Raw genomic sequence first — 47,183 nt, forward strand, 5'->3', positions numbered from 1 at the left:
GGCACGGGCGGCGTGCCAGTGGGGCAGTGACCAGCCCAGGCCCAGCGCCTCCGCCTCGCGCTGTCCCTCCCGCAGGGTCCGCTCGGTGTCCGCGAGCCGGTCGGTGACGGTCAGTACGGTGGCCAGCCACAGTGCCGGGATCCGCGGGGGTCGCAGATAGAGCGCGGCGGGCTCGGTGCCGGCGCGCCGGGTGGCCTCCTCGGCGAGTTCGAGGGCGCGCGCCAGGTGGCCGCGGTAGAAGAACACCTGTGACCGGAACACCAGGGCGCTGACGGCGACGGCCGGATCGTCGCTGCCGAAGGAGGCCTCGAGCAGCCCGGTCCCGGTCTGCTCGGCGGCGGCGATGTCCCCCAGGTAGACATGGCCCGTCGCCTTTGTCTTCAGCAGCCGGACTCGCAGGTCGGACGGCAGCCCGGGCAGGTCGAGCGCCTTCTGCAGGTGCGTCATCGCGGCGGCGTCGTCGCCCGCGGCCTGGTCGATCTCGGCGGCCACCAGGCGCAGCCGCGCCTCCTGCAGCGGCTCGAGGCCTTCCGGCAGCGTGGCGTCGACCAGGTCGAGCGCCTCGTGGACCCGGCGGGTGCGGCCGAGGTACTCGGCTGCGTCGGTCAGCAGGGCGATGCGGCGCCGGTCGTGCGGGGGCAGCAGGCCGGCGACCCGCTGGGCCAGGTCCGCGGCCGCGTCGGGGGCCGACGACGCCATGTCCCGTACGGCGGTGGCCAGGGTGGTCACGGAATGGTCCTCGACCGGGCCGCCCGACATCACGACGTGCCAGGCCACCTCCGCGGGCCGTGCTCCGGTGCCGCGCAGGCTGTCGGCCGCCTCCCGGTGCAGGGCGGTCCGCACGGCCAGGGGCAGGTTGTCGTGGACCGCCTGCCGGGTGAGGTCGTGGCGGAAGGCCAGTCGCGGGCCGTCGCCCGAGAGCAGACCGGCGTTCAGGGCGGCGTCGACGCCGGACAGCAGGCTGCCGACCTGCCTGCCCATCATCCGGGCGGCCGTACCGAGGTCGAATTCGCGGCCGAGGACGGACCCGATCTGGAGCAGGTGCACGGCGTCCTCGGGGAGCCGGTCCACCCGCGCGGCGACACTGCGGCGGAAGCTGACGGGGATGCCGTCGCGCAGAAGGCCGGTCTCGCCCGCCTCCATCCTGGCGACGTCGGTGTCGGTGAAGCCGCGTACCAGTTCGAGAGCCAGGAAGGGGTTGCCCGCGACGCCGCGCAGGAGCCTGGCCAGTCCGGGTGACGGCGTCGCCCCGAGGACATCGGCCGCGATGTACTGGAGTTCCCGCTGTGGCAGGGGCCCCAGGGTGAGCCATCGGGCACCGAGGCGTTCGAGGTCCTCCCGGACCCTGGCCACGATCGGCCGCTCGGCGTCCGACCGTACCGCCAGCACCCACAGGATCCGCGAGGCTGCCAGCCGTCCGGGCAGGGTGCGCAGTACGAAGAGCGTGGCGGGATCGGCCCACTGGACGTCGTCCACGAGCACGGCAACCGGCGCGCGCTGAGCCCGCTCCTCCAGAGCGTCCGCGATGCTGTCCAGCAGCCACAGTCGCTGGTCGTCGGCGGCCGAGAGGGCCCGGTGGGAGCCGTCGGAAGGCTGCAGAGCGGACTGCAGTGCGGCTCCTGCCGCGTACTGGTCGAGTTCGTCGGCCCGTACCGAGACCACGTCGAACCCGGATCGCCGTGCCATCCCGTCCAGCTCCGCGAGGAACCGGCTCTTGCCGACGCCTGCCGTGCCTTCCACGACGACGCAGGCGCCCCGTCCGCCGCGCACCACGTCCAGTGCCTCACGGGCGGCCATGATCTCGCGATCCCGTCCCCGCAGGCGCAGCCCGGTCATGGCCCGGTTCCCACGCCCGCCGGCGTCGTCACCGGCGGGGTCTGTCCTGTGCATGAGGCCAGCATGGCGCAGGGTCACATCCGCCCTCAACGCCGCTTCCCCGGTGACCACGGCTTTCACCCGGGTGAACATCCCTTCAGGGCCGCCGGCTCACCCTGTCGCGACGCATGCTCCGTGCCATCCAGATCTCTTGCCCCTGGAAAGGAGCACGACGTGCGTACAGGCAAGGAATACCTGGCAGCGCTGAACGACGGCCGCAGGGTGTGGGTGGGTGACGAACTCGTCGACAACGTGGCCACGCACCCGAAGACCCGGGCGTACGCCCGGAGCCTCGCGGCCTTCTACGACCTTCACCACCGCCCGGACCTCCAGGACGTCATGACGTTCGTGGACGAGGACGGCGTACGGCGGTCCATGACCTGGTTCCAGCACCGCTCCGCGGACGACTTGCGGCGCAAGCGGGAGTACCTGGAGACGGTGCAGCGCGAAATGGGCGGCGGGGCCATCCCGCGCACACCGGACGTGAACAACTACGTCCTGCTGACGTACGTCGACGACCCGGAGCCCTGGAGCAGCCAGTCCGTCGGGACCGACGGCAGGGACCTCACCGCGGGGCTCCTCGACTTCTGGAACGAGGTGCGCGACGGCGACCTCAACGCGACGCCGGCCTTCGTCGACCCGCAGGCGGACCGCTCGCGTGACTCCGCACAGGCCGAATCCCCCGCCCTCAAGGTGGTCGCCACCTCGGACGAGGGCATCACCGTACGGGGTGTGAAGGCGATCAGCACCGGCGCGGCCTTCGGCGACTGGATCCACATCGGTGTCTTCTACCGCCCCGGCATCGTCGCGGAGCAGATCATCTACGGGGCGGTGAAGCCTGACACCCCCGGGATCACCATCATCTGCCGCGAGAGCAACGTCCGCGACGGCGAGGAGGTGGAGCACCCGCTCGCCTCGCAGGGTGACGAGTTGGACAGCATCATCGTGTTCGAGGACGTGCTCATCCCCTGGAACCGGGTCTTCCACATCGGCAACCCCCAGCACGCGTCGCTGTACCCGCAGCGCGTCTTCGACTGGCTGCACTACCACTCGCTGGTGCGGGCGACGGTGAAGGCCGAGCTGATGCTCGGTCTGGCCCTGCTGATCACCGAGCACATCGGCACCTATCAGCTGCCGCCGGTCCAGGCCCGGATCGCCAGGTTCGCCGGCTTCCACCAGTCGCTCAAGGCACACGTGGTCGGCTCGGAGGCCCAGGGGTTCTACACGCCCGGCGGCATCTTCAAGCCGAACGTCCTGATGTTCGACTTCGGGCGGGCGTACTACATCGAGCACATCACCGACATGGTGCACGAGCTCATCGACCTGGCCGGCCGTGCCGCGCTGATCTACCCCACCGAGGGGCAGTGGCGGCAGCCCGAACTCAGGCCGTGGCTGGAAGCGCTGCAGACCGGACCGGTCGGCAGGCCGCACGACCGGCTGAAGATCAGCCGCGTGATCCGCGACATGTTCCTGTCCGACTGGGGCGACCGCATCGGCGTCTTCGAGAACTTCAACGGCACGCCTCTGCTGGCCATCCGCTCGCTCACCATGAAGCGCGCCGAGATGTCCCCCAACGGCGCCATGGCGGACCTCGCGCGCAAGGTCTGCGGCATCGAGGGCGTGCGCGACGAGGAGGAGACCGCGTACGAGGCCCAGGCGAACTACGCCCGGCGGCAGGACGCCTCACGTCAGGACGCCTAGGAGCGGCGGTCAGGGCCCGGATCACAGCACACCGCACTCCCGGGCCCTGGCGACGGCCTCGCTCCTGCCGTGTGCGTCGAGCTTGCGGAAGATCGCGCGTACCTGTGTCTTGACAGTGTTGTGGGACACATACAGCTCGGAGGCGATCTCACGCAGTGTCAGCGAGCCGCACAGCGCACGCAGCACCCGGCGCTCCCCCGTCGACAGGTCCTGGGGACGGGGGGCGGCGGGTGTGACCGCCGCAGCCCCTTCTGCTCGGCCGAGCAGGTCGGTCAGGATTCCGGGCGACTCGCATCTGGCCGCCGCCCGCTCGGCCGCCTCCCGGGCCTCGCGCGCCGCGTTCGCGTCGCGCCGCGCGCTCGCCAGCCGCGACCGCGTGAAATGCCACAGTGCGCGCACGTGGGGTTCGCTGCCCGTCCCGGGCGAGCCCGCCGGCGCCGCTTCCGCGTCGGCCAGCGCCTGCTCGGCCTCGTCGAGGCGTGCCTCCTGAAGGAGGAGGCCGGCCCGGCCGACGTAGGCGGGCACCGAGACGAAATGCCGGTCCAGGCCGGCCGTCGCGATCTCCCGGAGCGCCTCGTCGCTCAGGACGAGTGCCAGTTCACGGCGCCCGGCCAGGAGTGCGCACAGGGTCCGCAGACCCAGCGCGCGGACGAGGGCCAGGCCGTGCCCGGCGGCGTGCGCGTCGCGGGTCGCCTCGCCCAGCAATGCCTCCGCCTCCTCGTACCGGCCGGTCCACAGCAGCGCGGCACCGCGGGCCGTACCGGCCAGGGCACGCCAGGAGGTCAGCGGCAGGGTCCCCGTGACGGCGGTTGCGCCGAGCCGGTCGGCGGTCAGGATCTCCCCTTTCAGACAGCAGGCCACAGCCTGGGCGACGGCTGTCGCGTCGCAGACCGTGCCGCCCTCGCCGACGGTCTGTGCTCCCGTCTGCCTGAGCAGGGCCACGTCCAGCCAGCGGCAGGCCGATTCGGGCGCGCCCTTCGCGAGGGCGGTCATCGCCGCCACGACGCACAGGCGCGCGTCGGCGGCCACCGTGCGATGCGGCAGCATGTCCAGCCACTGCGAGACGCGCGCACCATGGCCTGCCGAGATCGCCTTCTCCCATCCGTCGAGGACCGACGCGACGGCCGCGGACTCGTCTCCGCCCAGCATCCAGTGTCGTACCGCCTCGGTCGTCCGCCCCTGCCGCGAGTACCACTGAGCCGCCGACCGATGCAGGGGCGCAACGGTGTCCGGTCCCTCGGATTCGAGGACGTCGGACAGCAGTGCGGCCAGTGCCCTGTGATGGCGGTACGCCGACGCCTCGGCCGTCACGGGCACCAGTAGTTGCACGGTTCGTGCGAGCTCGCGCAACAGGGCGCCCGCCCGGTCTCCGGCGAGGGCCTGGCACGGGCCGGCACTCAACTCGTCGAGCACACCGGTACGGAGCAGGAACCGGCGCTGTTCGGTGGTGAGCCGGTCGAGGACCTCGGTGGCCAGGTACTCGGTGACCGCCTGCCTGCCGCGGGCCAAGGGCCCCTCGGCGTCGGCTGGGTTCCCGGAGCGGGCCAGGGCGCGGCCCATGATGCACAGCCCGGCAGCCCATCCCTCGGTGGTCTCGTGCAGTACACGCGACCTCTCCGCGGTGGGAGCGGATCCGAGCAGACCGGTGAGCACTGCCTGTGCTTCCTCGCGGGTGAAGGCCAGGTCGTACTGGTCGAGTTCGGCGATCAGACCCCGGGCGCGCAGGACCGGAAGGGGGCTTCCGGGAATGTGCCGGGTCGACAGGACGATACGGAAGCCGTGCGGAAGTCTGGTCAGGAAGTCCGCCAGGGTGCGCTGCGCGTCGGCGTCCGTGACGGACTCCAGTCCGTCGAGGATCAGCGTGAGCGGTCCCGCCACGCCCACCCTGGTCAGCACGGTGGGCAGGGTCTCGTCGAGCCAGGTGCCGACCGTCCACTCGTCCTCGTCGAGGCGGGCGGGCAGGTCCGGTCGTGCCTGGTGCAGCGCGCGCAGGATGCCCGCCCAGAGCCGGTCCGGGGCGTTGTCGTAGGCGTCCAGGCTGAGCCAGGCGCACTCGCCGCGAGCCGCCAGGTCCCGCGACCACTCGGTCAGCAGCACCGTCTTTCCGGCACCGGCGGGCGCGGAGACCACCACCACGGGCTCGGTGGCCGCGTCGAGCCGGCGCAGCAGTCGCGGACGGGTCAGAAGATGCGGCGGCTGGGCCGGAGGATGCAACTTGAAGGCTGACACGGAACTGGTCATGGCACTTTCCATGAAGTCGGTCGGAACGAGCGGGAGCCCCCGACGGCCGTGGCTCGCCTGCGAGAGCCGGACATCGGGGGCATCGGTGGGCCGGTCAGGGGGACCGCGGTCGCCGCCGGGGCCTACTGCGAGGCCCTGAGCGCGCCGAAGCCGCCGGCGAAGTGGACCAGCGGTCGGCTGTCCACCCGGTGTGCACAAAAGAGGACGTCACCGACGAAGATGGTGTGATCGCCGCCGGGGAGCGCCTCGGCGACATCGCAGACGACGGCCGCGATGGCGTCCTTCAGCACCGGCACGCCGTAATCGTCGATGGTCTCGACGCCGGCGAACTTGTCCGGTTTGGAGACGGCGAAGTTCCGCGCCAGGAGCTCGCTGTCCTCGCCGAGTACGTTGACCGCGAAGCGGCCGTGCTCCGCGATCGCGGTCCGCGTGTACAGGTGGTTGCCGATGCACACGATGAGCTGGAGCGGGGCCAGGGAGAGGGCGGCCACCGCGCTCGCGGTCATGCCGATGGGCGTGCTTCCGGAGCATGTGGTGATCACGCTGACACCCGTGACGAGCCGGCCCATCGTGGCTCGGAAATCGACTGCGGTGTCGAGGGTTTCAGTCATCGGGGACCTCCGTGAAAGTGGGGGGACGTCGGTGTGTGGCGCGGGCCGCGGGATGGCACCCGGTCGGTCCCGGTCGGTGTGTGGACGCACATGTCGCTCGGGCAAGGCGTGACGTGTGCGGCGCCGCCGGCAGTGAGGTCAGTCCGCGGGGAGGGGTTCGAGGACGAAGGTGCGGCGCAGCAGGGTGTACGGCACATCGGTCAGGCCACGGCAGGGACCCGCGTCGGCCTCGTACGTGTCGTAGGACTCCAGCAGTGACTGCTTGACCCCGAAGACGGGATCCGCGTCCAGGTACGGGTCGTCGGAGGGGAAGAGCATGGTGGTCACGCGCTGGAATCCCGCGGCCGCGATCAGCACATGCACATGGGCGGGGCGCATCAGCGACCTGCTGGTGGCGCTCATGAGTTCGCCGACCGGACCGTCACCGGGGATCGGGTAGCTGGCCGGGCGGATGGAGCGGAAGCCGAAGTGTCCTGCCTCGTCGGTTCGGAACAGCGCGCGCATGGCCGTGTCGACCTGCCCGGGCACCTCCATGTCGTAGTGGCCGTCCGCGTCGCTGTGCCAGACGTCCACCCCGGCGCCGGACACCGGTGCTCCCTCGCGGTCCACGACCCGTCCCTCGAAGAACAGCGGCGTGCCGGGCAGGCCGCCGGAGATGTCGGCGGCGTCGGAGTACTCCGGCCGGTCCTCCCTGAAGTAGGGGCCCAGGACGCTGTTCTGGGTGGCTTTGGCGGGGCGTCGGTTGCTCAGGGAGTCGACGAGCATGGTGACGCCCAGTACGTCGGAGAGCAGGATGAACTCCTGACGCGTCGGTGTGCACATGTGCCCGGTACGCGTCAGGAAGTCCACTCCCGCGACCCACTCGTCCTCCGTCAGTTCGACATCGCGTACGAAGGCGTGGAGGTGCCGGACCAGTGAGTGCAGGATCTCCGCGAGGCGGGGGTCCTTGGTGTCCCGCATGGTCGCGATCACGGCCCCGGTGATGGTGTCGCTGGTCAGATCACGCATGGCGTGCTCCTGTGGTGATTGAGGGGTCGCTGACGGAATCGGTCAGCGGTCTGTGGATGCGGATGTGGATGCGGATGCTCTGGTGACGTTCATGGCGTCTCGCCGGCCCAGGCGCGGGTCAGGAAGGCGCGGACCGCGCTCCGGTCCACGGGACGCGGATTCCAGTAGCCGTCCCGCACGACGAGTTCGGCGGCCTGCTCGATCCCCGATTCGGGCATGCCGAGGTCCCGCAGGGCCCTGGGTGCGCCGAGCCGCCCCGCGAGATCGAACAGGGCGTTCGCGGGGTCGTCCCCCGGCAGTGCCCGCGCGATGCGTGCCATGGCTTCGCCGGCGGCCGGGGCGTTGTAGGCGATGACGTGGGGCAGGACGACCGTGTGGGTCTCGGCGTGCGGCAGCCCGAAGGTGCCGCCCAGCACATGGCACACCTTGTGGTGCAGGGCCATGCCCACCGTGCCGAGACATGTGCCGGCCAGCCACGCACCGTACAGCGCATCGGCACGTGCCTCCGCGTCGTCCGGACGTCGCGCGATCAGGGGAAGGGAGCGGGCGAGGGCGTCGAGCGCCTCACCGGCCATCAGGAACGCGACCGGGTCCTGGTCCTGTGTGTAGAGGGCCTCCACGGCGTGCGCCATGGCGTTGATGCCGCTGGCCACCGATACCGGCGCCGGAAGCGTGTGCGTCAGCTCGACGTCGTACACGACCGTCCTGGGCAGTACTTCCGCCAGCCGCCGGGTCGTCTTCACGCGGCCCTCGGTCTCTCCGAGGATCGGTGTCATCTCCGAGCCGGCGTAGGTGGTGGGCAGTGCCAGCTGCGGAAGACCGGTCCGGGCGGTGATCGCCTTGCCCAGGCCGACGGTCGATCCGCCGCCGACGGCGAGCACCGAGTCGGCTGCCACGGACCGGGCGTGCGCGACCGCCTTCTCGGTGACCTCTACAGGAGTGTGCGGGGCGGCCTCGGCGAAGATTCCCGCGGCTGCCGTTCCCAGCAGATCACCTATCCGCACTGCTGGGTCCGCTTGGCCGGGCGTGCACAGCACGAGCACCCGACGGCATCCGAGAGCATCGACCTCTTCGGGAATACGGCTGCGCGTTCCGCTGCCGAAGACCACCTTGGTGATCTGCGCCCGGTGCACGAATTCCTTCATGATGATTCCCTCCGTCCTGCCGCGCCTTTTCATGACTAGAAGGAAGCGTCACCACGGAAATGATGTGCGTCAACGGAATACGTGAAAGATGACGAGCAGCGACGTGGGAATACCCTGTTCGCGCGACCCTCAGGGCCCCAACACCCCAGGGTGCGCGTGCGATATCACCTATCTGCGGGATGGTGAACCGGGTCGATGCGTTGGACCGTGGGTGCAGGTGCGGGCCCGCGATTCCCATCATGCTCGAAGTCTGTGGCCGAGCCCGACCCAATTCCCGTGCATTGCCTTACGGAGAAACGCCCGGTGGGTCCGCATTGGCGAGAGGCAGCGCGAAAAGCGATGGATAAAGTGGTCGCCACAGCCGAGGAAGCGGTGGCCGATATGCCGGACGGCGCATCGCTGGCGGTGGGCGGGTTCGGGTTAGCGGTGTGCCGGACATATTGATCCGGGCATTGTTGGGTCGAGGCGTAACGGGGCTGCCGGTCGTCTCGAACAACTGCGGGGCGATGGAGTCGGGCCTGGCGGTGCTGCTGGCGGCGGGCCGGATCGCGCGGGTGACGGGCTCGTACATCGGGTCGCCTGGGCTTGTGCCGGTCTTGTGGTGGGCGGGGCAGCTGTATACCTCACCGGTCGCGAGGACTCTGCCCACGTCATGGCGGGTGGCGTGGTGGCGGTTCTTTGAGCCCGGGGGTCGGCCGGGACCGGGGCGGGACGTTTTGGCGCACCGGCAGGCGTGCCGGTCTTCGTGCGCAGGTTCCTGAACCCTCGTCGGACGCGAGCGGGGGTGAGTCTGTTCGGCTCGGCCGGCTTCTCCCAGGGGCGCCGGAGGTCACCGGCGAGCGGTCGGGCGAGGCGGAGCTGGGCGTAAGCGGCGATCACCGGCCAGGTCCACCGGTCGGCCGCCTCCGAGCTGCGGAGCCGGAGCCTGGTCCACCCAAGAGTCTGCTTGAACAGGCGGAACGTGTGCTCGATGTCGAAGCGGCGTAGGAAGGACTGCCAGCAGCGGTCGATGTCCGCCTCGGTCGCGGCGGTGCCCGACCACCACAGCCAGACCGGCTTGTTCACCCCGCCGCTCAGCAGCTTCTCCACGGCCAGGCGGATGACGGTGCCTTCGATGAGGGGCAGCGGTCCGTCGTGGTCCAGCCACGCGGCCCGGTGGGTCAGCCGCGGGTGCAGCCGGTCCCACGCCTGCGCGGTCGCCTTCCCATAGAGGCGGGTGTCGGTGACCGTCATGGCCTGCTCGGCGCCCCAGGTGGAGGGGTCGCCGAAGACGAACTCGACGCCGTGCTTGGGCAGCCACCCGCCCTTGGGGTCAGCCAGGAAGAACCCTGCGCGTGAGGGCGCCGGCGTCGCATCACCCGGTCCGAACGGAGCCGTCCCAGGATCTCGACGGGCATCCCGGCCAGCAGGTGGGCGATGCGCGGAGCGTCGTATCCGGCGTCCAGCACGACCAGGACGTCCGGGTCGCCCGGCTTCCACTGGTCGGCCGCGACCAGCCGTTCGACGATTTCGCTGATCTGGGCCGCGGTCACCGCCGCGACGCCGGCGCCGGGCTCCAGGCGGACAGCGTCGAGCACCGCCGTCCACGAGGTGCGGCCGCTCTCCAACGCGGCCACGATCGAGCACAGCCAGCCGGGCACCATCTGATGCTTGCCCTCGCCCCGCCCGAACGTGTGGCAAAAAGCCCGGTCAGCGCAGGTGTTGGCGTCCGGCCGCAGCCATGGCGAGACGTCCACGGCCAGCACCAGCCGACCGTCGCCGCCCTCGGCAGCGAAATCGACGCCAGCGCACGACGCAGCCGGGTCACATCGATCCGCCCCTGGTTGAGTCCGCCGTACAGAGCCCCGTGACCCCGGCGGTGTTCAGGCGCGAGCGCGAGATCGATCAGCGTGCGCACCGGCCCATCCGCGCACAGCAGCGCATCGCATAACTCGAACAACGCGTCGCCCCGCGCAGTCAGGCACGCGTACAGCTCCGACCGGAAGTGTGATGCTACCGCGAGCGCATCCCGCAGGACGCCCTGATGCACCAAACTCACGACCACGGCCTTCGCGCTGATCCACTCTGTGACGGAGCACAGGCTCAGACGAAGGCCGCCTACACGTCCGCCGAACTGCGAAAACGCCGATCAAATTCGAGCCGCGTTCGACGCCAGAACTTAGAGGTCGTTAAGTCCGATCTTCCTCGGTTCGTGATCGCTCGATCGTGGTATGGATCGCCATACGGGCCGACTGTTCGTCATGTGCATGCCGGGATGCGAGCATGGACCGAAGACCGTATCCGAGCGACCTCTTGGACGAGCAGTGGGCGTTGATCGAGCCTATGATCACGGCCTGGAAACAGGACCGGGTGGGCCGTTCGGCGACCGGGGACCCAGGCGTCTGCGATCTGCGGGAGGTCGTGAACGCGATCTTCTATCAGAACCGGACAGGCTGTCAGTGGCGCTACCTGCCCCATGACCTGCCGGCCTGGTCGGCGGTGTTCTACTACTTCACGCTCTGGCGCCAGGACGGTCTTGACCAGCGGATCCAGGAACTCCTGTGCTGCCAGGTGCGGGAGAAGGCCCGCCGATTAGAGGACCCGTCCCTCGTGATCATCGACACCCAGTCCGTGCGTGCGGCTGCGGGAGTTCCGAAGACCACGACGGGACTGGATGCGAACAAGAGGACGCCGGGGCGCAAGCGGGGACTGGCTGTCGACGTGCTGGGACTGATCATCGGCGTTGTCGTCCTGGCCGCCTCCGCCCATGACAATGCCGCCGGTACCGTCCTGCTCGGCCTGGCGGCCGAACGGTGCGGGAACCGTCTGGAGAAGGCCCTGGTGGACCAGGGCTTCAAGGACGAAGTCATCATCCACGGTGCCCTGCTCGACATCACCGTCGAGGTTGTCCGCCGCAACCCGGCCGACCAGGGCAAGGGCTTCGTCCCGCAGCCGAAGCGGTGGGTCGTCGAGCAGGTCAACGGCACCCTGATGCTGCACCGGCGCCTGGCCCGCGAGTACGACCACCGGCCCGAGAACTCCGCCTCACGCGTCTACTGGGCCTCCACCGCGAACATGTCCCGTCGCCTCACCACACCCGCCCCGGCCTGGCGCGACACCCTCCGGGCAGCCGCGTGAACATCACTGAGTTCCTGACCGATCTCCAGACCCGCCACGACGAAGCCGTTGTCCATGCTGATGAACTCCGTGGTCACATAGAGGACTTGACCGGCGCACTTGCCGAGACGGAAGCACGCCTCACGGAATTGGCCACCGCCCGGAAGGTCATCGCCGAACGCGCGCCGACCGACGACGGAGGCGAGCTCGATCCGCCCGAGCCGGCCACTGCCTACCAGGCCATCATGAACGCCTTCAACCAGCACCCCGACCAGGCATTCCGGGTCCGTGAACTACACGAACTCCTCGGCATGCCCACCGACGATCCGGCCATGAACGTCACCCGCAGCCGCCTCGGACGCCTCACCCGTCAAAGCTTCCTCACTCAACCCGGACGAGGCCGCTACAAACGGACTTGACGTCCTCTGAGGGTGCGTCAGCCCACGACAGTGGCTGTCCGCACTTGCCGGAGGCCCTTCCACATGCGGGGCGGTGCTCCTGCGGATTCACGGAATATCACCTCCGCCCGTGTCGGCCGCGAGCCCGCGCCCCCTCAGGGTCCGGTGTCATCCCCACGTATGACACGGCTTCGCGCGGTCCGACCGAAGTCGCCATCGGAACGGGAACTGCGGCTGACTTCACGGCCCGCTTACGCCGGGACGATGGAACGGTCCCCAGAAAGCAGTACCCCTACGGACAAGCGAGCGTCGTGAGCGTCGCCGGACCCAGTACGGCTGTGGCCGGCCTCGGTGCCGTGGGACTACCGATAGCGAGAGGAAGTACCGAAGATGGCCAAGCTGCAGAGCCTGGACCCGATTACGCCGATGTTCGCGCAGTTCAAGGAGAAGACCGGGCCCATCGTCCTGGCCAACACCTTCTTCGTTCCGAAGGCGAGGACTGAAGCATTCCTGACCCTCTTTCGGAGGCAGGCGGAGTTCATGAAGGCTCAGCCGGGATTCGTCTCCCTGCAGATGCACAAGGGAACGGCGGACAGTCAACTTCTGATGAACGTCGCGGTCTGGGAGTCGACCGAGGCTCTCGCCACGGCGTTCGGCAGCCCGGAGTTCCAGCGCATGGCTGCCGAGTTCCCCGACGACATCGTGTCGTACCCGCACATCTTCGAGCAGGTCGACGTATGACACAGCAACTGTAGAGGCGTGACCGTGCTCGGCAGCGACTCCGCCCTGCACGGCACCGTCCCCTTCCATGGTCGACGGGTTCCTCGCCCCCGCTCTCGTCCACCGCGGCAGTTCACGTCCGCCGAGTTCGAGGTGGAGGCCAAGATCCTCGCCCACGACGGCGAAGTCCGCCCGCTACCGTGAGGGGCGAGCCGATGGCGAGATGCCCCGGGGGCGGGGCCGCACCCCGACAAGGTGTTCCGCGTCCGTGGATCTGCACGAGTACCTCGGCCTGCCCACCAACGAGCCCTCGATCAACGTCACCCGCTCACGCCTGGGACGGGCCGTCCACCAAGGACTCCTCGAACAACCAGCACGCGGAATATCGGAAACGGACTTAACGCCCTCTGATGGATCTGCCAGTGCCGGGCATTTTCCTCCCGAGCCCGTTCGAGAAGATCATCGGCCTCGGCGTCCCAGGTGCCGGGTATGACTGCCGGTACGCTGCGCAGTTACTCCTGGGTAGAGCCGGAGTTGCCGCGCGGCATTGTCTGCGCGTCGTGAGCGGCGGCACGGATACCGCTGATGACCTGGAGCAGGCCGGGACCGATCTCGGCCCAACCGATCAGGAGCAGCGGGCCCACGGCATCGAAGGCCGCCCGCCCGTACGCGCCCGCGAGCAGCGGTTCGGTGACGTCGAGGGCGAGGGTGAGCAGACTGGCCAGGACGTGTGCACGGCTTCTCTTGAGCAGGACGCCCAGGTAGCCCAGGGTGACGGCCTTGGTGACCGAGAGGCGGGGCAGGAAGAGTGCCTGGGGGATCACCGGGATCAGGCCGAGCCCGGCCACGATGTAGAAGGCCGCGCGCCAGCCGAACTGGTGGCCCAGGGATCTCGGCGCCGGCACTGCCGGTGCTGCTCTAACGCGTCAACCGGTGAGCAGCCCTGCAGAGCCTGAGCCTGACCTTCGTGATGGCCGATGTACTGGCCGGTCTGGCTCCCAACTACCCCACCATGCTGGGCGCCGGCACCCTCCTTGGCATTGGCATCGGCGGCTTCTGGGCCATTGCGGTAGGGGTCGGCACCCGTCTGGTTCCCGAGCAGCTCGGGCCACGGGCCACCGCCCTCATCTTCGGCGGCATCTCCATCGGCACCGTCGTGGGCGTGCCCGCAGGCCCGCATCCCCGGGGCGGTGATCATGGTTCCCGCGGTGCCCTCGGACACGTACAGGTCGGCGGCGACGTCGCTGAGCAGGCCCACGGGCAGGAACTCGTTGGTGACGAGGGTGAAGCTGCCCACCGCCACGGACAGGACCGCCAGCCAGGCTCTCCTGGCGGCCCTTGTGTCAGGCGGCGTGGACTCTGCGACGCTCGTGGTGGTCATTCCCTGCTCGTCCCGCCGGCTGGGGTGGTGGCAGCGCCGGCCGGGCGGGAGGAGGCCCGCGGCCTCCTCCCGCGGCGGTCAGGCGCCGACCTGAATGTCCACCTGGTCGGTGTAGAAAGCGACGTGGCCAGCGATGGCAGCGACAAAGTCGTACGGCTCACGGTAGGACCACACCGCGTCGGTGAGCCCGCCTCCGGGGAGGGCGATGCCGTAGTAGGACGCGTCGCCCTTGTAGGGGCAGTACGTCTGGGTGGCGCTGGATGTGAGCATCGACTGGTCGACGTCGTCGAGCGGGATGTACTGGACGGGCGGGTAGTTGGCCTCGCGCAGGGTCAGGGCCCGGGTGGTGTCGGCGACGATCTGTCCGCCGGCGCGCGCCACGACGCGCACGCCGGTGGGCTCGATGGTGATCGGATGGTCGGGACCGGGGATCTTGGGTTCCCGTGTCGTCGTCATGGTCTTCTCCTCAATTCCTGGTGGTGGGTGGTCTAGCCGGAGATGAGGTCGAACTCGTTGCCCTCGATGTCGGCGAACGTGGTCCACCGGGCGCCGCCGCGCACGACTTCGTGGAGCTTGGTCGCCCCGAGAGCGAGCAGACGCTCGCTCTCGCCCTCGTAGTCCCTGGTGATCAGATCCGGGTGGAACCGGTTCTTGACGGCCTTGGCCTCCGGCACCTGGTGGAAGGCCAGCCGTGGTCCGCTGCCGGGGTCACCGGCCTCCACCACGGCGTCGTGCTCATCCGCCCCGTCGGCGACTGTGCGGTCCAGAACCGCGGCCCAGAACTGCGCCGCGCGTACGGCGTCGGTGGCGTCGAACGACACGCCGAAGAAGGTGCTACTCATGCGCTGCTCCCTGCATTGAAGAGTGATTAGACCAGTCTGTTCACTCATTGCTTCAACCGTAGGAGCGGCTTATCGAGGTGTCAAACGCCAGATGAGACGCCTTGGTGTCCTTGTCGAGTTGACGAGACTAGACCGACCTGTTTAGCTGGATAGCGAAAGAAGACAGACCGGTCTAACCAAAGCTAGAAGGGTCGCGATCATGTCCGAGTCGCAGACAGCCCTGGTGACCGGCGCGACGTCCGGCATCGGCCGGGCCGCAGCGCTGAAGCTCGCCCGGGATGGATTCAAAGTCCTGGTCCACGGACGCGACACCGACCGTGGAGCCGCAGTGGTCAAGGAGATCGAGAGCGCAGGCGGCAGCGCCGAGTTCCTCGCCGCCGACCTCGCCGATGTCGGTGCCGTCAGCCAGCTTGCGGCCACGGCCGGGGATATCGACGTTCTCGTCAACAACGCCGGGTTCTCCTGGTTCGGCCCCACCGCCGACCTGGAGCCCGACACCTACGACGCGCTGTTCGACGCCAACGTGCGCAGCGCCTACTACCTCACGGCTGCCATCGCGCCGGCGATGGCCGAGCGCGGCGAGGGCGTCGTGATCAACCTGGGCAGCATGGCCGGGCAGGTCGGCCTGGCGGGTGGCGCCGCCTACAGCGCCACCAAGGCCGCGCTCACCTCGCTGACCCGGTCCTGGGCCGCCGAGTACAGCCCGCGGGGTGTGCGGGTCATCACCGTCGCCCCCGGACCGGTCTACACCGGCGGCTCCTCCAAGGAGCGCCTCACGGCCCTGGGTAAGACCACGCTCCTGGCCCGCACGGCGGAGGCCGAGGAGATCGGAGACGTCATCGCATTCCTGGCCTCGCCGGCCGCCGGCTACATCACCGGCGTTGTCATCCCCGTCGACGGCGGACGCACCTCCGTCTGACCCCCACCGCTACAGAAACCGAGCAAAGCAATGGACAACCCCGTCGTACTGATCACCGGTGCCCTCACCGGCATCGGCCGCGCCGCCGCCGTCGCCTTCGCCAAGCAGGGCGCGAACGTGGTCGTCACCGGACGCCGCGATGAGGCCGGCAAGGCCCTGGTCGAGGAACTGCGTGCGGCCGGCTCGTGGGCCGAGTTCATCAACGCCGACGTCCGCAACGAGGACGACGTACGCGCCATGGTCGACGAGACCGTCGCACGGTTCGGCCGTCTGGATGTTGCGGTGAACAACGCCGGCACCGAAGGCCGGCCCAGCCCGATCACCGACCAGAGCGCGGAAACGTACAACGCGACGTTCGACACGAACGTCCTGGGCGTGCTCCTAAGCATGAAGCACCAGGTCCGCGTCATGCAGGAACAGGGCAGCGGCAGCATCGTCAACATCTCCTCGACCTACGGGCACGAGGGCGCGGCCGGGGCCTCCGTCTACGTCGGCAGCAAGCATGCCGTCGAAGGCATCACCAAGTCGGTGGCCCTGGAGGTCGCCGCCTCGGGAATCCGCGTGAACGGCGTGGCCCCCGGCCCCACGGACACCGGCATGCTGACCCGCTTCACCGGCACACCGCAGAACAAGGCAGCCCTGGTGAGCGAGGTCCCGCTGGCCCGCCTCGGGCTCTCGGAGGAAGTCGCCGACGCGATCGTGTTCATCGCATCGGAGCAGGCGTCGTTCATCACCGGCCACATCCTCAACGCCGACGGCGGCCACAGCGCCAACTGATCCGCTCGGGTGCAGAGCATCCCTGTGTACCCGGACGGCCAACGTGCGGCTGCCGGAAACCGCCGCCCGGCTCACCACCTCACCTCCACACGCTGATCCAAGGAGAAGCGCCACCGTGCCCGATCACACCCACGACACCGCCCCGACCCAGTTCGTCGAGGCCGGCGGCATCCGTTTCGCCTACCGGCGCTTCGGCAACACAGCCGCCGGTCGGCCACCGGTCGTGTTCTTCCAGCACTTCATCGGCAACCTGGACGACCACGACCCGGCGATCAGCGACGGATTCGCCGCCGACCGCGAGGTCATCCTGTTCAACAACACCGGAGTGGCCTCCACCAGCGGCGATGTCCCGGACACCATCGAGCAGATGGCCACCGACGCGGGCAGCTTCATCGACGCCCTCGGGCTGACGAGTGTGGACCTGGTCGGCCACTCCATGGGCGGCCTCGTCGCCCAGCAGGTCGCCATCCAGCGCCCCGACCTGGCCCGCAAACTGGTCCTAGTGGGCACCGGCCCGCGCGGCGGCGTGGGCATCGGCGAGACGCCGGCGGATACCGCCGCACTGTTCACCGTCAAGCTGCCCCGGCAGGAAGACATGTGGCTCCCGGTCCTCTTCGCGCCGACCGAGACCAGCCAGAAGCTGGGCCGCGCATACGTCGATCGGATCGTGGCCCGCAAGGACCGCGACGACTCCGCGTTCGGCGAGCAGGTCTACGCCGGCCAGGGCACCGCCATCCACACCTACGGCGCCACGAAGGACCCCGCGTACTCGGTCCTGAAGAACATCACGATCCCGGTCCTGGTGGTCAACGGCACCGACGACATCATCATCCCCACGATCAACTCCTACATCCTCCAGCAGTTCCTCCCGGACGCCGAGCTGATCATCTACCCGGACGCCAACCACGGCGCCCACTTCCAGTACCCCGAGCGGTTCGTCACCCACACCAAGCTCTTCCTCGACCGCTAGGACACGGCGGCCAGGTAGCAGGCCCCACAGAGCAGAGGCGGTCACCGCAGCACGGTGACCGCCTCTGCTCGTCAGCGAGGGAAGACAGGTCTGTCTGGCTCTGTTGGACCGGGTAGGAGCGGAATGAGTCCCCGCGCGGAGCGGTAAACTGGACCGCCAGTCTGAAAGAAGGAAGCCATCATGCCCACCAAGGCCAACGCCTCGAAGCCGTCCGTGCGTGAACGTCTGCTGGCCGCCGCCGACGAGCTGTTCTACAGCGAGGGCGTGCAGAGCGTCGGCATCGACCGCATCGTGCAGAAGGCCGGCGTGGCCAAGGCATCCCTCTACAACCTGTTCGGCAGCAAGGAAGAACTGGTCCAGGCATACCTCGACGCCCGCCACGCCAACACCCGTGACCAGGTCGAACGCGCCCTGACCCGGTTCCGGACGCCACGCGAACGTCTGCTCGGAGTCTTCGACGCGCAAGGCCAGCTGTTCACCGAACCCGACTTCAACGGCTGTGCGCACATGACGGCCAGCGCGGAGGCGCGGCACGGCGGCCCCGTCGAGGGCGCCGTGGACCGGTACCGGCTGTGGGTGCGGACCATGTTCACGGATCTGGCGCGGGAGGCCGGCGTCGCCGACGCCGAGGGCTTGGCACGGCAGCTGCACCTTCTGTACGACGGCGCGGGGGTCTCGGCACGGATGGACCGCGACCCGTCCGCGGCGACGACCGCCCGCGCGGCAGCCGCGGCACTGTTCGACGCCGCAGTCAGGAACAAGGAACTGGTCGACGCCGGACAGTAATCCGGTGAGACGCCGAAGCCCCCACTGAGAACCAGCTCGACCGGGGCGCCCGAGGGCAGTCACTGCGGTCCCGGAACGCTGGGCGGTGGAAGCGCCGACGGATTCCTGACCTCCACACCCATTCACGGATGAAACACCGCGAGAAACAGCAAGCCCCTGCCCGCCACGACCCGAAGATCCTGGGGAACCCGACCACCGCGCCGGGACTCCACCATGCCGAACACCGAAATCACCTCGGCCACTCGGCAGCTACCCCGCAGCGACCCCTCATCACTCCAACCGAAACGGCGAGGCGGGAGAAGGGCTGCTGTACTGGGCATCGACGGCACCTGGGAACGTGTGCTCACGGCGCTGCTCGCCCAGGCGGGGAGGGAGCAATGCGTCACGTCGCCCTGGCCTGTCGGCTCTGTCGATCCGATGCTTCCGCTCCGCGCCGGTCACTGCGACTCCTAGGATGAAGCGTTGCCGGCTGCCCTGGTGGCGTGCGGGGAAAGCCGGTGCGGTGGCGGTGGTCAGCCGACTGAGGGTTGGGTGCTGCGCTGCTGCGGCCTCCGCCCCGCCGGATCGTTCCGTTGCGTGCGGCCTCTGAGAACGAGACCCGGATCGGGGGCGGCCTGTTCGCCGCCGCCCGCGCCGCCCACCCCTGCACCCGGGAGGTCGGAGCTTTTCGTCGGTGCCCAACGCCTGGGACCTGGGGCGCGGCGAGCTGTATCGGGCGACCGTGCGGCCGCCCAGATCCGGGGGACCATGGAAGCACTGCGAGGTACAGGGTACGCAGGCCACAGCCTGAAGCCGGCGCAGGGCGGCGTGTCGCGCTGGCAGGCGGAGGGAGTGCTTGGATGAGGACAGCCGATCCCTTCGGTACTGAGGGTGACCAGCCGGATTCCGGGCCGAGACAGCCGCGTGAGTTGCTGGATCTGCTCAGTGTCGCAGCTGTGCTGCTGGATGCCGAGGGTCGGATCGTGCTGTGGAGCCCGCAGGCCGAGGAGCTGTTCGGCTACACCGCGCAGGAGGCGCTGGGCCAGTACGCGGCGCGGCTGCTGGTCGACGAGCAGAACTTCGACCTGATGATCAGGCTGTTCGCCGAGGTCATGAGGACGGGCCAGGGATGGGCCGGCGCCTTCTCCGTCCGGCACAAAGACGGCAGAACCCGGTTGGTGGAGTTCCGCAACATGCGGCTGTCGGACGACCGGGGTGACTTCTATGCCCTGGGCATCGCCACCGACGAGGCGGCCCTGCGCCAGGTGGAACGAGACGTGGCCCTGTCTACGCGGCTTGTCTCGCAGTCCCCGATCGGGCTGGCCGTCTTGGACACCGACCTGCGGTACGTGGCCGTCAACCCGGCGCTGGCGCAGATCAACGGCATCCCTGCCGAAGACCACCTCGGGCGACGAGTCCGCGAGGTCCTGCCCTTCCTGGAGATCGATGCGATCGAGGCCGCACTGCGGCAAGTCCTCACGTCCGGAGAGCCCGTGATCGACCAGCACAGTGTGGGGCGCACTCCCGCCGACCCCGACAGCGATCATGCCTGGTCCGTCTCCTACTACCGGCTCGACGGTCCCGGCGGCCGGGTACTGGGGATAGCCATCGTGTTGGTGGATGTCACCGATCGCCACCGTGCCCGGCAACGCTTGGCCCTGATCGCCGACGGCTCTGCCCGTATCGGCACCACTTTGGATGTGGAACAGACCGCCCGCGAGCTGGCCGACGTCGCCGTCCCTGAGCTCGCCGACATCGCGGCCGTTGACGTCCTGGACTCTGTCCTGGACGACCGCCAGCCGACGGCACCCGGCGCAGGCCGGGCACTCTTCCGTGCCCTCGCCGTGAAAGCCGCATACCCCACCGAGGCCGTCCGCGCCGCCGACCCTGCCGGCCACCTCGCCAGCTACGGCGCGGAGCGCCTGGCCACTCAATGCGTGCGGACCGGCCGCCCCATCCTGATACCCCACGTCGGCGAGCGGGACCTGGCACGTATCGCCCGTGACGCCGAGGCCGCCGCCATCCTGGCCCGCGCCGGCATCCACAGCTATCTCCTCACGCCCCTGATCGCCCGCGGCGAGGTGCTCGGCACCCTGGGCCTCACCCGCGCCCGCAACCCGCTGCCTTTCGACAACGACGACCTCACCCTGGCCGGTGAACTGGCCGATCGAACCGCGGTGTGCATCGACAATGCCCGTCTGTACCAAGGCGCACGCAACACCGCGGTCACCCTCCAGCGCAGCCTGCTGCCCGACCTCCCAGCGCAACAGACGGGCCTGGAGATCGCCTCCCGATATCGGCCCGCCGGAACGACCATTGAAGTCGGTGGCGACTGGTTCGATGTCATCCCTCTCACGGAAGACAAGACCGCGCTGGTCGTGGGCGATGTGATGGGCAGCGGCATAAGCGCCGCCACCACCATGGGACGCCTGCGCACCGCTACCTCCACCCTGGCCGACCTCGACCTCCCTCCCACCGAAGTGCTGCACCACCTCGACAAGATCACCGCCGGCCTGGAGCAGTACGCCACCTGCGCCTACGCCATCTACGACCCGCACCGCGCCCTGTGCCACATCGCTGTCGCCGGACACCTGCCCCCCGTGCTGATACGCACAGGCGAGCCCCCCGAACTGCTCGATCTGCCCACCGGCGCACCCCTCGGGGTCGGCGGTGTCACCTTCGAAGTCACCGCCTTCGGCCTGGCCCCCGGCGACCAACTGGTCCTCTACACCGACGGCTTGGTCGAGACCCGCCACCACGCCATCGACGAGCGCCTGGACCTCCTCCTCCAACTGCTCCACAGACCCGACCGAACCTCAGAAGAAACCTGCGACCGGCTCCTGGACGCACTGCGCGATCCGGACGACCACGACGACGTCGCCATACTCATCGTCCGAGCCCGAGCCCGGCCGCGGCCCTAGAGGTCGTCCGCCACTCCAAGGACAAGGTCAAGGACGCCCCCACCGTTGACGTCGACGCCGGGTGCCACCTGTCCGAGGGCGAAGAACACCGCCTGTACGAGCACTACGGCATCGACTGGGACGCCGCCTGGCAGCGGGCCGAACAGCCCGGAACCGCTGGCTGGGCCCGCACCGACGCCGAGACCGGAACCGCCGGCACCAGCACCGGCACGGAAGCCACCGGTGATGCACATCGGCACCGAACACCAGGAGTTCTGCCGGGCCCGGCAGCGCAAGTGCGTCGTCACCGAAGAGGTGCAGCAGACCGTCCCGTCCGCCACGAAGAGGCACGCGTCGAACGCGAACCGGTCACCGAATCCACCTGTGAGGCCACGGCAGGCCCGGACGTCAGCGAAGCCGAGCACGAGGTGACACTGCACGTCGAGCGGCCCGTGGTGGACACCAAGGCCGGGCCGGTCGAGCGGGTCCGCCTCACCACCGACCAGCGCACCGACGAGGAAACCGTCACCGGCGAGGTCCGCAAGGAGAAGATCGAGACCGACGTACCCGAAGACAAGCGCCAGCGGTAACGACCGTTCCACATGGGCGCAGGGCCTCGAGGCTGGGTGAAGCCGTGGCCAAGCACCCCAGTGGCACATCACGTTTCCTGTGACCTCCGTACTGCGCGCCTACGCTCGCCCCGACTGGTCACGCCCGCTTCCGACGGTCGTCGCGCCGCCGGATGGCCCCAGCCGCGGTCCGCCCTGCGCGCGGAGCGGGCCGCCGACGCGCGGGGTATGGGATTCTGGCAGACACGCGGACGGGGCGGACAACGGGAGTGGGGCTGGCATGCGGGAGGCGTACCACGAGGAGCTGGCCTCGTTGGGCGAGGGCCTGGTGGACATGGCGAACCTGGTCGGTTCGGCCATGGGCCGGGCAACCAGCGCGCTGCTGGACGCCGATCTCCAGCTCGCGGAAAGCGTGATCTCCGCTCACGCCAAAGCTGATGACCTGCAACGCGATCTGGAGGACAGAGCGATCGCGGTCCTGGCACGCCAGCAGCCGGTCGCCACCGACCTGCGGGTGGTGGTCACCTCGCTGCGCATGAGCGCTGACCTGGAACGCTGCGCGGTCCTGGCCCAGCATGTGGCCAAGCTGGCCCGGCTGCGATACCCCGGGCATGCCGTGCCGCAGGACCTGCGCCGCACGATTCTGGAGATGAGCCAGCTCGCACAGCGCCTGATGGCGCAGGCCGCCGACGTCCTCGTCACCCACGACCTGGATGCCGCGCTCCAGATGGAGCAGGACGACGACCGGATCGACGAACTGCACCGTTCGATATTCCAGCACCTGATGGACGACCGCTGGCATCACGGAGTGGAGACCGCCGTCGACGTCACCCTGCTCGGCCGCTACTACGAACGGTTCGCCGACCACGCCGTCTCCGTCGCCCGCCGCGTGGTCTTCCTGGCCACCGGCGAACACGCCGACGAACTGGCCACCGACCCACCCGCAGCGCACGCCCTGACTACACCCCGTAACCATTTGTAGACCGAGGGCCACCTAGACAAGCCAGAGGCGTTCCGGGGCAACGCTGGGCGACGGCGGGTCGGGAAGATGAGCGGCCAAGCAACGCTTACCCGTGCCGGCAGCAGGTCTCACCAGGGCCGATACGGTCTCTCAGGTGATCGCGTCTTCCACCGTCGGCCGGATGTCCAGGACCTTGTCCGCGCCGGTCGGCTCCAGTACCCGCTGGAGCTGAAGCGCGGGCCTGGCCAGACGCAGGCGGTGGCCACGGTGGAAGTTCAGCAGCACGTTCAAGACGGTGGAGTCTGCGAAGGTCACCCCGACCGCGTCCACGACGACCATCGTGTGGGTGGTGGCCGCGTCCTGCAAGGCCGACGCCAGGAGCGGGGCGGAGTCGAGGTCGAAGGCGCCGTGGATGGCCACCACCCACGCTTCCTCCCGCTCGTGCTGGGTCAGGTGAAGCAGCGACGCCGCGGGTGACGTGGTCGGGGCCGCCCGGCTGTCGCCGCCGTTCGCGGAACTCATGCAGGTGAGTATGCCGTGAGGATCCAGCACCTGCGAGTGAACCGCTCCGGGTCTGATGGAGGCTCCGGACTGTCCCGCGTTGGGTGGAGTCGAGTTGCCTGGTTTCAAGCTACTGGCGGGGTGCGGAGTTCGTACCCCACCGAGCTGAGCATGCCCAGGCCGACGTTTCCCCACCTCGCGGGCAGTCACCGTGCTGTCGAGCGGACTACCTCCGGGTCGTATCCACGGCTGCGACAACTTTCCAGAGGACTCCGTCTGTTCCCTGGACGAGTTCGGCACATGATCTGTATTGGGCTTCGGAGAGCAGGTCAGTATGCGCCGCCGGGTTTCTGTACATCTTGGTCAGTATCCGCACATCTTCAGGAAATCCGTCTTCCTTGAACAGCCAGTCGGATCTCGGCCATCGGCCAGCGAGAGTACGCATCCCTGACGCGATCGGGCTGATTGCCGAGCGAGGGGACCCAGCCATGGATCGCATGAAGTAGCCAAGGGTGCCCAGCTCCAGGGGTTTCCCGTTCTTGCAGTACTGGGCCATGCGCTGAAAACTGCGGTCGCGCAGGTCGTCCCCCAGTTCCATGCCGGACACGGCTGTGCTCAGCGGTTCGCAGATCAGCCGGACAGCCTCCAGCTCAACGGCCTTACACAAGCCGATAACCGCAGCCGACCAGTCAAGTTCCGTGGCCGTTTTCACAGCAAATCCATCCGCCACGGCGGCAGCCGTCGCCAACATGGTGAGCGCAGGGGCCGACAAGAGGGAGGATCGGGATTCACGGGCCAGCAGAACAGCGCGGGCTCGCTCCACCTCAGCTTCCCCGGACAGGCTGCCGAGGAGGCGAATGAGCTCGACATGGCGTTCAGAGTCGCTGAGTTCTCCGGCTTTGATCTCCCAGATGGACAGGAGTCGCCCGTAGCAGGCATTGCACAGCAAGAGATTCCACTCATCGTGGATGGATACCGTCAGTTTGGATTTCTTGTCCCTGCCGCATCGGCAGCAGGTGAATGTTGTCGCCATCGCAAGGCGGTACTGGTGCATAGGGCCCCGCGGCGGGTACTTCTTGACCACCTCGAAACGGAACGGACTTGCTCCCTGACCCACGTTCACCAGCCCCTCCCCGTACATGACAGCCAGTTGTACCGTGTCTCCCGCGGTGTCGCACGTCGCCGGCACCGGTGACCGGCCGGCAGGTGGGCAGCGCCGCGGGAAAATTCGTCCGCTTCCAGGATCGCCGAACAACCGGCACCGTCGAGCGAGTTGTCGTACGAGCTGACGTGTCCCCGCGCGGTCAAGCAGCCCACGTGGACGGTGCAGACCGTCCACCGGCCGCTGCGCCGCACCGACTCCGACGCGCTGGACCGGGAGATACGGGCTCACGGACCGATGCCCGAAGCGGTCTCGCGGTCCCCAACACCCCAGCGGATCTTGGAACGGTTCGGTTTCTGCTGAGGGTGGAGTGATCCACAAGATCCATAGCGGGCAGCAGGCGGGCGCTGATAGTAGTCGGCCATGGCAGCAGATGTGTGGACCCCTGTGATTTCGATGGCCGGTGTAACCGTGGGCGGTGCGCTGACGTACCTGACGCAACGCACCACGCAGCGGACAGGCGACCGGTCTGAACAACAAAGGCGGGCTGCGGCGCTGGCGGAAGAGCGACGTGCCGAACAAATCAGGACCGTGCTGGAGTTCATCCGGTGCGCACTGGAGGCCGAGGGCGTGGCGCATGCACGGCCCTCACGGTGGGAGGTCGGTGACGAGTGGTACGTGACGGCCAGGCCGGCAATGGACGGTCTTCGTATAGCCGAGAAAGGCGTCGAACTGCTGTGTGCCCCCGGCATGCACACACCGACGACCGCCTACGCCCGCGCCCTCAATCAGGCGGTCTGGCAGGAGCGTGACGATGAGAGCCTGGCCGAGCGTCTGGAACCGTTCAAAGCCGAGTTCCTCGCTGCCGCCCGCCGAAGTCTGACCTGACACGGATCAAGATCGTCCCAGTCGGCCCGCACGTCTCACCATGACCAACGGTTGTTGCGCCCGTCTCCGCATCGGCCGGGGACCAGTGCCCGGCCAAGGAAGCAGATCATGATCGCCGCAGCCCTAGCCGTCATCGGGACGTTCCTCGGATCGATCGTCACCGGCACTTTCCAACACCTGGCGGCCGGCCGGGCCGAACGCGCGGCCGACCGCCGAGCAGTTGCGCCGCGACCGGCTCGACGCCGTGACCACACTTGCCTCCGCCGGCTCCGACCACCGTCGGGCCCTGTGGATGCGCGGAGAGGCTCGGCATCGCGGCGCCGGCGACGAGGAGCTGGAGGAACTGCGAGCCACATCTCCTATCACCCGCTCCGCGATCACCCACCCCCTGGTTGCACTGCGGCTCCTTGCGCCCGACCCGCCTGTCCACGCCACCGCCCAGGCGATGGTCGTCGCCACCTACCACATGGTCGATGCCGTCACGAGCATCGAGGACGTGATCAGTGAGCGCACGCGATGGGCTGCTCGGACCAGATGGTCTTGCGGTTCTGGCCATGGCGGCACCCCCAGCGCTCGGCGAGTTGGGCGACGAGGAACAGGCCGCGTCCGCCCTCGTCGGTGGTGCGAGCGCGGCGCAGACGGGGTTGGGCGCTGTTGGAGTCGGTGACCTCACAGACCAGAACATGGTGGCGGATCAGTCGCAGCTCCGCCGGCGGACAGCCGTAGCGGATCGCGTTGGTGACCAGTTCACTGACGATGAGTTCGGTGGGGAAGACGAGGTCGTCCAACCCCCACGCGGTGAGTTGGCGGGTCGCCCATGACCGGGCCTCGGAGACGGCAGCGGGATCGACCGGTATCTGCCAGTGAGCGGTGTCCTCCGTGTGTACGGCGCGGGTGCGCGCCAGCAGTAGAGTCGCGTCGTCGCACGGTGCTTCGTCCACCAGATCGTCGAGGAGGGCCCTGCCGGTCTCGTCCAGAGCGCGGTCCGGGCGGCAGGACGTGGCGAGCGCATCGGTCAGCCGCCGGAGCCCGTCGTCGATGTCGTGCGCGCGTCGGTGGACCAGGCCGTCGGTGTAGAGCGCGAGGACGCTGCCCGGCTCGAGGTCGATCGTGGTTGTCTCGTACGGCATGCCGCAGACGGCGAGGGGTGGCCCCGGGAGAATGTCGACAGCTTCGGCGGTTCCGTCGGGCCGGACGAGCACGGGCGGTGGGTGCCCGGCACTGGCCATGGCGCAGCGTCGGGTGACAGGGTCGTAGACCCCGTAGAGGCAGGTGGCACCCATGGCGTCGTGGCTGCCGGGTGATGCTTCCGCTGCGAGACGCTGGACCAGGTCGGCGATCCGGGTGAGCAATTCGTCCGGCTCCAGTTCGAGGTCGGCAAGCGTCTGGATGGCGGCGCGCAGACGGCCCATGGTGGCGCTCGCGGGTATGCCATGGCCGATCACGTCTCCAGCGACGAGGGCCAGCCGGAGAGAGGGCAGGCTGATGGCGTCGTACCAGTCGCCTCTGGTGCCCGCTCCACGACCTGTCGGCAGGTAGACGCCGGCGGTCTCAGCTGCAGGGGTGTCGGTCGTGGCCGGAGGAAGCAGGCTCTGCTGCAGGGTCATGGCCGCTCTGTGCTCGCGCGTGTAGCGGCGGGCGTTGTCCATGGCGAGCGCCCCCCGCGAGGCGATCTGCCTCATCAGGTCCACCTCGTCCTCGGTGAACGGTTCGGACAGGCCGGTACGCCAGACCACGATCGCGCCGAGGGTGAGGCCGCGGGCGTAGAGCGGTGCCACCATCACCGCATGGGCGTCGTGCGGGAGGAGCTGCTCGACCAGCTGCCGTCCGCCGATCAGCGCGCCGAAGTCGTCCGGGCCGTAGACGACCGTCTCGCCATGCTGGAAGCGGCGCAGGAGCGGGTGGTCGGACAGTGGTGGGACGAGGTTGCCGCGCTTGATGCCGGCCGGCCACGCTGCAGTGGCCGGCACGAGAGCCGCCATGCGCAGATGCAGATCTCCTCCGCCCAACCGTTCGGGGGGTTCGTCGCCGTCGAAGACGGCCTGCGCAAGGTCGACTGCGGCCAGATCCCCGAAGGCGGGTACGAGTACGTCCGCGAGGTCGTGCGCGGTCCGCTCGACATCCAGGGAGCGTCCCACGCGCTCGGCAACGTCGCGGGCGAGGTCCAGTTGCCGGCGGGCACGCAGTTGGTCCGTGTCGTCTATGTACAGGGCTGCGACCCCCGTGGGGCGTCCTCGCGCGTCCTCCAGACGGAAGGCGGACAGCGACAGTGCGTGCCGCCGCATCGCATGGTGCCGCCAGCTCACGTGCTGGTTCCTGCCGAGCACCGGGATGCCCGTCTCGAGGACCTGGCGCAGTACCGCCTCGATGCTCTCGGCATCCTCGGCGCACAGCACGTCGTGCAGCCGGGTGCCCGGCTGTACGGGACGGCCGTCGAGCGTCTCTGGCATGGCGTTGGTCTGCACAGTGGTGAGATCTGTGTCGTGCAGAGCGATCGTGATCCGGTTCTGTGCGGACAGTGCGCGCAGGAGCACTGCGCCGTGCTGATGGTCGGCGGCGTGAAGGGTGGGGGCCGCGAGCACGAGGAAGTCCGCCGAGCCGCTCACCCGTGTGGTCCGGAAGGTGACGTCGATCGTGCTGCCACGATGGTGCCGCAGTCGTACCCGGCCGGTCGCCGGCAATTGAGTGGCCCTGAGCAGGTCGCGCGGGAGGTCGGCCACCAGTTCCCGCACGGGGCGGCCGTGGACCTCGTCGGCGCAGAACCCGGTCAGGTCCTGTGCGGTCCCGGTCCATCCCACGACCTTCCCTTGATCGTCGAGTACGGCGGCGGCGAGACCGTCGAAAGCGTAGGGCCTGCCGCTGAGGCCGATGTCGGAGACGCTCGTCACTCCTCGGGAGGCCCCTACCAGGTCGGCGTTGTCAGTATTCGATGTGTCCATGTCTGTGGCTTCCTTTGCGAGAGCCCACGGCGCCCAGAGGGGATCCGGTGGCGGCTGTCGGCCGCCGACGCGTCAGAGGGCGTCGGCTGTGGAGGGCAGGTCCTGTTCGGCCCAGACGACCTTGCCGTCTGCTGCGGAGCGGGAACCCCACCTGCGCGACAGCCGAGCCACCAGGGAGAGGCCGCGGCCGTGCTCGTCGAGCGTGCGGGGATGGCGTGGGCGTGGCTGGCCGGTGCTCGTGTCGGAGACTTCACACGTCAGCACCCGGTGCTGGATGAGCCGTAGGCGGCTCGGGCCGTCTCCGTGGCGGATCGCGTTGGTGACCAGTTCGCTGACGATCGACTCCACGGGTGTCACGAGCCGCTCCAGCCCCCATTCCCTGAGCTGACGGGCGGCCAGGTGCCGGGCTGTCGGGACGGTGACGAGTTCGTTCGGCAGGTCCCAGGAGGCGACCTGTGCGGGGCGCAGTGCCCGGGTCCGCGCAAGGAGCAACGTGACGTCGTCGGCCGGTGCCTGGGTCGGCAAGGTGTCCATCGCCCGCGAGCACAGGTCCTCCAGGGAGGCACCGGGCTGTGCCAGGGCGGCACCCAGGCGATGCAGGCCGGCATCGATGTCCTCGTCGCGGGACTCCACCAGGCCGTCGGAGAAGAAGGCGAGGACACTTTCCTCAGGTAGTTCCAGTTCCACGGATTCGAAAGGCACGAGGCCGAGACCGAGGCCGAGCGGGGCTCCTGCGGGCAGGTCGGGAATGGTGACCTTGCCCTGCGCGTCGACGATCAGGGGCGGGGGATGCCCGGCCCGCGCCATCGTGCACCCTCGGGTGACCGGGTCGTAGACGGCGTACAGACAGGTGGCACCCACCACCGCGGGCACCACGTCGGAAACGTCGGCGTCCTCGTCGTTCAGTCGCCGGACCGTGTCGTCGAGGCGCGCCAGTAGTTCGTCGGGGGGCAGGTCGAGGTCCGCGAGCGTTCGCACGGCGGTGCGCAGCCTGCCCATGGTCGCCGCGGCATTGATGCCGTGTCCCACCACATCGCCGACGACAAGGGCCACCCGGGCGCCGGACAGCTCGATCACATCGAACCAGTCACCCCCCACACCGTGGTCCATGTCGGCCGGCACATAACGCGAGGCGGCCTCGACGGCAGCACCGCCCTGCACGCGATGAGGGAGCAGGTCGCGTTGCAGCGTGAGGGCGGTGGTGCGCTCGCGCGCGTACTGCAGCGCGTTGTCCAGACACAGCGCGGCCCGGGTGACCACTTCCTCGGCGAGGAGCAGATCGTCCTCCTGGAACGGCGTCTGTTCCAGAGAGCGGCCGAACAGCGCCAGTCCCAGCACACAGTGCCGCGCACGGATGGGGACGACCATCAAGGAGTGGACGCCGCTGTCGCGTACCTTCTGCGCCCGCACCGGATCGTGGTCGACCCAGGGGCCGGCATGGGTGTCCAGCACTGGCTCCAGGTACGACCGGCCGGTACGCATGGCGGCGGCGAACGGGGACTCCGGGTGGGGGTGGACCACTTCTTCGCGCGCCCACGGCAACTCCAGGACGCCCAGGTCGACGGAGGCCAGACCGGCACGGCGCAGCAACTGCGGACGGCCACTCGTCGTGCCGATCCGTGCCGGCGGCTCAACGATGAACGGAACCGACTCCACCAGATCGACGAGGGCGTGGTCGGCCAGCAGGGGCACCGCGAGCTCTGCCAGTTCCTGCCCGGTCCTCATGACGTCGAGGGTGCTCCCGATGTGCGTGCTGGCCTCGCTGAGGATGGCGAGGCGCTCCCGCGCCCGGCGATTCCCGGTGACGTCCACGGTCATGGAGCACACGCCCAGTGGCATGCCGTCAGCGCCCTGGAGGCAGAAGAACGAGGCCGAGAACGCGTGCTCACGGGGCCGGTCCGCAGGCGGCCACGCACGGTACTCGTGCACCGTCGTCGTGCCGCTCTCCAGTACCTGCCGCATCACCACCTCGAGCGCTTCGGCCTCGACGGCGGGCAGCGAGCCCTTCAGACCGCGCCCGAAGCGTCGGTGACGAGGAACGCCGTCGTGTCGCTCCATGGCGTCGTTCACCCACACACAGCGCAGCTGCGGGTCATAGACGACGATGCCGATCGGTGCGCGGGCAAGCAGCGACTCCCGCACCGGTCCATTGCTGGTTGCCCCCGAGGACAGGGAACCGATGTCCGTCACGGACACCAGCCACCGGGTGCCGCCGTCCTGCCCTCGCAGCAACGAGACCCACAGCGTCATCCTGAGCGTGTGGCCGTCGCGGTGGCGTATCGCCGCGGTGCCGGACCAGCCACCCCGCGCACGGCACTGCCCGGCGAACGCCGAAGCCCTCCGGACGTCCTCGGGAGGCGGCAGCACGTGTGCGGCGGACCGGCCCACCACCTCCCCGGCCGAGTAGCCGACGAGCTGCTGAGCGGCATGCGTCCACCCCACCACGGTGCCCTCGGTATCCAGCATCGCTATCGCGGCGTCGGGCATCTCACGGGGGGTCACCGGCTCGGCGAGGAGGGTGTGGTCAGTGTTGGTCATCGCGGTCCGTCCCATCGGTGCGGAAGTAAGAGCGCCGGCACTTGGCCCGGCGGCCCTGTGTGCAGCCGTGGTGAACGGCGTCGTCCCGGTGAGCGGCACACGATGCGGTACATCCTGAAGTGCACAATATGACCACTTCTGATGAAATAGTCAGATGTAATCGCTCCGGCGTCAAGACCCTCATGTTTGATCAAATAATCAGATGTCCGGGCTGACGCTCACCACCCGGCGCCCCGTCCCGCTCGATCGGGATGAGGGCGCCGTGGCCGCGCGGTTCAGAGTTGGATGGGCAGGTGGCGGGGCCCGCATGGCATGGCGTTCTGCCGGTGCGGGGCGGGTCTTCGACCAGGCGGGCGCCGCCGAGGCGGGAAGCAGCGCCCCGAGCGCGGCGTACGCCTCGACGCGGGCCAGGGGGCCGCCGTAGCAAGTTGCCGGCGCCTCGGTGACCCACACCACTTCGATGTTTCCATACAACGTATGGTATTAATTACGAGGAGATTCCATACAGCGTATGGAAATTCTGACTCGAACCACGCCAGGCACTACACATCGCCTGCCCGTACAACCGGGCGGTGCAGATCACGCCAATCACGAAGGAAAGATCATGAAGAAGCTCACGAAACGCATCGCTGTCACCGTTTCCTCCGTCGCGGTCGCGGGTGTCGCCGTTCTCGGCGCCGGGAGCACCGCCTCGGCCGCGACTCCTGCGCCCGCACACGTCCACCGCCCGGCTCTCAGCGCCAAGGCCGCCGACTACCAGTGGGACCACGGAGTCGGCTACCTGCTCGAACAGGGCTGCTCCTGCGACGGAATCCGCGGCTGGCACCAGGGCCGCCACAGCACCGATTCGACCCGGCACGACTGCGATGGACTCTTCTACCGCGGCGGTCACTTCTACCGCTGGGAGGGCGAGGGACACGGCGGGAAGTCCGACCAGTCGTACCGGGACGACTGGTACCGCTCAGAGCACCTCGGCTGGGACGGGGAACACCACAACCGGAACCACGCCGGCTGATGAGGCAGGTTCCGCATGCGGGCATGGACCCAGGCCGTTACCCCGCCTTGAAGACCGTCGGCGGCAAGAGCGCGCTCGCCGGTCAGGGATCAGCGGTCCCCGACCGCCGCCCAGGCCGCCCGACTGAGGGCCCGGCCCTCACCGTTGCCTGCGGATACCCATCAGACGTCGCGGGCTCACGTCGCCCATCGGTCGCGATGGGCACACGAATTGCGCAGTCCGGCCGACCGGGCCCTGCTGTAACGCCCCTTCCCTCGCCGCCTCTTCGTCGCCAGCCGAGCGGCGGGGCAGCCGTGGCAGAGGCGCCTTGGAGTGAATGTCGATGAAGTCCTTGAAGACCCTCGTGCGGGGGGTGGCCGCGCAGCTTGTCGTCTCACGCGACCACTCCCTGCCCATGTGCATGCGCCTGTGCTACGAACCCACCGATCCCTACGTCGTCCGTGCCGTCTTCTTCGTCCGCGATGATGAGCCGGTCGAATGGGTCCTGGGTCGCGACCTTCTGAGTGATGGCCTGACGGGTCCCGCAGGCGATGGAGATGTCCAGGTCTGGCCGGCCGTTGGTCCTGGCGACGAGGCGATGTACATCACCCTCGGATCTTCCGCAGGCACCGCGTTGCTCGAGGTTCCCGTGCAGGACATCAAGTCCTTCCTGGAGAACACGGAGGCGCTGGTGCCACGGGGTACCGAGTCCGGACGTATCGACTGGGACACCGAACTGGCGTTCCTCCTCTCGCAAGGCTGACTGCCGTCCATTCACGCTCAGAAGAAAAGGAACGAAAGTTCATGTCCCAATACCAGCTTCGTGTCTACGCCTTGCGCAGCCCTGAGTCGCTCGCCGCCTACGAGAACATCTGGGCCAAGCACATTCCCGGTATGACCAAGCACCGGATCACCACACACGGCGTCTGGACGGTGCCCGCAGCGCCCTCCGGCGCGGCTCCCCAGCTGTACGCTCTCGTTTCCTACAGGGACGCCGACGACATGCGGGAGCGGCTGGACGCGTACTTGTCGAGTCCTGAATTCCGCTCAGACATGGAAGGCTTCGACCTCACCCAGATCGTCGACATCGCCGAGTGCGTGCTGACGCCCACCGCCGACTCGCCCTTGCGATGACGGTTGACCTTCGACAGGTGACGCAGCCAGAAGGGGGAGCGTCCTCGTGGCTCTTCCGGACCTGGACGATCTCATCGCGGAAGTCGACCGGCGATACGACACCGCACACCGCCTCGGAGGGCAGGAACAGCCCGACGGGCTCGCCCTGTTGACCGCCGCTACCGGCCTTGCTGGCCAACTCCGGGCACTGGCCGACAACTTGGTCGAGGCTTACGTTGAGCACTGCCGGACGCACGGACCCTCATGGACCGACATTGGCGCCGCCCTGGGTGTGACCCGACAGGCAGTCCAGCAGCGTTTCAACGCTCCGCACAAGCGCTACAGCCCCGAGACGATGACCGACGACCTCCACCGGGCGATGGCGCACGTCAAACAGGCGGCGGTGCAGCACCGCAACAACTACATAGGCACCGAGCACCTGCTCTGGGGGCTGACCACCGAGGACAACAGCGCCACCCGGCTCCTGCAAGCCGCCGGGGTCTCGCCGCAAGCGGTCCACCGGTCCGTCGGCGATCGGCTGAGCATGGGTGCCTCCCAGTCAGCCGGGCGCATCGCCTGGACACCTTACTCCCGTAAGGCCATCGCCATCGCCAAGACGCGGTCCGAGCACAACAGCTCCGACCGCATCGACTGCGACGACCTGCTGATCGGTCTTGCCCAGCTCGGCCGCGGAGTGGCAGGCGACGTCCTGACCGAGGCCGGGTTCGGCCCAGCCGCCCTCGACGCCACACTCACGGACACCCATTCATCACTGCACGACTGACCACGACCCACTGCACTGATCCTCAGGCACCGTCGACCTCGCGGTCGGCAGCCCCTCACATACTCGAATTCCCCCCAGCCGCTCAAGACCATGTCCCACATGGCCAGTTGGCGGATGCGCCAGCAATGAGGAGTGGTCGGTGAGGATAGATCGTTCCGGAGGGTCTGCGGGAGATCGCGAGGCCGCCGCTGCCGCCGACACCCGTGCGTTCACAGGGCGGCGGAGTCGCGAACATCGTTGATGAGGCGGCCTTCGCGGCGATCAGCTGCGTGCTGGTCACCGGCTTCACTTGGCGGCCCCTGCCGCCGTGTTTCGGAGCATTGAAGCCCACGGTGCACCGCCGGTTCCTGATCTGGTACCGGGGACGGCTGCACCAGAAGGTCCTCAAGATGCTCGCCGGCCAGGACCTGGTCGACCTCCCCCGACGTGGGCCTCCCGGATATCCGGACCGCGGCCCTGTCAGTGGCGGCGCCGGCCGGTAAGGCCCACCCCGCTGTTCGCCACCACGCAGCCGGGTCCGCAACACACGGGCACCGGCAGCGGTTTGGCCCGGGATGGCCTCCCCGGATGGGACGGGTGGCTCCCAGTTCGTCGCAGACCGAACGCGCCCGATCAGGGGCGCCCCAGGCCACGACGCCTCAGGAGCAGGGACTCAGCGGCCGCGGCCCTGGTTGTCATGTTCGGCGGCAAGCCGACTCGCCAGGCCCGCGATGAGGGTGTCCATCACCAGGCGGAACCTGCGGTCCTGGACAGGCCCTGCCGGGTCTGCCTCCGTGGCCTGGTCTTCACCGGCGGCGAGGCCGGGGGGCTTGAGGCTCGCCCACTGGTGAAGCGAGCCGTTGAGTTCGGCGGTGAGGACACCGACGACGACGGCGACCACCAGAGCAGCGGCCTCCGAGACCTCTGACTCAGGCACTCCTGCAGCGGCCACGATGGCGGTGAGCGCGGTCCAGAACGGATCGTCGGGCTGGATGAAGTCCGGCTGGTGGCTGAACGAGTAGGCCATCAGCTCAGGGTGACGATGCGCCAGCGTACGGAAGTCCGTGGCGAGCAAACGGATGCGCTCCTGCCAGGGAGCGTCCTGAAGCGTCACGGTGCGGAACTGGGCGCCAACCATTCTCGTCACGCCGCGCAGCACCGCTTCCTTGTTCGGAACGTGGTGGTACAGCGACATCGGGTTCGCATCGAGCACGGTGGCGAGTTTGCGCATGGTGAGCGCCTCGACCCCGTCCTCGTCGATGAGCTGCAGGGCGGCGGCATAGATCCCGGCCTCGGTCAGAGGCACGTCTCTCTTTCTCGTTCCCCGCGGGGGACGCCTCACCTTTTTTTCCATACCTCGTACGGTATCAGTTTCGTACATCGTACGGAAATGGCCTTGGTCACAGCCACCGACCGCACCGACGGGGGTTGCGTCGAGTTTCCATACGACGTACGGTACCAATTCCATACGGCGTATGTTTCCGTGCGGCGCCACGGCATCGACCAGCGCACCGCGCCCTTGCCCATCCCCCTCCCCCCCAGGAGCACGCGATGACCACGACCTCCGCGAACGACCTTCGCCCCATCCGGTCCCCGCGCGGGATCCCCCTGCTCGGCCACACGCCGCAGATCCCCGGCACCAATCCCGTCGAGTACTTCAACGAGCTGTCCAAGCAGTTCCCCGAGGGCATCTACGGCATGGACATCGCCGGCATCGAGCAGGTCTTCGTCTATGACCCGGACCTGGTGGCCGAGGTCTGCGACGAGACACGGTTCTTCAAGCAGATCGAGAAGACGCCGCTGAACCATGTGCGGGACTTCACGGGAGCGGGACTGTTCACGGCCCACCAGCACGAAGAGGAATGGGCCATGGCCCACCGGATCCTCCTGCCGGCGTTCAGCCAGCGGGCCATGAAGAACTACTACGGGCAGATGCTGGAGATCGCCCAGAACCTGGTCGGCAAGTGGGAGAGCCGGGAGGGGCAGCCGGTCAACATCACCGACGACTACACCCGGCTCACCCTGGACACCATCGCTCTGTCGGGTTTCGGCTACAGGTTCGGCTCCTTCGCCGAGGAGGAGCTGCACCCCTTCCTCAACGCGCTCCTCGAGTCGCTGATCGAGTCGCTGCGGCGCTCCCAGGAGCTGCCGATGATGACCAAGCTCCGGAAGGCGGACGACAGGAAGTACCGCGAGAACATCCAGCTGATGCGCGACCTGGTCGAGAGCGTGATCAAGGAACGTCGCGAGGGGAAGGGCAGCGGCGAGGAGGACCTGCTCGGCCTCATGCTGGAGGCCACCGACCCGGAGACCGGCGAACTGCTGGCGGACGACAACGTCCGCGACCAGGTGGTGACCTTCCTGATCGCCGGTCACGAGACCACCAGTGGCCTGCTGTCGTTCGCGACGTACTCGCTGATGCGCAACCCGCACGTCCTGGCGCAGGCGTACGCCGAGGTGGACCGCCTGCTGCCCGGTGACACGGTCCCGGACTACGACACGATCATGCAGCTCGACGTCATCCCGCGGATCCTGGAGGAGACCCTGCGCCTGTGGGCTCCCATCCCGATGATCGCCAAGGCGCCCATCGACGGCACCGTCATCGGTGACCGGTACGAGCTGAAGAAGGGGACCAGGGCCAACATCCTCATGGGCGCGCTGCACTCCCACCCCAAGGCGTGGGACCGGCCGGAGGAGTTCGACATCGACCGGTGGCTGCCGGAGAACCGCGCCCAGCAGCACCCGCACGCCTACAAGCCGTTCGGCAACGGCGTACGTGCCTGCATCGGCCGGCAGTTCGCGCTCACCGAGGCCCGCCTGGCGCTGGCGCTGGTGCTGCAGAGGTTCAGGTTCTCCGACACCACCGACTACCAGATGGACGTCCGCGAGGCGCTGACCCGCAAGCCCGGCGACTTCCAGCTGGTCGTCCGCAAGCGTCAGGAGCACCAGCGGACCGTCTTCGGTACCGCCGACCTCCAGGCCGGCGACACGCAGGCACAGACAGCGGTCAGCGGCGTCGGGGTGAACCTGACCGTCGCCTACGGATCCAGCCTCGGCTCCTGCGAGGACCTGGCGCGCACCATCGCCGACCGCGGTGAGCGCTCCGGCTTCGGCACCACGCTGATGAGCTTGGACGAGCTGGGCGACAACCTGCCCACCGAGGGCCTGCTCGTCGTCGCCGCCGCCAGCTACAACGGCAAGGCGCCCGACAACGCCCAGCGCTTCGACGACCTGCTCGCCGCAGGCCTGCCCGAGGGTTCACTGTCCAACGTGCGGTTCGCGCTGCTGGGCGCCGGCAACACCCAGTGGGTGGCCACCTTCCAGGCATTCCCCAAACGGATCGAGGAAGGCCTGCTGGCCGCCGGCGCCACCCCCGTCGTCGAGCGCGGCATCGCGGACGCCGCCGGTGACTTCGACGGCATGGCGAGTCGCTGGATGGACGCCCTGTGGGCCACCCTGGCCGAGGAGTACGCCGCCGACACCTCCGCGGCGAGCGGCCCGCGCTACCAGGTCCAGCTGCTCACCGAGTCCGACGTGCGCCCAGCCATCGTTTCCGAGCAGGCATACCCGCTCACGGTGGTGGCCAACGAGGAGCTCGTGGCCGACGCGACCGGCCTGTGGGACTTCAGCATCGAGCCGCCGCGCCCGTCCGCGAAGTCCATCACCGTCGAGCTGCCCGAGGGTGTCACCTACGACACCGGCAACCACCTGGCCGTCTTCGCCAAGAACGAAGAGGCCCTGGTGGAGCGCGCGCTGAGGCGGCTCGGTGTCGAGCACGGCCAGGTGCTCCGGCTCGACCAGCCCGATGGCGGCCGGACGCACCTGCCGGTCGGCGTGCCCGTCACCGCCGGCATCCTGCTCACCGAGTTCCTGGAGCTCCAGGACGTAGCCACCCGCTCCCAGATCCGGACCCTGGCCGAGTACACCCAGTGCCCGTGGACACGACCGCAGCTCCAGGCGTACGCGGCCGACACGGAGGAGGCCGAGGAGCACTACCAGAAGGAGATCCTCGGCAAGCGGGTCTCGGTGCTGGGCCTGCTGGAGCGCTTCCCCGCGGTCGAGCTTCCGCTGGCGGTGTTCCTGGAGATGACGGGGCCGATCCGTCCCCGCTTCTACTCCATCTCCTCCGCCCCGTCGGCCAACCCGTGCCAGGTGCGCCTGACCGTCGGCCTGCTGGAGGGGCCGGCCCTGTCCGGCGACGGCCAGTACCGCGGCACCTGCTCCTCCTACATCGCAGGACTCGCGCCCGGGGACGTCGTCTACGGCTACGTCCGCGTGCCCTCCCCGACGTTCGCCCCACCGGCCGACCCGGCCACTCCGCTGATCCTGATCGGCCCCGGCACCGGCATCGCCCCGCTGCGCGGCTTCCTGGAGGAGCGGGCCTGGCAGCACGAGAACGGCACGCAGGTCGGCCTGTCGCAGGTCTTCGTGGGCTGCCGCCACCCGGAGCACGACTACTTCTACCGGCAGGAGATGCAGGACTGGGAGAAGACCGGGATCGCGCAGGTCCACACCGCTTTCTCGGCGGTGCCCGGCCACCCGGCCCGGTTCGTGCAGAACGCCATAGCCAACGCCGCCGACACGGTGTGGCAGGCCATCGAGGACGGCGCGTACATCTACGTCTGCGGTGACGGCCGCCGTATGGCCCCCGCGGTCCGCGAGGCACTGACCGCCATCTACCGCCGGCGGACCGGCTGCGACGACGAGACCGCCCAGCAGTGGCTCGCCCGGCTCGAGGCCGACGAGCGCTACCAGCAGGACGTCTTCGCCTGACCGTCGCACGCCGTCAAGGCGTGTGCCCCCAGCCGCCGGGAGGCGTGCGGGACCCCCGCTGCCGGCCGTACGCCTCCCGGCCACCACAAACCCCTCGGACACCGCATGGCACCCATCGGCCCGAACCGCCGAGTGCCGCTCGCAGAAAGCTGATCTTCATGGACACCATGCTCGCCGGACGCTTCCACCTGGACAGCAAGAAGTTCGCCGTGGAGGAGGTCCCCATCCCCGTGCCGGGCCCGGGCGAGGTACTCATCGGGGTGAAGGCCGCAGGCGTCTGCCTCTCGGACGTCCATCTCCTCGACGGCTCGCTCGTCCCGCTGTTCGCCACCTCCGACACGGTCACCGTCGGCCACGAGGTCGCCGGTGTGATCCACACCCTCGGCCCCGGCCTCAGGCGCGGTCTGACCGTCGGCACCCGCGTCACCCTGGAGGCCGGCAAGACCTGCGGCCAGTGCGCCGGCTGCGTGCGCCGCCGCCCCTGCACGCAGATGCTCACCGCCGGCATCGACTACGACGGTGGCTGGGCCGAGTACGTGATCGCCCGCGAGGACACCCTCATCCCCATCCCCGACGCCCTCCCCTTCGACCAGGCCGCGATCATCCCCGACGCGGTCTCCACCCCCTACGCCGCCGTCGTCGCCACCGCGGGCGTCCGTCCCGCGCAGTCGGTCGGTATCTGGGGGGTTGGTGGAGTGGGTGCGCACAATGTACGCGTCGCCCGGCTGGTCGGCGCCGCGCCGATCATCGCCGTCGACCCGCTGCCCAGCGCCCGGGAGCGCGCCCTGGCCTTCGGCGCGGACCACGCCCTGGACCCCGCGGCCCCCGACTTCGCCGACCAGGTCCGCGCGGCCACCGACGGACGGGGCCTGGACTTCGCCTTCGACTGCGCCGGCGTGCCCGCCGTCCGCGAGCAGGCCGCCTCCGTGCTCGGCCTGGGCGGCTCCCTGATCCTGGTGGGCATCACGCCCAAGCCGCTCACCATCACCGAGGGCCTGACCTTCAACTACCTGCAGAAGCAGGTGCGCGGTCACTACGGCGGCTTCCCGGAGTCGGTCTCCGAACTGGTGCGGCTGGCCGCAGCCGGCCGCCTCGACCTGGCCCCCTCCATCACGGACCACATCCCGCTCGTCGACGCGGCCGACGCGGTAAGCCGCCTGGAGAACAAGATCGGCGACCCGATCCGCCTCATCCTCGTCCCCTGACACCCGTCAGCAGGACACCAAGCCACCTCGGGCAGGGGTGAGTGGGCGCCGGTGCTTGAGGGAGCACTGGCGCCCACGGCTTTCCGGCAGCCAAGAACTCGGAGAGACGGAGTCATGCAGAGGACCGATATCCCGGGCCGCCCCCCGCAGCGCAGTAACGCCCGCTCGAACCACAGACGCATCCTCGGGACCGCTCGACGGACACTGCGGGACGACCCCGACGCGAGTCTCGGCAGCATCGCTGTGGCGGCCGGCGTCACGCGACGCACCCTCTACGGACACTTCCCCGGCCGGCAAGCGCTGATCGACGAGCTGACGCACGAAGCAGGGCAAGCGCTTCAGCAGGCGTTCGCCGCAGCCCGTAGGCCGGGTGCTGATCCGCTCGAGGCGATGGCGCGGATGGCCCTGGCGGCATGGGCGGTGGGCGACCGGTTCCGCATGCTCATCTCCTTGGGGCGCCGCCATCCGGGAGGGGATGCGGTCCACGCCACCCTGGCACCGGCCCGTGAGGAGGCCATCGCGACCATCCGACGTGGTCAGCACGGAGGTGTGTTCGCGGCCCACGTCCCAGCGCCGGTCCTCGCCCACGCGCTGGAAGCACTGATGCTGGCCCTCGCCGAGGAGAACGGCGCGGGCACCTGGACCGATCCCTCGGGCGAGGCCGCCGCGACCGCGTTCCTCGTGGCCGCCGGCGTGGCACCGCAGGCCGCCGCACGCCAGGTGCAGGGCGTGATGAATGGCTGACGCCCTCCCGGGGGACCCTTCGCGGTCCGCATGACGTCGGCTGCCGAGCTGTCAGGCGAGGCCCGGCAGAGGACGTCGGGTGACCTCGTGGGCGTCGTCCGGGGCGATGCCGAGCATGCGGAGAACCATTTCGGCCAGGTCGGAGGCGGCCTCGTCCCCGTCGAGATCGGGGCGGGCCAGCCGTAGTGCCACGAGGGACATCAGGGTGCCGCCCAAGGCGGACAGGGCGGTGGTCGCGTTGCGGCAGGTGAAGCGGCCCGAGGCGATGCCGTTCTCCAGGTCGCGCAGAGCTCGCGGGGCGAGCCCGCGGTCGGAGTGGATGTAGGCCAGACCGCGGTCCCGCAGGATCCGCATGAGTTCAGGGTGGGAGTCGGCCATGCGGGCGGTGAGCCGGAAGCCCGCGGCGACGAGTTCGGCCGGGTCGTCGATTCCTTCTACGCGCTCGTCTATGACCTGCCCGAACTCCTCCAGGGCGTCTGTCACCGCGGCGTCGAACAGCTCCGTCTTCGACTCGAAGTGGTTGTAGAAGGAGCCGAATCCGACGTCCGCGCGCTCGGCGATGGCCTGGATGCTCGCGCTGGTGTCACCGGTCTCGGCGAGGATCTGCCGGGCCGCGCGGACGAGCGCCTGACGGGTCTCGGCTCGGCGTCGCTCAAAGCGGTTCTTGGGCGGGGCTGACGTCGGCATACCGCGAGTGTAACAACCGTCGCGATGAGTCTGCCATTACTGATGAGATCCTCAATTATTTGGGTCACTCCTATTGACGACGAGAATCGGCAGAGTTGATGATTTCCTCATTACGGCAGTGTTGCTTGGAGGACACCATGTCCCACACCCCTGTTAACAAAGGCGCTCACCAGACGCCTCACCAGGACCTTCACAGTGCGCAGGGCTCCCTGCGCGGAGAGCACCCCGGACGAGCCGGCAATCCCGTGATCAAGGTGGCGGACCTGGCCTGGCTGGAGTTCGAGAAGCCCGACCTGGACCGGGCCGAGGTGTTCGCCCGTGACTTCGGTTTCGCGATCGCCGCCCGCACCGACCACGAACTGTGGCTGCGCGGCACGTTCGCGGGCTCACCCTGCATGGTCATCCGGCGCGGGCGCGCCTCCCGCTTCCTCGGACCGGCGTTCCGCGCGGCCGAGCGGGCCGACCTGGACCGGCTGGCCCGCACCACCGGCAGTACCGTCCGGGACATCGGCGTACCGGGCGGTGGGCAGTCGGTCGCCCTGCTCGATCCCTCGGGCCTGCCGGTCCGGGTGGTGCACTGCGCAGAGCGGCTGCCCGCGCTGCCCGGGCAGGAGCCGCTGATCCTCAATTTCGGTACCGATCACCGTCGTACGAACGTCACCCAGCGTCCGCCCCGTGAGCCGTCCCGTATCCAGCGGCTGGGCCATGTGGTGCTGGAGACCCGGGTGTTCGCCCGCACCCTGGACTGGTATCTGGACACCCTCGGGATGATCGTGTCCGACTTCCTGTTCCTGGACGGGCAGCGCGGGCGCGGGCCGACCATGGCGTTCATCCGCTGCGACCAGGGGAGCGTGGCCGTCGATCACCACACCCTGGCCCTGCACCTGGGGCCCGGGACCGGCTACGTCCACTCCGCCTACCAGGTCACCGACCTCGACTCGATCGCCGCCGGCGGCGAATACCTCGCCGAGCGCGGCTACCAGCGCAGCTGGGGCATCGGCCGGCACATCCAGGGCAGTCAGCTGTTCGACTACTGGCGCGACCCCGACCGCTTCATGCTGGAGCACTTCGCCGACGGCGACCTCTTCTCCTGCGACCTCGAACCCGGCTGGGCGCCGATGTCGGCGAGCGGCCTGGCCCAGTGGGGCCCGCCCGTCACCCGCGACTTCCTGGGCATCAACCCCTCCCCCGCCAAGCTCCGCGAGGTCATGACGGCCCTGCGTGCCGACAACGAACTCGACCCCGCACGCCTGCTGGGCCTGATGAAAGCGATGAACTCATGACCACCAACGTTCTGCGCACCCTCGACGGCTGGTGGACCGTACGGGACGAGCGCGCCGTCCGGATCGAGACCAAAGCGGTCACCACCGCCGAACTGCTCGCCGACCGCGCCGCCGTGCGGGAGGCCGCCGCCTCCGGCGAGAGCGGCACGCTCGTCGCCGACCTGGTGGCGCTGCCCCCGGTCACCACCCCGTGCCGGGTGGTCGCCCAGATGGTCAACTACCGCAGCCACGCCAAGGATTCGGGCTTCACCGGCGACATCCCGCCCACCTTCTTCCGTAAGGCGTCCGGGTCGGTCAGCGGCCCCCATGACACGATCATCCGCCCCGCACACGTGAAGTTCCTCGACTACGAGGTGGAACTCGGCCTCGTCATGGGCGCGACCCTGCCCGTGGGCACCGTCGTCGAGGAGCAGGACCTGCCGCGCTACGTCGCCGGCCTTGTCCTGACCAACGACGTCAGCGCCCGCGACGTCCAGCTGACCAAGACCCAGTTCTACGAGAGCAAGTCCTACCCGACCTTCACGCCGACGGGTCCGTACCTGGCCCTGCTGGAGCCCGAGGACTTCGCCCACCTGCTGAATCTTCGGCTGCGGCTGTCGGTCAACGGCGTGTCACGCCAGGACCGCACGCTCGCCGACATGATCGTACGGCCCGCACAGGCGCTCACCCTGCTCGCCCGCTTCCAGACCCTCGACCCGGGCGACCTGCTGCTGACCGGCACTCCCGGTGGCACGGCCCTGAAGGCCCCGCCCAAGGCGGCCGAGAAGATCGCTGCGCTGCTGCCGCCCGCCCTGAAGTGGAAGGCGTTCTTCAAGGGCCAGGCCAAGAACCCCAAGTACCTGCACAGCGGTGACCTCATCACCGCCACGATCGCCACCCCGGACGGACGGATCGACCTCGGCGAGCAGCGGACGCCCGTTACGGACGCACCATGAAGGCCACAGCCCGTACACCGGTGGTGATCATCGGTGCCGGACCCGTCGGGGTCATGGCCGCCCTGCTGCTCGCCCGGCACGGAGTGCGCAGCTTGCTCCTCGAACGTCACCGGGACATCTACCCCCTGCCGCGCGCCGTCGTCGTGGACGACGAGATCCGCCGGATCCTGCAGAGCGCCGGTGTCCACGAGAAGTTCGCCGCCATCGCCCGCCCGGCGCCCGGACTGCGGCTGCTGGACGCCGGGCGCCGCGTGATCGCCGAATTCCCGCGGTCCATGCACGGACACCACGGCTTCCCGCAGACCAGCATGTTCGACCAGCCCGAGCTGGAACGCCTGCTGCGTGACGCCCTGGCGCGCCGCCCGGAGTGCGAGCTGTGGAGCGGAGTGGAGGTCGTGTCCGTCACCCAGTCCGTCGCACAGGACACCGACGGACCGAACGATCCGACGGGTCCGGTCCGGGTCACCCTTCGTCGCGACGGCAGCGACGAGGACGAGCACCTGTGGGCCGATGCCGTCCTCGGCTGCGACGGTGCGGGCAGTCTCACCCGTGACGCCATCGGCGCCGTGTGGGAGGACCTGCGCTTCGAGGAGAGCTGGCGGGTCATCGACGTGCGCACCAGTCGCCCGGTGCGTACCTGGGAAGGCGCCGAGCAGATCTGCTCTCCCACTCGGCCGGCCACCTTCATGCGCGTCGGCGAGGACCGTTACCGCTGGGAGTTCCGGCTGGCCGACGACCAGAACCTGGACGGCCCGGAGGGATGGGAGCGCCTGCGCGAGCTGGTCGCCCCCTGGGTGGACCTGCCGTCCGACGCCTCGCGGGGCACCGACTTCGAGGTGATACGGCAGGCGCAGTACACGTTCCGGGCCCGTCTTGCCGACCGGTGGCGCAGGGGGCGTGTCTTCCTGCTGGGCGACGCCGCCCATCTCACCCCGCCCTTCGTGGGGCAGGGTCTGTGCGCGGGCCTGCGCGACGCCCAGAACCTCACCTGGAAGCTCGCCCGGGTACTCCAACGGGGTGCAAACGAGGGGCTGCTGAACACCTACGAACGTGAACGCAAGCCGCACGCCCGCCATGTGATCCGCGTGGCGGTCGCCGTCGGCTGGGCCATGACCGGCGGACAGGACCGCGGTGCGGCGTTCCGCCGGGCGGTCGTGGGCACGGCCTGTCGCATCCCCGGTGTGACCGCGGCGGTGAGCCGTGACCTCAGTCCCGCCCTGACCGCCGGTCCACTCGTACGGCGCCGCCCCAGACTGACCGGTCGCGTGCTGGCCGGCACCTTCTGCCCGCAGCCCTGGGTACGACATGACAGCAGGCGAATGCGCCTCGATGACGTCCTCGGGGACTCCTTCACCGTCCTGACCGCTGTGCCGCCCACGGCGCAGATGACGGCTGTGGCCACGGCACTGGGCGCCCCGACGATCCACGTCGACGACCTGGGCGACGACGGCACCCTGGCCGGCTGGCTGGCCCGCGGCCGTGCCGACGCCGTCCTGCTGCGCCCCGACCGCGTCGTGATGGACACCGTCCCGGCCGGCACCGGCGATTTCACGGACACCGTCGCCTGGGCCCCCCTGCTGCACACGGCCCGCCGTACCGCCGATGCCCGGCCCGCCTGACGACGAGGAGCACCACACCATGACCATCCCGCACCCTGAGCCGTATGCGGAGCCTTTCTTCACTCCCGACCCGCAGTCGGCCGCCCGTAGCCGCATCGCGGACTTCGCCCGATGGGCGGGCCGGTGCCGGGGCGCCGAAGGGCTCCAGGACCCCACGGACTACCGAGCCCTGCACCAGTGGTCCGTCACCGACCTCGAAGGGTTCTGGGCCGCGGTGTGGGAGTACTTCGACGTCTGCGCGACCACGCCGTACGAGCGGGTGCTGGACGAGGAGACCATGCCCGGAGCCCGCTGGTTCCCCGGCGCCACCCTCAACTACGTCCATCACGCGCTGCGCAACCTGCGGCCGGACGCTCCCGCGATCACCGCCCTGGACGAGACCGGGGCCGGCTACGAGATCACGGGCCGGGAGCTGCGCGCCCGGGTCGCCTCCGTCGCTGCCGGCTTGCGCGACCTGGGCGTCGGACAGGGCGACCGGGTGGTGGGTTACCTGCCCAACACCCCCCACGCCGTCATCGCCTTCCTCGCCGCCGCAAGCCTGGGCGCGGTGTGGTCGGTGTGCGGCCAGGACTACGCACCCAAGGCCGCCGCCGACCGCTTCGCCCAGCTCGAACCCACGGTGCTCATCACCGCTGACGGCTACCTCTTCAACGGCACGACCCACGACCGCCGCGCCGCCTCGCTCGAACTCGCCGCAGCCCTGCCGACGCTGAAGGCCACGGTGCTCGTGGACCATGTGGGCCTTGAGTGGCCCGAGGGCGGTAACTCGGGGCTGAGGGTTCCCTGGGAGGACGCGGCCACCCGCGTCGAGCACCTCACCATCGCCCCGGTGCCGTTCGACCACCCCCTGTGGGTCGTCTTCTCCTCCGGCACCACCGGACTGCCCAAGGGCATCGTCCACGGGCACGGCGGGGTCCTGCTCGAACACCTCAAGACCCTCGGGCTGCACACCGATCTGGGCACCGGGGACCGCCTGCTGTGGTACACCACCACCCACTGGATGATGTGGAACCTGGTCGTCTCCACCCTGCTGACCGGTGCCACCACCTGCACCTACGACGGCAGCCCGGTCCCGCAGGCACGTCCGGACGTCCTGTGGGAGCTGGCCGCCCGTCACAAAGTCACCGTCTTCGGCACCAGTCCTCAGTACCTGCTGACCATGGCCAAGCTGGGCATCGAACCGTCCGTGCACGACCTGTCGGCCGTCCGCGTCGTCGGCTGCACCGGCTCCGCTCTGCCCGCCTCCGCCTACCCCTGGGTCCGCGACCACGTGGGCGCCGACGTCCAGCTGGCCTCCACCAGCGGCGGAACCGACATCGTCTCCGGCTTCGCCGGCAGCGCCTCCACGACCTCCGTCTGGGCGGGAGAGCTGTCCGCCCCCAGTCTGGGCGTGGCCCTGGCCGCATACGACGCGACGGGTACCCCTGTCCTCGACCAGGTCGGCGAACTGGTCGTCACTCGGCCCATGCCATCCATGCCGCTGTACTTCTGGAACGACCCCGACGGCAGCCGCTACCGCGACGCCTACTTCGGCGCCTACCCCGGTGTGTGGCGGCACGGCGACTGGATCACGCTCACCTCGCACGGCTCGGTGATCGTCCACGGCCGCTCCGACGCCACCCTCAACCGCAACGGCGTGCGCCTGGGCAGTGCCGACATCCACGACGTCGTCGAACACCTCCCCGAGATCACCGAGGCCCTCGTCATCGGCGCGGAGGAACCCGACGGCGGCTACTGGATGCCGCTCTTCGTGGTCCTAGCCGACGGGGTCGCCCTGGACGACTCCCTGCGCGACCGGATCCGCGCCGCCATCCGCACGGGCGCCTCACCCCGCCACGTCCCCGACGAGATCCTCGCCGTACGGGCCCTCCCGCACACGAAGACCGGCAAGAAGCTCGAGGTTCCCATCAAGCGCCTGCTCCAGGGTGCCCCCGCCGAGCAGGTCCTGAACCCCGAGGCGGTCGACGATCCCGACCTGATCGCCTACTTCGCCCGCCTGGGCGCGGAGCGGAACAAGCGGTCGGCACACGACACATGACGTCGGTCAGGGAACCACAGGCCCGCGTGACAGCACCGGGTCCTTGTGCCCTGCCCGGTTCCGCAGACCCCGTCCCCAGGGGGTGGGGGGGGGGGGGGGGCGCCCCCCCCCCCCCCCCCCACACACCAAAAAAAAAAAAATAATAATATATAGAAAATAAGCCCCGCCAACCAGACGCCCAG

The 47,183-nt window shown here is 69.2% G+C and carries 40 protein-coding genes and 2 pseudogenes (1 of these 42 cut by a window edge); 26 read left to right on the forward strand and 16 right to left on the reverse strand.

From position 1 onward, the window contains the following. Positions 1 to 1,890 carry the 5' portion of an AAA family ATPase gene (locus ACFWXC_RS25430; RefSeq protein ID WP_384482222.1) on the reverse strand. It extends 963 nt beyond the left edge of the window, so 1,890 of the gene's 2,853 nt are visible here — the first part of the coding sequence; it begins with the start codon at positions 1,888 to 1,890; the stop codon falls past the left edge of the window. A gap of 159 nt (positions 1,891 to 2,049) precedes the next feature. Here ACFWXC_RS25430 and ACFWXC_RS25435 point away from each other — a divergent pair, with 159 nt between their 5' ends. Beyond that, positions 2,050 to 3,576: a 4-hydroxyphenylacetate 3-hydroxylase family protein gene (locus ACFWXC_RS25435; RefSeq protein ID WP_384482224.1), complete on the forward strand. Its 1,527-nt coding sequence runs from the start codon at positions 2,050 to 2,052 to the stop codon at positions 3,574 to 3,576. 21 nt (positions 3,577 to 3,597) lie between these two features. Here ACFWXC_RS25435 and ACFWXC_RS25440 read toward each other — a convergent pair whose 3' ends face one another. The 4 genes from ACFWXC_RS25440 to ACFWXC_RS25455 all read right to left on the reverse strand — a co-directional run bounded on the left by ACFWXC_RS25440 (position 3,598) and on the right by ACFWXC_RS25455 (position 8,581). Then, the gene (locus tag ACFWXC_RS25440; protein WP_384482225.1) at positions 3,598 to 5,817 is read right to left on the reverse strand and encodes a LuxR C-terminal-related transcriptional regulator; all 2,220 of its coding nucleotides are present in this window, start codon (positions 5,815 to 5,817) and stop codon (positions 3,598 to 3,600) included. Positions 5,818 to 5,939: 122 nt separating this feature from the next. Continuing rightward, on the reverse strand, positions 5,940 to 6,428 hold the full coding sequence (locus tag ACFWXC_RS25445; protein ID WP_384482227.1) for a flavin reductase family protein: 489 nt from the start codon (positions 6,426 to 6,428) through the stop codon (positions 5,940 to 5,942). A 138-nt stretch (positions 6,429 to 6,566) separates the two neighbouring features. Further along, on the reverse strand, positions 6,567 to 7,436 hold the full coding sequence (locus ACFWXC_RS25450) for a dioxygenase (RefSeq protein ID WP_384482228.1): 870 nt from the start codon (positions 7,434 to 7,436) through the stop codon (positions 6,567 to 6,569). An 89-nt stretch (positions 7,437 to 7,525) separates the two neighbouring features. Further along, entirely contained in the window at positions 7,526 to 8,581 is a 1,056-nt protein-coding gene (locus ACFWXC_RS25455) for a maleylacetate reductase (RefSeq protein WP_384482230.1), read from the reverse strand. A 339-nt stretch (positions 8,582 to 8,920) separates the two neighbouring features. Here ACFWXC_RS25455 and ACFWXC_RS25460 point away from each other — a divergent pair. Beyond that, positions 8,921 to 9,198, forward strand: a pseudogene (locus ACFWXC_RS25460) (CoA-transferase); the annotation flags it as partial. 5 nt (positions 9,199 to 9,203) lie between these two features. On the opposite strand, the pseudogene ACFWXC_RS25465 reads toward ACFWXC_RS25460, so the two are convergent. Beyond that, positions 9,204 to 10,619 (reverse strand): annotated as a pseudogene (locus ACFWXC_RS25465) (NF041680 family putative transposase); the annotation flags it as partial. A gap of 224 nt (positions 10,620 to 10,843) precedes the next feature. Between ACFWXC_RS25465 and ACFWXC_RS25470 the strand changes: the two are divergent. From ACFWXC_RS25470 to ACFWXC_RS25485, 4 genes are all read left to right on the forward strand, one after another. After that, a complete protein-coding gene (locus tag ACFWXC_RS25470; RefSeq protein ID WP_384482232.1) occupies positions 10,844 to 11,698 on the forward strand; it encodes an IS5 family transposase in 855 nt (284 codons plus the stop codon). Then, positions 11,695 to 12,096, forward strand: a complete 402-nt coding sequence (locus ACFWXC_RS25475; protein ID WP_384482234.1) for a hypothetical protein — start codon at positions 11,695 to 11,697, stop codon at positions 12,094 to 12,096. The genes ACFWXC_RS25470 and ACFWXC_RS25475 overlap by 4 nt, the downstream gene beginning before the upstream one ends. Before the next feature lie 369 nt (positions 12,097 to 12,465). Beyond that, positions 12,466 to 12,816, forward strand: coding sequence for an antibiotic biosynthesis monooxygenase family protein (locus tag ACFWXC_RS25480; RefSeq protein ID WP_384482236.1), 351 nt, complete (start codon positions 12,466 to 12,468; stop codon positions 12,814 to 12,816). A gap of 18 nt (positions 12,817 to 12,834) precedes the next feature. Then, a complete protein-coding gene (locus ACFWXC_RS25485; protein WP_384482238.1) occupies positions 12,835 to 12,999 on the forward strand; it encodes a hypothetical protein in 165 nt (54 codons plus the stop codon). Between the two features lie 308 nt (positions 13,000 to 13,307). On the opposite strand, the gene ACFWXC_RS25490 is transcribed toward ACFWXC_RS25485, so the two are convergent. The 4 genes from ACFWXC_RS25490 to ACFWXC_RS25505 form a co-directional block, all read right to left on the reverse strand. After that, positions 13,308 to 13,643 (reverse strand): hypothetical protein, encoded by a 336-nt coding sequence (locus ACFWXC_RS25490; protein ID WP_384482239.1) that lies wholly within the window; start codon positions 13,641 to 13,643, stop codon positions 13,308 to 13,310. Further along, positions 13,625 to 14,176, reverse strand: coding sequence for a hypothetical protein (locus ACFWXC_RS25495; protein WP_384482241.1), 552 nt, complete (start codon positions 14,174 to 14,176; stop codon positions 13,625 to 13,627). Before ACFWXC_RS25495 ends, ACFWXC_RS25490 begins: the two co-directional genes overlap by 19 nt. Positions 14,177 to 14,254: 78 nt before the next feature. Further along, positions 14,255 to 14,632 carry a DUF427 domain-containing protein gene (locus ACFWXC_RS25500; RefSeq protein WP_384482243.1) on the reverse strand — a complete coding sequence of 126 codons (378 nt, stop codon included), beginning with the start codon at positions 14,630 to 14,632 and terminating at the stop codon, positions 14,255 to 14,257. A gap of 32 nt (positions 14,633 to 14,664) precedes the next feature. Next, positions 14,665 to 15,018, reverse strand: a complete 354-nt coding sequence (locus ACFWXC_RS25505) for a VOC family protein (protein WP_384482245.1) — start codon at positions 15,016 to 15,018, stop codon at positions 14,665 to 14,667. 199 nt (positions 15,019 to 15,217) lie between these two features. Between ACFWXC_RS25505 and ACFWXC_RS25510 the strand changes: the two genes are divergently transcribed. The 7 genes from ACFWXC_RS25510 to phoU all read left to right on the forward strand — a co-directional run bounded on the left by ACFWXC_RS25510 (position 15,218) and on the right by phoU (position 22,900). Then, entirely contained in the window at positions 15,218 to 15,937 is a 720-nt protein-coding gene (locus ACFWXC_RS25510) for an SDR family NAD(P)-dependent oxidoreductase (RefSeq protein WP_384482246.1), read from the forward strand. A gap of 30 nt (positions 15,938 to 15,967) precedes the next feature. Further along, positions 15,968 to 16,714 (forward strand): SDR family NAD(P)-dependent oxidoreductase, encoded by a 747-nt coding sequence (locus ACFWXC_RS25515; protein WP_384482248.1) that lies wholly within the window; start codon positions 15,968 to 15,970, stop codon positions 16,712 to 16,714. Between the two features lie 115 nt (positions 16,715 to 16,829). Further along, positions 16,830 to 17,684 (forward strand): alpha/beta fold hydrolase, encoded by an 855-nt coding sequence (locus ACFWXC_RS25520; protein ID WP_384482250.1) that lies wholly within the window; start codon positions 16,830 to 16,832, stop codon positions 17,682 to 17,684. A gap of 180 nt (positions 17,685 to 17,864) precedes the next feature. Continuing rightward, positions 17,865 to 18,470, forward strand: a complete 606-nt coding sequence (locus ACFWXC_RS25525) for a TetR/AcrR family transcriptional regulator (protein ID WP_384482252.1) — start codon at positions 17,865 to 17,867, stop codon at positions 18,468 to 18,470. Positions 18,471 to 19,309: 839 nt separating this feature from the next. Further along, positions 19,310 to 21,370 (forward strand): SpoIIE family protein phosphatase, encoded by a 2,061-nt coding sequence (locus tag ACFWXC_RS25530; RefSeq protein ID WP_384482253.1) that lies wholly within the window; start codon positions 19,310 to 19,312, stop codon positions 21,368 to 21,370. A gap of 275 nt (positions 21,371 to 21,645) precedes the next feature. Then, the gene (locus ACFWXC_RS25535; RefSeq protein ID WP_384482255.1) at positions 21,646 to 21,939 is read left to right on the forward strand and encodes a DUF2382 domain-containing protein; all 294 of its coding nucleotides are present in this window, start codon (positions 21,646 to 21,648) and stop codon (positions 21,937 to 21,939) included. Between the two features lie 259 nt (positions 21,940 to 22,198). After that, on the forward strand, positions 22,199 to 22,900 hold the full coding sequence (gene phoU / locus ACFWXC_RS25540) for a phosphate signaling complex protein PhoU (RefSeq protein WP_384482257.1): 702 nt from the start codon (positions 22,199 to 22,201) through the stop codon (positions 22,898 to 22,900). A 129-nt stretch (positions 22,901 to 23,029) separates the two neighbouring features. Here phoU and ACFWXC_RS25545 read toward each other — a convergent pair whose 3' ends face one another. Further along, positions 23,030 to 23,401 carry an STAS domain-containing protein gene (locus tag ACFWXC_RS25545; RefSeq protein ID WP_384482258.1) on the reverse strand — a complete coding sequence of 124 codons (372 nt, stop codon included), beginning with the start codon at positions 23,399 to 23,401 and terminating at the stop codon, positions 23,030 to 23,032. Positions 23,402 to 23,606: 205 nt separating this feature from the next. Next, positions 23,607 to 24,413, reverse strand: coding sequence for a hypothetical protein (locus ACFWXC_RS25550; RefSeq protein ID WP_384482260.1), 807 nt, complete (start codon positions 24,411 to 24,413; stop codon positions 23,607 to 23,609). Between the two features lie 492 nt (positions 24,414 to 24,905). Between ACFWXC_RS25550 and ACFWXC_RS25555 the strand changes: the two genes are divergently transcribed. Then, positions 24,906 to 25,370, forward strand: coding sequence for a hypothetical protein (locus ACFWXC_RS25555; protein ID WP_384482262.1), 465 nt, complete (start codon positions 24,906 to 24,908; stop codon positions 25,368 to 25,370). A 500-nt stretch (positions 25,371 to 25,870) separates the two neighbouring features. Here ACFWXC_RS25555 and ACFWXC_RS25560 read toward each other — a convergent pair whose 3' ends face one another. Continuing rightward, positions 25,871 to 28,309 carry a SpoIIE family protein phosphatase gene (locus ACFWXC_RS25560; protein WP_384482264.1) on the reverse strand — a complete coding sequence of 813 codons (2,439 nt, stop codon included), beginning with the start codon at positions 28,307 to 28,309 and terminating at the stop codon, positions 25,871 to 25,873. Between the two features lie 72 nt (positions 28,310 to 28,381). Further along, positions 28,382 to 30,847, reverse strand: a complete 2,466-nt coding sequence (locus ACFWXC_RS25565; protein WP_384482266.1) for a SpoIIE family protein phosphatase — start codon at positions 30,845 to 30,847, stop codon at positions 28,382 to 28,384. Between the two features lie 604 nt (positions 30,848 to 31,451). On the opposite strand from ACFWXC_RS25565, the gene ACFWXC_RS25570 reads away from it, so the two are divergent. The 5 genes from ACFWXC_RS25570 (at position 31,452) to ACFWXC_RS25590 (ending at position 34,220) form a co-directional block, all read left to right on the forward strand. After that, positions 31,452 to 31,862 (forward strand): hypothetical protein, encoded by a 411-nt coding sequence (locus tag ACFWXC_RS25570; RefSeq protein ID WP_384482268.1) that lies wholly within the window; start codon positions 31,452 to 31,454, stop codon positions 31,860 to 31,862. Positions 31,863 to 32,184: 322 nt separating this feature from the next. After that, positions 32,185 to 32,604, forward strand: a complete 420-nt coding sequence (locus tag ACFWXC_RS25575) for an SsgA family sporulation/cell division regulator (protein WP_384482270.1) — start codon at positions 32,185 to 32,187, stop codon at positions 32,602 to 32,604. A gap of 41 nt (positions 32,605 to 32,645) precedes the next feature. Further along, the gene (locus ACFWXC_RS25580) at positions 32,646 to 32,975 is read left to right on the forward strand and encodes an NIPSNAP family protein (RefSeq protein ID WP_384482272.1); all 330 of its coding nucleotides are present in this window, start codon (positions 32,646 to 32,648) and stop codon (positions 32,973 to 32,975) included. A gap of 271 nt (positions 32,976 to 33,246) precedes the next feature. Continuing rightward, positions 33,247 to 33,738, forward strand: a complete 492-nt coding sequence (locus tag ACFWXC_RS25585) for a Clp protease N-terminal domain-containing protein (RefSeq protein WP_384482274.1) — start codon at positions 33,247 to 33,249, stop codon at positions 33,736 to 33,738. 173 nt (positions 33,739 to 33,911) lie between these two features. Beyond that, complete coding sequence (locus tag ACFWXC_RS25590) at positions 33,912 to 34,220, forward strand: transposase (RefSeq protein ID WP_384482406.1); 309 nt, start codon at positions 33,912 to 33,914, stop codon at positions 34,218 to 34,220. Positions 34,221 to 34,390: 170 nt separating this feature from the next. On the opposite strand, the gene ACFWXC_RS25595 is transcribed toward ACFWXC_RS25590, so the two are convergent. Further along, positions 34,391 to 35,023, reverse strand: a complete 633-nt coding sequence (locus tag ACFWXC_RS25595) for a TetR/AcrR family transcriptional regulator (protein ID WP_384482276.1) — start codon at positions 35,021 to 35,023, stop codon at positions 34,391 to 34,393. Positions 35,024 to 35,268: 245 nt separating this feature from the next. On the opposite strand from ACFWXC_RS25595, the gene ACFWXC_RS25600 reads away from it, so the two are divergent. The 3 genes from ACFWXC_RS25600 to ACFWXC_RS25610 all read left to right on the forward strand — a co-directional run bounded on the left by ACFWXC_RS25600 (position 35,269) and on the right by ACFWXC_RS25610 (position 40,439). After that, positions 35,269 to 38,490: a bifunctional cytochrome P450/NADPH--P450 reductase gene (locus ACFWXC_RS25600; protein ID WP_384482278.1), complete on the forward strand. Its 3,222-nt coding sequence runs from the start codon at positions 35,269 to 35,271 to the stop codon at positions 38,488 to 38,490. A gap of 158 nt (positions 38,491 to 38,648) precedes the next feature. Beyond that, positions 38,649 to 39,695, forward strand: coding sequence for a zinc-binding dehydrogenase (locus ACFWXC_RS25605; protein ID WP_384482280.1), 1,047 nt, complete (start codon positions 38,649 to 38,651; stop codon positions 39,693 to 39,695). 114 nt (positions 39,696 to 39,809) lie between these two features. Beyond that, on the forward strand, positions 39,810 to 40,439 hold the full coding sequence (locus ACFWXC_RS25610; RefSeq protein ID WP_384482281.1) for a TetR/AcrR family transcriptional regulator: 630 nt from the start codon (positions 39,810 to 39,812) through the stop codon (positions 40,437 to 40,439). Between the two features lie 51 nt (positions 40,440 to 40,490). Here the strand turns inward: ACFWXC_RS25610 and ACFWXC_RS25615 are convergent, their stop codons facing one another. After that, positions 40,491 to 41,126 carry a TetR/AcrR family transcriptional regulator gene (locus tag ACFWXC_RS25615; RefSeq protein ID WP_384482283.1) on the reverse strand — a complete coding sequence of 212 codons (636 nt, stop codon included), beginning with the start codon at positions 41,124 to 41,126 and terminating at the stop codon, positions 40,491 to 40,493. Positions 41,127 to 41,263: 137 nt separating this feature from the next. On the opposite strand from ACFWXC_RS25615, the gene ACFWXC_RS25620 reads away from it, so the two are divergent. Genes ACFWXC_RS25620 through ACFWXC_RS25635 form a run of 4 tightly spaced genes read left to right on the forward strand, consistent with a single transcriptional unit; the run spans position 41,264 to position 47,001 of the window. Then, on the forward strand, positions 41,264 to 42,409 hold the full coding sequence (locus ACFWXC_RS25620) for a VOC family protein (protein ID WP_384482285.1): 1,146 nt from the start codon (positions 41,264 to 41,266) through the stop codon (positions 42,407 to 42,409). Continuing rightward, positions 42,406 to 43,344, forward strand: coding sequence for a fumarylacetoacetate hydrolase family protein (locus ACFWXC_RS25625; RefSeq protein ID WP_384482287.1), 939 nt, complete (start codon positions 42,406 to 42,408; stop codon positions 43,342 to 43,344). Before ACFWXC_RS25620 ends, ACFWXC_RS25625 begins: the two co-directional genes overlap by 4 nt. After that, positions 43,341 to 44,963, forward strand: coding sequence for a bifunctional 3-(3-hydroxy-phenyl)propionate/3-hydroxycinnamic acid hydroxylase (locus tag ACFWXC_RS25630; protein ID WP_384482289.1), 1,623 nt, complete (start codon positions 43,341 to 43,343; stop codon positions 44,961 to 44,963). The genes ACFWXC_RS25625 and ACFWXC_RS25630 overlap by 4 nt, the downstream gene beginning before the upstream one ends. Before the next feature lie 19 nt (positions 44,964 to 44,982). Further along, complete coding sequence (locus ACFWXC_RS25635; protein WP_384482291.1) at positions 44,983 to 47,001, forward strand: acetoacetate--CoA ligase; 2,019 nt, start codon at positions 44,983 to 44,985, stop codon at positions 46,999 to 47,001. Positions 47,002 to 47,183: the final 182 nt, after the last annotated feature.

Source organism: Streptomyces sp. NPDC058683, from assembly GCF_042716195.1.
In the GTDB taxonomy this organism is placed as follows: Bacteria; Actinomycetota; Actinomycetes; order Streptomycetales; family Streptomycetaceae; genus Streptomyces.

Excerpts from the sequence above, each read along its gene's own strand:
- ACFWXC_RS25440 (WP_384482225.1), bottom strand. The coding sequence starts at position 5,817 with ATGACCAGTTCCGTGTCAGCCTTCAAGTTGCATCCTCCGGCCCAGCCG.
- ACFWXC_RS25445 (WP_384482227.1), bottom strand. The coding sequence starts at position 6,428 with ATGACTGAAACCCTCGACACCGCAGTCGATTTCCGAGCCACGATGGGC.
- ACFWXC_RS25450 (WP_384482228.1), bottom strand. The coding sequence starts at position 7,436 with ATGCGTGATCTGACCAGCGACACCATCACCGGGGCCGTGATCGCGACC.
- ACFWXC_RS25455 (WP_384482230.1), bottom strand. The coding sequence starts at position 8,581 with ATGAAGGAATTCGTGCACCGGGCGCAGATCACCAAGGTGGTCTTCGGC.
- ACFWXC_RS25470 (WP_384482232.1), top strand. The coding sequence starts at position 10,844 with ATGGACCGAAGACCGTATCCGAGCGACCTCTTGGACGAGCAGTGGGCG.
- ACFWXC_RS25480 (WP_384482236.1), top strand. The coding sequence starts at position 12,466 with ATGGCCAAGCTGCAGAGCCTGGACCCGATTACGCCGATGTTCGCGCAG.
- ACFWXC_RS25495 (WP_384482241.1), bottom strand. The coding sequence starts at position 14,176 with ATGACCACCACGAGCGTCGCAGAGTCCACGCCGCCTGACACAAGGGCC.
- ACFWXC_RS25500 (WP_384482243.1), bottom strand. The coding sequence starts at position 14,632 with ATGACGACGACACGGGAACCCAAGATCCCCGGTCCCGACCATCCGATC.
- ACFWXC_RS25505 (WP_384482245.1), bottom strand. The coding sequence starts at position 15,018 with ATGAGTAGCACCTTCTTCGGCGTGTCGTTCGACGCCACCGACGCCGTA.
- ACFWXC_RS25510 (WP_384482246.1), top strand. The coding sequence starts at position 15,218 with ATGTCCGAGTCGCAGACAGCCCTGGTGACCGGCGCGACGTCCGGCATC.
- ACFWXC_RS25515 (WP_384482248.1), top strand. The coding sequence starts at position 15,968 with ATGGACAACCCCGTCGTACTGATCACCGGTGCCCTCACCGGCATCGGC.
- ACFWXC_RS25525 (WP_384482252.1), top strand. The coding sequence starts at position 17,865 with ATGCCCACCAAGGCCAACGCCTCGAAGCCGTCCGTGCGTGAACGTCTG.
- ACFWXC_RS25530 (WP_384482253.1), top strand. The coding sequence starts at position 19,310 with ATGAGGACAGCCGATCCCTTCGGTACTGAGGGTGACCAGCCGGATTCC.
- phoU (WP_384482257.1), top strand. The coding sequence starts at position 22,199 with ATGCGGGAGGCGTACCACGAGGAGCTGGCCTCGTTGGGCGAGGGCCTG.
- ACFWXC_RS25545 (WP_384482258.1), bottom strand. The coding sequence starts at position 23,401 with ATGAGTTCCGCGAACGGCGGCGACAGCCGGGCGGCCCCGACCACGTCA.
- ACFWXC_RS25550 (WP_384482260.1), bottom strand. The coding sequence starts at position 24,413 with ATGGCGACAACATTCACCTGCTGCCGATGCGGCAGGGACAAGAAATCC.
- ACFWXC_RS25555 (WP_384482262.1), top strand. The coding sequence starts at position 24,906 with ATGGCAGCAGATGTGTGGACCCCTGTGATTTCGATGGCCGGTGTAACC.
- ACFWXC_RS25560 (WP_384482264.1), bottom strand. The coding sequence starts at position 28,309 with ATGGACACATCGAATACTGACAACGCCGACCTGGTAGGGGCCTCCCGA.
- ACFWXC_RS25565 (WP_384482266.1), bottom strand. The coding sequence starts at position 30,847 with ATGACCAACACTGACCACACCCTCCTCGCCGAGCCGGTGACCCCCCGT.
- ACFWXC_RS25570 (WP_384482268.1), top strand. The coding sequence starts at position 31,452 with ATGAAGAAGCTCACGAAACGCATCGCTGTCACCGTTTCCTCCGTCGCG.
- ACFWXC_RS25575 (WP_384482270.1), top strand. The coding sequence starts at position 32,185 with ATGAAGTCCTTGAAGACCCTCGTGCGGGGGGTGGCCGCGCAGCTTGTC.
- ACFWXC_RS25580 (WP_384482272.1), top strand. The coding sequence starts at position 32,646 with ATGTCCCAATACCAGCTTCGTGTCTACGCCTTGCGCAGCCCTGAGTCG.
- ACFWXC_RS25600 (WP_384482278.1), top strand. The coding sequence starts at position 35,269 with ATGACCACGACCTCCGCGAACGACCTTCGCCCCATCCGGTCCCCGCGC.
- ACFWXC_RS25605 (WP_384482280.1), top strand. The coding sequence starts at position 38,649 with ATGGACACCATGCTCGCCGGACGCTTCCACCTGGACAGCAAGAAGTTC.
- ACFWXC_RS25610 (WP_384482281.1), top strand. The coding sequence starts at position 39,810 with ATGCAGAGGACCGATATCCCGGGCCGCCCCCCGCAGCGCAGTAACGCC.
- ACFWXC_RS25615 (WP_384482283.1), bottom strand. The coding sequence starts at position 41,126 with ATGCCGACGTCAGCCCCGCCCAAGAACCGCTTTGAGCGACGCCGAGCC.
- ACFWXC_RS25620 (WP_384482285.1), top strand. The coding sequence starts at position 41,264 with ATGTCCCACACCCCTGTTAACAAAGGCGCTCACCAGACGCCTCACCAG.
- ACFWXC_RS25625 (WP_384482287.1), top strand. The coding sequence starts at position 42,406 with ATGACCACCAACGTTCTGCGCACCCTCGACGGCTGGTGGACCGTACGG.
- ACFWXC_RS25630 (WP_384482289.1), top strand. The coding sequence starts at position 43,341 with ATGAAGGCCACAGCCCGTACACCGGTGGTGATCATCGGTGCCGGACCC.
- ACFWXC_RS25635 (WP_384482291.1), top strand. The coding sequence starts at position 44,983 with ATGACCATCCCGCACCCTGAGCCGTATGCGGAGCCTTTCTTCACTCCC.